We start from the raw sequence: 56,200 nt of genomic DNA, 5'->3' as shown, positions 1-56,200 counted from the left end.
GCCCTCGCGGGCTCGCGGGTTGAAACGCACCACGTCGCAGGCGAACGATCCGTCGCGTGAAGTCGAGCCCTCGCGGGCTCGCGGGTTGAAACCGCTGAACTGCGCCAGATCGAGCGTGCATTAAAGGTCGAGCCCTCGCGGGCTCGCGGGTTGAAACTACAACGTGACGGCGGAGCGCCCGAGCGACGAGAACGTCGAGCCCTCGCGGGCTCGCGGGTTGAAACGCTACGAAGCAGCAAGCGAGGGCCTTAAAGACCTGTCGAGCCCTCGCGGGCTCGCGGGTTGAAACAAGGATCGGCCCAGAAAATAGCGGAGTGCATCAGTCGAGCCCTCGCGGGCTCGCGGGTTGAAACCAGGGTGATGAGCTGCGTGACGCCCTGGTTCAGGCTCGTCGAGCCCTCGCGGGCTCGCGGGTTGAAACTGGAAACAATCTAATCAAGGTTGGGAGGAGAAAATGGTCGAGCCCTCGCGGGCTCGCGGGTTGAAACGTCGATTCGGACGGTGAGGCCGTTGAGGGCACCATGGTCGAGTCCTCAGGGCGCATGGATTGAAACGAGACATCTTATATTTGCGTGGAGCTGGACGAGAAGTCGCGCCCCTTATTGGCTCGCGCGTTAAAACGAGCACTCCCGCAGCGATTTCTTGCAGAGCTGGTTGATCATGGCGGGCTCCTAAGTGAAAACGGCGCCGCATGCGTCGATGGACTGGACGGGTTATTTCCCTCCTAAAACGATGCGGCTGTCGAGGCGCGCCCGCCCGACTCCGCGCACATGCTATGCCGCACCCCTCGACGGGCGGTAGCGGTGAGCGGCGAGCCGGCTGGTGCGGTCCCGGCTACCTGCAAGGAGGCTCGACGAAGGTTGGAGCTTGCGGCGATCTCCAAGCAGTTGGTCTATAATTCTCGTTCGTAGAAAAACGGGAGAAGGGGATCCATGGCGTCGGAGAAGCAGCAGGCAGGGCGCGCCTTAAGGCGGTTGGCGCGGAAGAACCCGCTTGCCGCCCTCGCCATTGCGGCCGTGCTCGTGATCGGTGCCGCGCTTGGATGGTTCGGCGCTGCGGGCGGCGGGGTCGCGGAGGATGCCGCGCCGGGCCGAGACGGCCAAGCAACTATCGCCCCCGTAGGGGACGGCCTCCAGCAAGCCCAGGTCGTGCGCGTGGTCGACGGCGACACGCTCAAGGTGAGCGTGCCTGGCGAAGCGGACGCCACGGTGCGTCTCATCGGGATGGATACCCCAGAGAGCGTGGCGGCCGACGAGGCGCGCAACTGCGAGGAGGGGCGCATCGCCTCGGACTACGCGAAGTCGCTCGTGGCGCCGGGGCAGACGGTGTGGCTCTCGCGCGACGTCTCGGACGCCGACCGCTACGGGCGCCTTCTGCGCTACGTGTGGATCGAGCGGCCGGATGACCCAGCGGACGAAGGTGAGATCGCAGGCAAGATGCTGAACGCCATCCTTGTGCGTGACGGATACGCGCAGGTCAAGCGCTACAAGCCCGATACCACGCTGCACGACCTCTTCCAGCGCTGGGGCGACGAGGCCGCCGCCGACGGCAGGGGCGTGACCTACAAGTGGGCGTAGAGGGTGGGTCGAGCCCCGAGCCGGACGCGGCGCCGCAGGAGCGGCCGGCCTTCTACGTGTACGTGCTGGCCTGCGCCGACGGCACGCTCTACACGGGCTACACGAACGACGTGGAGCAGCGCGCCCGCACGCACAACGCCGGCAAGGGGGCAAAGTACACGCGCAGCCGCACGCCCGTGGAAGTGGTGGCGCAGGCGCGCTTCGCCACGAAGCACGAGGCCATGAGCGCCGAGTTCCGCTTCAAGCACCTGTCGCGCCGCGCGAAGGACCGCCTGCTTGCCCGCGCCCGCACGGAGGGCTTCGCCGTCGTCCTCGCCGAGCTGCAGGAGGCTGCGAGCGCCGATGCGGGCGCTGCCGTCGATGACGGCGGGCACCCGGGCGGTAAAGCGTAGGGAGACGGCTGGCGCGTTCGGCGCCCGATGCTGCTAGAATGGCAGGCGAAACGCATCCAACATCTCCCCTGCAGCGCCGCACGCTGCAGGGGAGCCCGCCGTCGAAAGGACCTTCCCGTGCTCGTGACCCCGCTTCCCACTGCCGACAAGAACGACTACCTCTCCGCGCGCATGCGCGCCGCCTTCTCCTTCCTGCGCGAGGCCGATCTGGCGCACCTGCCGTTGGGGCGCGCGGACATCGACGGCGACGAGGTGTTCGCGAACGTGCAGGAGTACGACACGGTGCCCGCCGACCAGAAGCAGATGGAGGCCCACCGGCGCTACTACGACGTGCAGTACGTGGTGGAAGGCGAGGAGGTGCTGCAGTATGCGCCGCTCGCAGGCCTCGTGCCCAACGGGGAGTTCGACGAGGAGGCCGACTTCGGGCTGTTCGCCACGCCCGAGGCGCTGAGCTCCATCGTGCTGCGGGCGGGGGAGATGGCCGTGCTCGCGCCCGAGGACGCCCACAAGCCGGGATGCGCGGCCGACGAGCCGGGGCGCGTGCGCAAGATCGTGGTGAAGGTGCGGGCTTGACGGCCGGCGAGGACGCGCTCGTCGGGCAGCTCGCGCGCCTGCTGGAAGCGGAGCGCGACCGCTTGGGCACGCGCCGCATGCTGGAGCTGCTGTCGCTGCTGCTGGGGGAGCGCGCCCTGGTGGGCGACGCCTCGCGCTACGTCTACGAGTACGGCCGCCGCGCGGGCTACAGCCTGCCGGCGTACCCGCTGGACGGCAGCGGGGAGTTCCGTGAGTTCTTCGCCGAGGAGGGCGTGCGCAACGTGCCCGAGTGGTACGAGCGCAAGCTCGGCGTGCCCCCGCAGCTCTACGCCCAGCTGCCCGCGCGCACCGTCGTGGCGGTGCGCGATGCGGTGAACCGTCGTCGCGCGTTCGTGCTCGACGGCGTGCGGCACGCCCAGGACGCCGGGTTCGCGGGCCTGGCGGAGAGCGGCCTTTCGCGCACGCTGCCGCCGGAGGGGCTGGCCGAGCTGCTGGACGCCGTTATGGCGTTCCTGCTGGGAGACCCCGTGCGCGAGGGCGCCCGTCCGGGTGCCGTGCGGTTCGTGTCGCGGGTATTCTGAGCGATGCGGGCAGGCGCCCATCCGGGGCGCGGGCCGAGAGGGGTCGCGCGATGGGGCAGCGGAGGCCGAAGAAAGCCGTTTCGCCCTGCAGCCTTCCCGCGACCTTGAGCCTACGCCCGCGCGAGCGCCCGCGTGCGCGGCATTACCGTCGCCGGCGCGCGCAGCGCGTCCCGGCGCCCGGCACTGGGCGGCACGTCGTCCCCGGCGTCCTTTTCGGCGCATGCGGCCGCCAGCTGCTCCAGCAGCGCGCGCATCTCGCCCGTGTTCTTCAGCGCGTAGCGCGCCCGCGTGGGGCCGTCGCCTATCTTCACGGTCCAGGCGCTCTCGGGCGCGGCCTCGAACACGTCCTCGTCGGTGCGGTCGTCGCCGGCCGCCATCACGAAGCCGTAGGCGGGGTCGCGGAACCACCGGTGGGCCGCATGGCCCTTGTCCACGCCGCGCGGCTTCACCTCCACCACCTTGTTGCCGTCCATGAGCGCGATGCCGCGGTCGGCCAGCCCGTCGCCCAGGGCGTTCTTTATCTCGATGACGCGCCGCTCGGCCAGCTCCTGGCTGCACATGCGGTAATGCCAGACGAGCGAGAAGTCCTTCTCCTCCAGCATCGAGCCCGGCGTGCGGTCCACGAAGTCGGCCAGCACGGGGCGCACGGCGTCCTTCCAGTCGTCGCTCAACGGCTCCTCGAGCACCCACGTGCGCTCGTCGCGTCCGCGGAACCAGATGCCGTGCTCAGCCACCAGGTCCACCGGCAAATCTCCCAGCCACGATTCCAATGTGGCGCGGTCGCGGCCCGACACCACGGCCACGTCGGTGCGCGCGCCTGCGCCCAGCTGCTGCAGCAGCGCGCGCAGCCGCGCATCGGGGGCCACGCGGGCCGGGTCGTCGGAGAACGGCATGAGCGTGCCGTCGTAATCGAGCAGAAGCGCCCGCCGCCGCGCCCCGCGGAACGCCTCCAGCAGCCGACCTGCCGACGTGGGCCCCAGCAGATGCGCGCTCAGCCCCGCCTGGCGGCGCTTCACATCGGCCGCCGCGTCCAGGAACTCCCGCGCCCACTTCTCGGACGTGTAGCGGGCCAGGCGCTCCTGCATGGGGGCGTTGCGCCGCCGCTGCTCGGCCTCCGGCATCTCCAGCGCCCGCCGCATGGCGTCCACGACGCCCTCCTGGTCGAACGGGTTCACCGTCAGGGCCTCGTGCAGCTCATAAGATGCGCCGGCCATCTCGGAGAGCACGAGCGTCCCGCCGGCCCCGTCGTGGCAGGCAAGGTATTCCTTGCACACGAGGTTCATGCCGTCGCGCAAAGGCGTGACCAGCATGACGTCGCTCGCGGCGTACAGGCTGACCAGCCGCTCGAAGGGCAGCGAGCGGTAGTAGTAGTCCACGGGCGTCCAGTCCATGGTGGAGTGCTTGCCGTTGATGAGCCCCACCAGCTCGTCCACCTGCTTCTTCAGGGCGGCGTACGACGCCACGTTCTCGCGCGACGGCACCGTTACCAGCACCAGCACCACGCGGCCGCGCCACTCCGGGAAGCGGTCCAGGAATGCGTCGAAGGCCAGCAGGCGCTCGGGGATGCCCTTGGAATAGTCCAGCCGCTCCACCGACAGCATGAGCTTGCAGCCCTCGTGCCCCTTCTCCTCTCCCAGTTCCGTCACCAGGCGGCGCACCGCGGGGAGGCGCGCGGCGTCGCGGTAGCGACCGTAGTCGATGCCCAGCGGGAACGCGTCCACCTGTGCGAGACGGCCGTCGGCGAACAGCGTGCCGCTCTCGTTCTCCACGCCCACGATGCGCCGGCAGCTGGAAAGGAAGTGGCGCACGTAGTCGTAGGCGTGGAAGCCCACGAGGTCGGCGCCCAGCACGCCGCGCATGAGCTCGCGGCGCCACGGCAGCATGCGGAACGTCTCGTAGTCGGGGAAGGGGATGTGCAGGAAGAAGCCGATGGAGGCGTCCGGCAGCGCCTCGCGCAGAAGCGACGGCAGCAGCATGAGGTGGTAGTCGTGCACCCATACGGTGTCGCCAGGGCGCGCCAGCGCGAGCACCGCGTCGCGGAACCGCTCGTTCACGCGCACGTAGGCCTCCCATGCCTCCTCGTCGAAGCGGGTATGCTGGGGGAACCCGTGGAAGAGCGGCCATAGCGTGGAGTTCGAGAAGCCCTCGTAGTACAGCTCCGCGTCGCGCCCGTCCAGGCGCACCGGGGCGCAGGAGCGCTCGGCCAGCGCCCGCTCGAACCGCGCCCGCCCCGCATCGTCGAGCCCGGCGGGCTCGTCGGCCCAGCCCAGCCACACGTTGCCCGGCTGGGCGTGCAGCGGCTCCAGCCCGGCCACGAGGCCGCCCACGGTGCGCGTGAAGGCAAAGCCCTCGCGTTCGTCGGGCTCGATGCGATAGGGCAGGCGGTTCGATACGATGATGAGGCGGTTGTGCGGGTTGTCCATGCGGTTCACCTTACCTGTTGCCGGTTTCCGTTCCATTGTACGGGTGAGCCCTGCGGCCCCGCGAAGCGGTTGCGGGGCCGTTGCGGGGCCGTGGTTCTCTTGTGACCGCCGCCGCGCAGCCCCTTGCGCTGTCGGACGGCAGGCCATTCGGCGGCGCGTCGTGGTATCATCTTCGCTGCCGTTTGGAAAACCGCTCGACCGTGAAGGAAGGACATGCAGACCTATATCGCCCACTACCGCTCGCCCGCCGCCTCCGATGCGCGTGCCACGGGGCTCTTCGAGTTCCAAAGCGACGCCCGCGCCGGCACCAAGGCGAACTCCCGCGATGCGCGCCTGCGCATGCTGGAGCTGTATGGGAAGGCCGCCGTGTCGTGGACCATCGACCGCGTCGAGCGCAAGAAGGCTTCCGAGGCCAGCCAGGACGGCCAGCTGGAGCTGGACTTCCGCCCGCCGAAGAAGCAGCGCGTGCGCGCGAAGAAGAAGGAGTACTGGTAGGCTCCCGCCGTGCCCCGCCCGGGCGCATTCGTGATGGGCTGGTGACGGCCTTGCGTCATCGTGCGAAAGACGCCCGCGCCTCGTGCGCGAGGCGCTATAATGAGGCCCGACATCAGTGGAAGCGCGCCGCATCGGCGCAGGCGGCAGGCTCACGGCTTGCTGCGCTGCCGGCCCGGCGCGCGCGAACCAGCAGGGAGCGCCATGAAGAAGAAACAGGTGAGGTTCCTCAAGGAACTGCTCGAGACGCCTTCCGCCACCGGCACGGAGATCGCCGTCGCACGCCTCGTGCGCGAGCGCCTGGCCGACACGGCCGACGAGGTAAGGACCGACGTCATGGGGTCGGTGCACGCCACGCTCAAGGGCGCCGGCGCGGGCCCGTCCCTCATGCTGTCCGCCCACATGGACGAGATCGGCCTCATGGTCACGTACATCTCCGACGAGGGCTACCTGTCGGTGGCCTCGGTGGGCGGCGTGGACGCGGCCGTGCTGCCAGGCATGCGCGTGGACGTGCACGCCTCGGAGTCGGCGGAGCCGCTGCGCGGCGTGGTGGGCCGCAAGCCCATCCACCTCATTGAGCCCGACGAGCGCAAGAAGGTCACGCCGCTGGACAAGCTGGTCATCGACTTGGGGCTTCCGGGGAAGAAGGTGCGCAAGCTCGTGCGCGTGGGCGACGTCATCACGTTCGGCGTGGGCTTCGAGCGCTTCGGCGCGGGCATGGCCGTGTCGCGCGCGTTCGACGACAAGGCGGGCGTCTGGGTGGGCGTGCGCGTGCTGGAGCAGCTGGCGCGCGCCGGCCGTGCGCCCGGCGACTTCACGTTCGCCGCCACCGTGCAGGAGGAGATCGGCACGCGCGGCGCCGAGACGAGCGCGTACTCCGTGCGCCCCGACGTGGGGCTCGCCTTCGACGTGACGCACGCCACCGACTATCCGGGCATCGACCCGACGAAGCACGGCAAGATCGTCTGCGGCCAGGGCCCCGTCATCGCGCGCGGCCCCAACATCAACCCCGAGGTGTTCGAGCGCCTGGTGGCCGCCGCCGAGGCCGAGGGCCTGCCGTACCAGCTGGAGGCCGAGCCGGGCGTGACGGGCACCGACGCGCGCGCCATCCAGATGGCTCGCGGCGGCATCCCCACGGGCCTCGTGTCGGTGCCGCTGCGCTACATGCACACGCCCACCGAGGTGGTGTGCCTGGCCGACCTGGACGCCACGGTTAAGCTGGTCGTGAGGTTCGCGCTCGACCTGGGCGAGGACGCGTGCTTCGTGCCCGGCATGGCCGGCGCGAGCCCGCTTGCGCGCGAGGAGGCCGCTGACGACGCCGAGCTCGCGGCCCAGGCTGTCGCCGGCGCGCCTGCGCACGAGACGGCTGCGCAGCGGCAGTTCGACGAGACGGGCGTGGAGTAGCCGCCATGAAACGCGAAGCCTCCACCATCGCCAAGAACAAGAAGGCCTTCCACGAGTACGACATATTGGAGACCTACGAGGCCGGCATCGAGCTCACGGGCACCGAGGTGCGCTCGCTGCGCGAGAACCACTGCCAGCTCACGGACTGCTTCGCGCTCGTGCGCGACGGCGAGGTGTGGCTGCACAACGTGCACATCCCGCCGTATGCCAACGGCAACCTGGCCAACCCCGACCCCGACCGCAAGCGCAAGCTCCTGCTGCACAAGCGGCAGATCCGCCTTCTGCGCGAGCAGGTGAAGGAGAAGGGCATGGCCCTCGTGCCGCTGAAGATGTACTTCAAGGAGAACTCGCTCGTGAAGGTGGAGCTGGGCGTGGCGCGCGGCAAGAAGCTGCACGACAAGCGCGCGACCATGGCCGAGCGCGACTCCCGCCGCGAGATCGAGCGCGCGCTCAAGGAGCGCAGCCGCTAGGACGAAACCCGCGCCGCCCGAGCGACGGCGCCTTACGCGAAGGAGGCCTTCCATGGACTTGGACGATGAGCTTGAGAACATAGAAAACGGCGCCGAGACGGAGGCCGAGCAGATCGACGAGGAAACCGAGCTGGAAGACCTCGAGGAGTTCCAGGACGACGAGGAGTTCGACCCCAACGCCGGGGAGACCGACCTCGAGGAGGCCTACGAGGGCTTCTTCGCCGAGGAGGGCCCGGACGGCGAGGGCGAGACGTCGCCCTCCGGAGACGACGGCGGCTTGGCCGCGGTCGTCGAGCGCTCCACGGGCATCGACCTTTCCGAGGAGGGCTTCCACTTGGTGGACGGCGACGGGGAGGACCTCGAGGCGGAGCTGGGCGAGGAAGGCACCGTGGACGGCTACGACGGCGAGGAGCTGGCCGACGACACGGAGGACGTCACCGTGGTGGAGCCGGCCGACAACGAGGACGGCTACGAGCTGGTTGAGCTGGAGCTGGACGAGGACGACATCGTGCGCTACCTGGAGGACGAAGACGGCAACCGCATAGGCTTCGTGCTCATGGAGGACGGCGAGGAGTGCGAGTACCTCTACGTCGAGGACGACGAGGAGGATGCCGACGGTGCGGGGGAGGACGAGGACAACCCCTACGACCTGGGCATCACCAAGGAGGGCGTGGCCGAGGCAACCAACGACATGAACGCCATCTACAAGGACGGCATAGCCGTGGCGGCCGAGCTGAAGGACGCTTTCGACGACATCAAGAGCGCCTTCGACTTCTCGTTCCTGAAGCAGAAATAGGGCCGGCCGGGGCGTGCGGGGTGTGGCCGCCCTATCGAGGGTCGGCGAGCGTTCCGTGCGCAGCTCCCGGCGGCGTGGCCGCAACGCAAAGGAGCCCTGCCGGCATGCTGCCGGCAGGGCTCCTGCCTTTGGTTGGTGGAGGCGCGGAGAATCGAACTCCGGTCCATACTACCTCGTCCATGAGGCTCTACAAGCTTAGTCGGCGATCATCGTTCGGTTGCGCGCGGCCCGCCGACGGGCGTTGCGCTTCCTAGCCGGTTCAGTCTTTGCCCGAGCCATACCGGCTACGTGCCCGAGCGCATTCCCCTAAGTTGATGCCGGACCGAGGGGCGGGGAAGTCCCAAGGCCGACAGCCAGGCGCTATTAAGCAGCCATGGCGAGCGCCGGAGCGCTCTGAGTCTTAGCTTTGCCAATTAAATTGACGTTACCCCTGTTTAACGTGGCGAGGAGACCACGACCTGCTCCTCATTTCAGACGTACCATGTCGAAACCAGTCGCCCCCGGATGCTTGCCGCGATGCCCGTGCCGGGCCGGCGCAGCCGTCGGGAGGGGATGGCCCCACCTTTTCAAGGATCGCGCCCGATGCCGGGCGCCCGCCGCGCCGAGGCGCTGCGGAACGTTCATTCTATCCTGCCACGCGCGTTTGTCAAGCACGGCGGTACGGCCGTTCGCAACCTGCGACCTTCATCCGAGCGTTGACGCACCCGGGGAAATGAGACTTTTCCCGTGGCGAATTTGTGACGAGTGTAACCTTCGGGCAGCGTTAGTCGTTTTGTTTACGAGGGATCGACGCTTCTCTTGGTACAATGCAACGGATACCCGAGAAGCCTGTTTCAGACGAGACAACCGAGTGTATGAGAGTCGCACATGAACGATAACAAGAACAGCAAAGCCCGGCATGCGCGCCACGCCGCCCCGGCCCCGCAGCCGGACGGCGGCGATGCGCAGGGAGGCCCGATGCCTGCCGGTCAAGCCGTGCCGCCGAAGCCGGAGACTCCCGGCTCGGCGGCTCCCGACAAGGACCCGGGGAAGGCAACCTCGGGCGCGCCGGCTCCCGGCAAGCCTGCCCCGGACCAGACCGCCGTCATGCCCCAGCCCGTGCGCCCCGTCATGCCGAACGCCAAGGCGAAGCCCGGCGGCCAGCCGGGCCAGCCTGCATTCGCGGGCGGCCCCATGCTGCCGGTGGACGTGAGCGAGGCGGACGCCAAGGGCGGCCGCAAGCCGCTCAAGGTGCTCGGCATCGTCCTCGGCGTGATCGTTGCTCTCCTGGCCGTGGTGTATTTGGCCGGGGCGCTCGTGTTCATGGACCGCTTTCTGCCGCGCACGACCGTGGGCGACCTCGACGTGTCGCTCAAGTCGTCCGCGGAGGTTCAGGGCCTGCTTGCCGACGTTATCGACGATTACGTGCTGAAGGTGGAGGGCCAGGGCTTCTCGCTCAAGCTGTCCGCGGCGGAGGCCGGCATGAGGCTGGACGGTCGGGCCGCCACCGATGCCATGCACGCCTCCGCGAACGTGTGGGCGTGGCCCATAGAGATACTGAAGGCCCATGACGAGAGCGACAAGCTCGCAGCCACGTACAACGAGAGCGGCCTGGGCGACACGGTGCGCGCCGCGGTGGACGAGTTCAACAAGACCGCCACCCCGCCCACGGATGCCGTGATCGCGTATAGCGAGGCCAAGGGCGCATTCGTGGTGGAGCCGGAAGCTGCGGGCACGGCGCTTAGCTACGATACCGTCATCAAGGCCGTGGACGACGCCGTGCTGGCCCTGCAGCCCGCGGTGAAGCTGGGAGCGGATGCCCTGCAGCAGCCCAAGGTGCTCTCATCCGATCCGAAGCTCACGGCTGCGGCCGAGCAGGCGAACACCATGATCAAGGCCGACCTCGTGCTCACGATGGCCGGCGACACGGCCGGCGAGGTGAACGCCGACCTCATCTCGCAGTGGGTGCGCCTGGGCGACGACCTCTCGGCCACGCTCGACGAGGCCGCGCTCACGGCCTGGGTCGACGAGCTGGCGGCCGCCTGCAACACGGTGGGCACGCAGCGCACCTACACGCGCCCCGACGGCAAGGTGGTCACGGTGGCGGGAGGCGTCTACGGCTGGAGCGTCGACCGCGACGCGCTGCTCAACCTGGTGAAAGAGTCCGTGGCGGCCGGCACCGTGCAGACCGCGGAGGTTCCCTGCACCACGGTCGGCACAGGTTACAACGGCGCGGGCGCGCAGGACTGGGGCCTGCGGTACTGCGACATCGACCTGGCCGAGCAGTACGCACGGTTCTACGATGAGACGGGTGCGCTCGTGTGGGAGTCGCCCATCGTGTCGGGCACGCCGAACGGGTCGCACGACACGCCGACCGGCGTGTACTGGCTCAACCAGAAGGCCAGCCCTTCGAAGCTCAAAGGGACGAACCTCGACGGCAGCAAGTACGAGTCCACCGTGCAGTACTGGATGCCGTTCGTGGGCAACGTCATCGGCCTGCACGATGCCGATTGGCAGTCCTCTTTCGGCGGTTCCCGCTACCGCGACGGCGCCGGCAGCCACGGCTGCGTGAACCTGCCTCCGTACAAGGCTGCCGAGCTGTACGGCATCATCCAGGCGGGCGACGTCGTGGTGAGCCACTGGTAGGATGCCTCGCCTGCCGGCCTTTCGGTCGGCAGGGCCGCCCGCTGTCGGGATCCTTTCGCACGGGGACCGTGATCGGGGCGGCCCATGGCGCGCCCGCCCTCACGCCACCGTCAGGTCGGCGCGCACGAGCGGCACGACGCGCGCCAGGTCGTCGGGCGCCATCTCCACCTGGCAGCCCAGGCGCCCGCCCGAGAACGCGATGCGGTCGAAGAGGTCCGCCGTCTCGTCGATGACGGTGGGGAGGGGGCGCCTCATGCCGATGGGCGAGCAGCCGCCGTGCACGTAGCCGGTGAGCGGAAGCAGCTCGCGCGCAGGGAGCATGGCCACGGCCTTCTCGCCCACGGCCAGGGCGGCCTTCTTCAGGTCCAGCTCGCATGCCACGGGAATCATGAACACGTAGTGCCCGCCCGACTTGGCCTGCGTGACGAGCGTCTTGAACACGCGGTCGGCCTCGAGGCCCAGAAGGTTCGCCACCTCCATGCCCGAGAGCGCCTCGGGACAGGTGAAGAACCGCGCCTCGTACGGCACGCACGCCGCGTCCAGCTCGCGCAGCGCGTTCGTCTTGCGGTCGTGGTCCTTCGGCATGGGTCCTTCCTTTCCAATCGGGCTGCTCCGATCCGGGTGGCCGCCGCGGTTCTCTCTCCGACGGCATAGCATGGGATCGGCTGGCCTGGGGATGCCCGCGGATTAGCGCCTCGCCCCAGCGGAGCCGCGCGTTTCGCGCCGTTCTCCCGGCATCCTGTTACTCAATTGTTGTTTTTATACAACTATAGGTTATAATCGACATGCCGGGTGCGGAAAGCATCGCGGGCCTCTACTCGCGGGGATCGATGCGGGGGATGCCCTCGAAGAACTCCGACAAGGTCATGTCGAAGCCGTTGGCGATTTTGGCGAGGTTCTGCAGCGTGACGTTGCGCCCGCCGACTTCGATGGAGGCAAGATAGGTGCGGTCCATGCCGATCTTCAGGGCGAACCGCTCCTGGCTTAGCCCGGCGGCGGCGCGCAGGTCCTTGATCCGCAACCCGACTTTTGTTTGCAGTAAGTTTCGCATGAACGAAGACTACGGGCGTGTTGTATGTATAACAACGGACTATATACAACATTGCCCAATCGTTGACCATTCGAAGGGCGCGAGGCGCCTTTCTTTGGCTCCTCGTTGTTGTATAAAAGCAACATCGAGGCAACTTACATATCTTGAGATGGCGTAATCGTCGCTAAGCGCGTTCCGCCGATCGACAAGAGGATGAATAGGTGCAGGCGATCTCTCTCGCGGCCATGGGTCGGGAAAGCAGAAGCATGCAGCTGTTCATCCTCTTTTCTTTTGGCGGAGCATCGACGCGGCGGGAAAGGGGCTGGCGATGTGGTACGTGGCGCAGGTGCAGGCGGGACGCGAGTCCGCGACGCGCGACCTCTGCCTTCGCCTGGTGTCCCCGGACGTGCTCGAGGAGTGCTTCATGCCCGAGTACGAGACCATGTGGCGCGTCCGCGGCGAGTGGAAGCTAGTGAGGCGCCTGCTGTTCCCCGGCTACCTGTTCTTCGTCACAGGCGATGCCGAGGAGCTCAACAAGGAGCTTCTGCGCGTGCCCCTGCCCATCCGCCTGCTGGGCAACGAGGAGAACTCGTTCTTCCCGCTGACGAAGAAGGAGCAGGACTGGTTCCTGTCGTTCATGGACGGCGAGCACATCGTCCGCATGAGCGAGGGCTACATCACAGGCGACAAGGTCACGGTGACGCGCGGTCCCCTCATGGGCCTCGAGGGCGACATCCGCAAGATCGACCGCCACAAGCGCCGCGCCTACCTCGACGTCACCCTCTTCGGCCGCACCGTCCCGGCAAGCGTTGGCCTGGAAGTTGTGAGGAAGACCGCGTGAGGCACCTGGACCTTCCGACGGGGGGGGGGGTGCTGACCGCTACGGTCGCAGCTTCGTGCAAGAACCGAACCAGATAGGCGAGTTGGCTCTCGACGCAGACGCTCCGTTGTGCGAGACGGCGACCGGGGCGAAAGATGCTGAAGCACGTGTTGGGCATGTGTGCGACGATGCACGGCTCGCGTACCGCTTTGCGAAGAGGGCGTTCGACATAGTGCTCTCTCTCTGCGTGATAGCCGTGCTGCTGGCGCCCTCGCTCCTGCTGTGCCTGGCGATCCGCCTAGAGAGTCCGGGGTGTCCCATCTACTCCCAGAAGCGCGTGGGCCGCATCGGCAAAAGCGGCGAGGTGGAGACGTTCGACATGTACAAGTTCAGGAGCATGCACAAGGACGCCGACGAGCGCCTGGCCGACCTCAAGGACCTGAACGAGGCCGACGGCCCGCTCTTCAAGATCAAGGACGACCCCCGCGTGACCCGCATCGGCCGCTTCATCCGCAAGCACTCCATCGACGAGCTCCCCCAGTTCGTGAACTGCCTGCTGGGCCAGCTCTCCTGCGTAGGTCCGAGGCCGCCCTTGCCCTCCGAGGTCGCCCAGTACGACGAGCGCGCCATGCGCCGTCTCTCCGTGAAGCCCGGCCTCACCGGCTACTGGCAGGTGAGCGGCCGCAGCGACACGACCTTCGACGACATGGTGGACCTCGACCTCAAGTACATCGAGGAGCGCGGCGTGCTGACCGACTTCAAGGTGATCTTCAAGACGGTGGCCGTCGTGTTCACCGGCAAGGGAGCGTGCTAGGTGGCTGCCGAGCCCTGCGTCCAGGCCCCGCCGCGCGTGCCGGTCATCGGCGTGCCCATCACGGCGGTCGACCTCGAGGGGTGCGTTCGCTTCGTCGAGGAGAACCTCGACGCGATCCGGGGGAGCTACCTCTGCCTCTCCAACGCCCACACCACGGTCATGGCCCACGACGACCCGGCGTACTTCGAGGTGCAGGCGGGATCGCTGATGTCCCTGCCAGACGGCAAGCCCCTCTCCGTAATCGGGCGCAGGAGCGAGCCCTCGATGGGCCGCGTGACCGGCCCCGACTTGCTGCGGGCCCTGCTCGAGCGATCGCCGTCGCACGGTTGGTCCCATTACTTTTACGGTAGCACGCCGGAGAACCTCGGGCTCTTGGCGGCCGCCCTCGGGCGGGACTATCCGCGGGTTCGGGTCGTCGGCGCCGAGCCCTCGGTTTTCCGGGAGATCTCCGACGAGGAGGTGGGGGAGCTCGCGGAGCGCGTGGACGCCTCCGGCGCGGACTTCCTCTGGGTCGGCATCGGGGCCCCGCGCCAGGAGGCGCTCTGCGCGCGCCTCGAGGGCAGAACGCGCTGCCTCATGGCCGGCGTCGGCGGCGCGTTCAACATCCTGGCCGGGGTGGTGCCGGAGGCTCCAGGCTGGATGCAGCGGGCGGGGCTCGAGTGGCTCTACCGCCTTGTCCAGGAGCCCAGTCGGCTGTTCGAGCGCTACGCCGTCACCAACACGAAGTTCGTCTACTACGCGGCGACAGGGAAGAAAAGGATCTCTTAGATGCGGGCAATGGAAGGCAGGACCCTCATGATAACCGGCGGCACGGGCAGCTTCGGCTCCACCGTGCTCGACCACTTCGTCGGCTCGGACGTGGGCGAGGTGCGCGTGTTCAGCCGCGACGAGAAGAAGCAGGACGACATGCGCCACCGCCTGCAGGAGCGCGACCCCGGGCTCGCCGCGAAGGTGCGCTTCCTCATTGGAGACGTGCGCGACGAGCGCAGCGTCCGCGACGCGATGCGCGGGGTCGACTACGTGTTCCACGCCGCGGCGCTCAAGCAGGTGCCCTCCTGCGAGTTCTTCCCGATGGAGGCCGTGAAGACCAACGTGGTCGGCACCGACAACGTGCTCCACGCCGCCATCGACGAGGGCGTGCAGAAGGTCGTGTGCCTCTCCACCGACAAGGCCGCCTACCCCATCAACGCCATGGGCACCTCCAAGGCCATGATGGAGAAGATCATCTACGCCAACGCCCGCAACGGCGCGGGCCGGACCACCATCTGCTGCACCCGCTACGGCAACGTCATGTGCAGCCGCGGGTCGGTCATACCGCTGTTCATCGACCAGATCCGCGCCGGGCGGCCCGTCACGGTCACCGACCCGGCCATGACGCGGTTCCTCATGAACCTCGACGAGGCGGTCGACCTGGTGCTCTTCGCCTTCGGGCACGCCGAGCCGGGGGACCTCTTCATCCAGAAGGCGCCCGCCGCCACGGTGGGCGACCTCGCCGAGGCCGTGCAGGAGCTCTTCGGGCGCACGGGCACCAAGGTCATCGGCACCCGTCACGGCGAGAAGCTCTTCGAGACGCTCATGACGCGCGAGGAGCGCCTCCGGGCCGAGGACATGGGGGAGTACTTCCGCGTGAGGGCCGACACGCGCGACCTCAACTACGACAGGTTCACCGTGGGCAACGTGCGCACCCAGGCCGACGAGTCCTACACCTCCCACAACACCGAGCGGCTCGACGTGGCCGGTACCGTGGGGAAGATCGCGACCGCCTCCTACGTTCGCGAGGCGCTCGCCGGGCGGAAGGGGGACCTGCTGTGAGGGTGCTCGTGACCGGCGCCAAGGGCTTCGTGGGCCGCAACCTCTGCGAGAGCCTGAAGGCGATCCGCGACGGGAAGGACCGCCGGCTGCGCTACGCTCCGCTGCTGCCGCTGGAGGTCTGGGAGTGCGACCGCGACTCTTCCCCCGAGGACCTAGAAGCGTGGTGCACGGGGGCCGACTTCGTCTTCAACCTCGCCGGCGTGAACCGGCCCGAGGACCCCGCCGAGTTCATGGAGGGCAACCTCGGGTTCGCCTCCGAGCTCCTGGGCCTGCTGGAGCGCTGCGGCAACGCGTGCCCGGTCATGCTCGCCTCCTCCGCGCAGGCGTCGCTGGAGGGCCGCTACGCCGGAAGCGAGTACGGTAGGTCCAAGCTCGCGGGGGAGGAGCTGTTCCGCGACCACTCCGAGCGCACCGGCGCGAAGGTGCTCGTCTACCGCTTCCCGAACCTCTACGGCAAGTGGTGCCGCCCGAACTACAACTCCGCCGTGGCCACGTTCTGCCACAACGTCGCGCGCGGGCTTCCCGTGAGGGTCGACGACCCCTCGACGGAGCTGGAGCTCCTGCACGTCGACGACCTCGTCGCCGAGATGCTCGAGGCCCTGCTCGGGAACGAGTCCCGCGGCGACGACGGCCTCTGCCATGCCGGCCCGACCGACAGGGCCACCCTCGGGGAGATCGTGGCCCTGCTCGAGTCGTTCCGGGACTCGCGCGCCACCCTCGTCGTCCCCGACCAGTCGGAGGGCTCCTTCTCCAAGAAGCTCCACTCGACGTTCCTTTCGTACTACGAGCCCGAACGCCTCTCGTACCCCCTCGACCCCAAGTCCGACGAGCGCGGCTCCTTCTGCGAGGTCCTGCGCACCCTCGACTGCGGCCAGGTGTCCGTGAACGTCTCCAAGCCCGGCGTGACCAAGGGCAACCACTGGCACTGCATGAAGTGGGAGAAGTTCCTCGTCGTCTCCGGCGAGGCGTCGATCCGCCTGCGCCGCGTGGGCCTCGACGAGGAGGGGAGGCCTTTTCCGACCGTGGAGCACCGTGTTTCCGGCGAGCGCCCCGAGGTCGTGGAGATGGCGCCGGGCATGACCCACTGCATCGAGAACCTCTCGGCCGAGCGCGACCTCGTGACCCTCATGTGGGCCAACGAGCCCTTCGACCCCGAGGACCCCGACACGTTCTGCGAGGAGGTGGATCGATGAGGACGGACTTCTCCGACGTCTCCTTCAAGAACGACGGCCGCCTCAGGCTGCTCGTGATCGTGGGCACGCGCCCCGAGGTCATCCGCCTGTCCGAGGTCGTCAAGAAGTGCCGCGAGCACTTCGACTGCCTGCTCGCGCACACGGGGCAGAACTACGACTACTCGCTCAACGGCGTGTTCTTCCGCGACCTCGAGCTCGGAGACGCGGACGTCTACCTGGACGCGGCGGGGGAGGACCTCGGCGAGACGATCGGTGCCATAGTCGACGCGAGCTACAAGCTCATGGCCGCCGTCCGCCCCGACGCGCTCCTGGTCCTCGGCGACACGAACTCGTGCCTGTCGGTCATCCCCGCCAAGCGCCTGCACATCCCCATCTTCCACATGGAGGCGGGCAACCGCTGCAAGGACGAGAGGCTCCCAGAGGAGACGAACAGGCGCATCGTCGACATCATATCGGACGTCAACCTCGCCTACTCCGAGCACGCTAGACGGTACCTCGCCGAATGCGGATGCGCCCCCGAGCGCACCTTCGTGACCGGCAGCCCCATGGCCGAGGTCCTGCGCGCGAACCTCCCGAGGATCGACGCGAGCGGCATCCTGGGCGGGCTCGGCCTCGAGCCCAAGCGCTACATGCTCCTCTCCGCCCACCGCGAGGAGAACATCGACGACGCGGCGAGCCTGCGCTCGCTCTTCGGCGCCGTGAACGCGCTCGCGGAGCGCTACGGCATGCCGATCCTCTACTCCTGCCATCCGCGCAGCCGCAAGAGGCTCGCCGAGGCCGGCCTCGCGCTGCACCCCCTCGTGCGCATGCACGAGCCGCTGGGCTTCCACGACTACAACAAGCTGCAGTCGAGCGCGTACTGCGTCGTCTCCGACTCGGGGACGCTGCCCGAGGAGTCGTCCTTCTTCGCCTCGATCGGCAGGCCCTTCCCGGCGGTGTGCGTGCGCACCTCCACCGAGCGCCCCGAGGCCCTCGAGAAGGCCTGCTTCGTCCTGGCCGGCATCGACGAGCGGGGCCTCCTGCAGGCCGTGCGCACGGCCGTCGCCCTCGAGGAGGCCGGCGACGGCGGCATCCAGGTGCCCGACTACGCCGACGAGAACGTGTCGGCGAAGGTCGTGAGGATCGTCCAGTCCTACGCCGGCGTCGTCGACAAGACGGTGTGGCGGAAGGGCTGACGTGAGATACGTCCAGATCAACTCCTTCTACAACGGGTCGACCGGCACCATTATGCGCGGCCTGCACAAGGAGCTGCTCGAGCAGGGCCACGACTCGTACGTCTTCTGGGGGCGCCGCCACGAGACGGTGTCCGACCATGAGCGGCGCTGCGCCTCGAAAGCGGGGGTCTGCTTGCACGGGGCGCTGACGCGCCTGACCGGCCGCGCGGGCTTCTACTCGAGGCGCGACACGGCGAGGCTGCTCGCGGAGCTCGACCGGATCGACCCCGACGTGGTGCACCTGCACAACGTCCACGGCTACTACGTCAACGTCGAGATGCTCTTCGAGTGGCTGGCGGCGCACCGCTGCCAAGTCAAATGGACCCTCCACGACTGCTGGGCGTTCACGGGCCACTGCGCGCACTTCACATATGCGAAGTGCGCGCAGTGGAAGACCCGCTGCGCGTACGAAGAGCCCTGCTGCCAGCTGTCCACCTACCCTAAGACGATCTCCAAGCGCTCCTGCACGCGGAACTTCGACGACAAAAGGCGCGTCTTCAACCTCGTTCCCGCGGATCGCATGGAGCTGATAGCCCCCTCGAAATGGCTCGCCGACCTCGTGGGCGAGTCGTTCCTCTCCAAGTACCCCGTGACGGTGAAGCATAACGAGGTCGACCGCACTGTGTTCAAGCCCACAACCAGCGACTTCCGCGAGCGCTACGGCCTCGAGGGCAAGTTCGTGATCCTCGGCGTCGCGTCCCCCTGGACGGAGCGTAAGGGCCTGGACGACTTCTTGCGCCTGGCGAACGTGCTGGATGATAGGTACGCCATCGTGCTTGTCGGGTTGACCGGGCGTCAGATCAAGAAGATGCCCTCACGCATTTTGTCTCTCGAGAGGACGGAGGATCCGGAGGCTCTTGCCCGCGTGTACACGGCGGCCGACTTGTTCGTGCATCCCGGCGTGGAGGAGACGTTCGGCCTCACTGTCGCCGAAGCCCAGGCGTGCGGCACCCCTGTTCTGGTTCGTTCGGGGAGTGCTTGCGAGGAGGCTGCACAAGACGGCGAATGCCATACGGCCGGTCTCGGCTTCGATGCGCTGAAGTCAGCAGTAATAACGGGGGGGGGGTGCTTCGTGATTTGCCTTGAGAGAACGGAATCGAAGCGGCAGATGGCTGCGATATACAGCGCTGCGGACGTTTTCTTCAACCCGACGAGGGAGGACAATTTCCCAACCGTGAACCTGGAAGCGCAGGCCTGCGGTACTCCGGTGCTGACCTACGACATAGGCGGATGTGGAGAGACGATAAACCTTGAGCATTCGCAAGTAATAGGGAGCTGATAGGATCATGCCTTTGTTGTTGACATCGATGATCGGTGCCTCAATTTTTGGAAATGATTTTTTTAAGTTTTCAATAGGGTCGTTTAATGTGCTTGATTTTCTAATTGTGGCCACATGCATTTCGTATTTGGCAATTTTCTCGTTTGGCAGAGCGAGAAGAAATTTCAATTCGGGTCTATTATGCGACAGGTGGCTCTGGGCCTTTTTAGCGTATGGGCTGATCTCGGTCATATTCTCGTATATGGGTTTTTATTCATCCCTTGGGCTGTCTTCGGACGTTTTGTTCAATGCTTCCTTCATACCACGGCAAGCGTACTATCTCTTCTTTATTCCGCTCATCATCGCATCGACGCGCCATCCATCTTCTGGTAGTTGCAGGAAATTCCTTTGCGGAAAATACAGGCTGCTTTTCTTGTGCATTTACATAGCACACGTTTTATGGACGGGCGGATTTGCCCTTGATGTGTCGAGTTGTTTTTGCCTGAGTTTGCTTCTTCTGTTGAAAAAAAGGAAGCAAGAGGTCATTGACCTTCTCTTCCTAGGTGTTGTTCTGTTCAGCCCAATGGCTGTGGGGGGCGAGATGACGCAGGCTGCGATTCGCCTCGTATGCCTAGTGTTCTATTTTGCGAAAAGCAAGGAAAACGTTTTCCACTACGGGATGTTTGCAGTCCTGGCCATTGTGATCGCGTGCTTCATTGTTCCGTTTGCACCGTTCGGGGATTTGGGCCTGGATGCGAATACCAGTTGGAGGATTTCGTACTGGAGAGATGAGCTCGACCAACTTCTGGCTACATACGGCATGGGCGTAGGATATGGAACTTCGTATGCATCGTATGGCTTTATAGGCTCGGCCACATCCGGGCCATTTGCGGCCACTGCGCAGTATTCCACTTTGGAGAAAATGTACGTTGTGGGTTGCCACAACTCGTTTATTTCGATGGCTTTCAGGTTAGGTGTTGCTGGCGTTTCTTTGTTGCTGACCTATATTTTAAGTCTTGCAAGCCGGAAGCGTTCACATCGAGAGGACTTTGCCTCTTCGGCTTGCTTCGCGGTAATTTCTTCTCTGATAATAATCTGTTTCAACGTCGGGTTCGAGAGCCCCGCCTACTTTTTCTTGTTCGCTTTCTCCGTAAGCTATCTGAATTCGACTGCGACTTTGCGTGAGGCAGCTATCTGCTCCGTGGAAGCAGATAGAGGGCGCCGTTCGGATGCAACTAATTCTGCTGGTTTGGGTGGCGCAGAAGCTTTGTCGCGTCACGGTGTGATTCCGAAAGCCGCTGAAAGGGTGCGTACCCGGTTCAGATGCCATCTCGCAGCGAAGGTCATGTAAAATGCAGAGCCCTTTACTATCGATTGTTATTCCGGCTTATAACGCTCAGAATTATTTGGACGACTGCCTCAACTCCATTCTCATGCAGGATTTTGAGGATTATCAGGTAGTGATTATCGATGACGGATCCATCGATAACACACAAAAAATATGCAGGGCGTTTGAGTCTTCGCATTCTGGGAAAATAATTTATTATCGGCAAGAAAACAAAGGTCCCCTCTTGGCTAGACTTCGTGGGCTAGACGAGGCATCGGGTCGTTATGTCGCTTTTGTTGACAGTGATGATATGCTGCATCACTTATCGTTGTTGCAAGTTGCGGATGCGATTGCCCGACTGATGCCCGATATGCTTATGTTTGATATGAGCCAGCATGAGTCTTTTGGTAAGAGCGGTCCGCGATTATTCGACACTGATTGCGATCTATCCGTTATCGCGAAAGAGCAAGTTGTTACAAAGCTTTATTCAACTCATCTACTCAATTCGCCTTGGTGCAAGGTTTTTAAAAAGAGCATTGTTGACGATGCCGCTTCTTCGTTGGGTAAATTCGCTTATTACTCTAGTTCCGAAGATTATCTAATGATGATGGTTTTCATCGATGTTTGTACGACGTTCGCGTATTTGAGAAGTCCTCTTTATTACTACAGAAATACACCCGGCAGTCTTAGTCATTCGTTTTCGCTTGAGAAGGCAGAGCAATCTCTTGTTGTAAGGAATATTGCCCTGAATAACGCTTCGAAATGGGCTGCAAAGTTTGGATCGAAGGATATTTATCGCGGGGCGTGCGTAGGTGCGTACGCTACCTTCTCGGGGATTATCGAGAGTGCTGCTTTGAACTGCGAAGACGCCTCCGAAGTGTTCAATTTGGTAAGAAAGAGCGATTGCTTTAATAGGTCTGTGATCGAAGGGCCTCGCGATATCGCTGTTCGCGTTGATCGGCTTGTTGAATGCAAGCTGCTTAAGCAGAACCGCTTCCTGTTGCTCAAAATGCTAAGCATAGTATTTTTTGTTGCGAAGCAGGTCAAAAAGAACTTATTTAGCGCATGACGGCTCGTCGCAGCAGTCGAGGAATTATCGAAAGACTGACGACTCCGACTGAGAGTTCGTCAGTGATGACGAACCTCTCGCTCGCTTTCTTTGCTCAAGGATCTACTTTGGTTGTAAGCATTGCCATGTCTCTTGTCGTGCCGAAGCTTTTAGGGTTGGAGTCTTACTCGTATTGGCAAACATTTTTGCTTTATGCCGGGTTCGTGGGACTTACTCTTTTCGGTGTAAACGATGGCTTATATTTAAGACTAGGTGGATCAGTCTATGGCTCTATTGACCGAAAGTTGCTCAAAGGGGAGTACGGATTGATTTTCGCCGCACAGTTCTTTATTGCCGGCATTTTTATCGTATTCATACTTACTCAAGATATTAGAGGCGATTTACTCATAATTGGGATAGGCGTTTGTTTTTACTGCTTGAGCGCCAATTCGTTCTCCTTGTTCGGATACACCTTGCAAGCTGTCAATCTCACCCATTTATATTCCATCGCTAGTCTAATCAACAAGATCGTGTTTGTTGCGGCTCTGGTTGTTTTGTTTGGAACCGGATATGAAAGCTATGCAGTCTTAATCACTGTGTATGTGTTAAGTCAGGTCGTAGCAAGCTTGTACATGCTCTATTGCTTGAGGGATTTGTTCAAGGTTGGTGCGTGCGATTTAAGATCATCCGTATCTCTTGTAATAAAAGATATTGAATCCGGCATCAAGGTCATGGTGGCCTTTTATGCTAGCTCTCTCATAGTTGGTTTTGCGCGGATTATGGTTGAACTAAATTGGAGCATAGAGGAGTTCGGCCTTCTCTCTTTCGCTTTGTCAACGGTGTCTTTCGTATTAGCTTTTATAGGTCAAATATCAATGGTCATGTTTCCTGTCTTGAGAAGAATGGGGGGCGATGAGCAAAAGCAGCGTTTCTTCCAGATAAGAAATGCGTTGGTCGTAATCCTGCCTCTCGTTTATGTGGTTTATCCCCTTGGTGCGTTCTTTTTGACGTGGTGGTTGCCTGATTTTTCAGATGCGCTGCTTTATCTGGGCATTGCAATGCCTATCTGCGTGTTTGACGGAAAGTTCAACTTGCTGTGCAGTACTTATCTTAAGGTGCTTCGCGATGAGAGATATCTTCTTTTGCTGAATGTTGCGGCAATGGTCGTAGGTATCGCCCTTAGCTTGATTGCCGTCCATGTGTTCAAAAGCATCATTTTCGTAGCCATGGGAGTGGTTGCATCGATTGTCTTCAGGAGTGTTTCGGCGGAGTTGTTTTTAGCTCGAAGGAGACTCGGCCTGCGGGTGGGACGGTATCTTGCAAGCGAAGTGTGTTTGGCGATTGTGTTTATCACCATCCAGCTATTGAACATTGAAGCTATGGGCTTGCCACTGGTTTGGTGCGCTTATCTACTCTACTTGTTTTTCAACAGAGGTTGTTTGCGAGATGTTTTTCGCTTGATGGGCAGGAAAACTCAGAAGTAAAAAGCTTTTTGCGAGGAAGTGTACCGATGCAGGAAATGACATTAGGGGAAATCCAGAAAACTTGCCTAGGGCTTCTCAAAGAGTTGGGTGCCTTTTGCAATGCGCATGGGCTTCAGTATTTCCTCATCGGCGGCTCCGCTTTGGGGGCGGTGCGCCATGGTGGGTTTATCCCGTGGGATGACGACGTCGATGTGGGGATGCCCAGGGAGGATTACGAGTCGTTCTGCCAGTCCTACGCAGACGGCGACACGTTCAAACTGTCGCTTTTGGGCAAAACGGAAGGCTACTTCAACCCCTTCGCCAAGTTGTGTGACGCCCGCACGAAATACGAGGAGCCGACTTCGAAAAGCATCAGCCAAGGCGTCTTCATAGACGTATTCCCGATCGATTACGTATGCGAATCCCAGGCGGCCATCAAAAGGGCGATGGTCAGGAAGCGCCTGTACAACTACGCGTTCACGACTCGGCTCGACGCCCAGAAATACAGGAACGAGGCGATTCCGAAGCGGATCTTGAGGAGGGCGATGAGCAAGGCGTACGCGATGCGCGACCCCGTCGCCGCTTCGGAGGCCGTCGCTTCGAGCATTGCCAGCGCGGAGCCCACTTCGCGGGCGATGAATATCTGGGGGGCATGGAACGAGCGTGAAGTCATGGATGCGGAGTGGTTTGGCGAGGGGGCGACGTTCCGGTTCGAGGACATGGATTGCCCGATCCCCTCCGAATGGGACAGATACCTCTCCAGGCTGTACGGGGACTACATGTCCCCTCCCAAAAGCCCGCCGCACAGCCACGGACTCGCTTTTCGGATCGAAGACTAGATCGCAAAAACGGATGAAAGGACGGACATGAAGGACAAGATCGGCCTCATATTGCTCGCGGGAGGAGTGGGCAGGAGAACGCAGCGCAAGGTGCCGAAGCAGCTGCTGCTCGTCGGCGGAAAGCCCATGCTGGTCCACTCGCTTGAGAAGATCGAGGACATCCCCCAGATCGCGAGCGTTGTCATCCCCTGTGCTGACGAGGCGATCGAGAAGACCAGGTACGTGCTCGACGCATGGGGCTACGATGGGGCGAAGTACCGCATCGTCGAGGGCGGGGCGACCCGGCACGAGTCCGTGTCGGGGGGCCTGTCCAGCCTTTCGGGCTGCGACTACGTGATCATCCACGAGGCGGCGCGCCCGTTTGCGGCCAAGGCCGACTTCCTGCGGCTTGTGGAGATCGAGGACCGCAATGCGACCCTGGGCGTGCCGATCCCCTTCACCGTGGCGGAGGTCGACAAGACCGGCAATCTGAGCGGGGCCCTCGACCGCTCCGCCTTGGTCAACGTCCAGCTTCCCCAGATATTCGAGTACGCGACGCTGGCCGCCGCGCATGAGAAGGCGGCGCAGGCGGGAAGGCAGTACACCGAGGACGCGAGTCTTTTGCACGACCAGCTCGGAGTTGCCGTTCGCATAGTGGAGGGCAGCGCAACCAATATAAAAATCACCTACCCGTCCGATTTGGTGATCGCGGAGTCCATCTATAGGAGCTTTGTGATAGGAGGGGCCGATGACTAGCAAAGGGGCCTGCATCGTCACTGGGGCGAGCCAGGGGATAGGCCGGGCAACCGCGATAGCTCTGGCGGCCAAGCGGGAATACTCGTCGGTCATTCTGGTATCGAGAAACCTAGAGAAGCTGGAGGAGACCAGAGCCCTGGCGGGCAACCCCGACAATATGTTCGCGGTTCCGTTTGATCTGGAGGAGTTGGAGGGAATTCCTGCGATGGTCTCCTCCGTCGTGGAGGATCATGGGGACGTTGACCTTCTGGTGAACGTCTCGGGCTATGCGGATCCGAAGCCCCTTTTCGAGACGGATGCCCGCTCGCTGGAGAAAACCTTCCGAGTGAACGTCTTCGCCCTTACCCTGATGTGCCGGGAGGTCGCCAAGAACATGCGCGGCCATCGACATGGCAAGATCGTAAACATCGCATCTACCGCAGGCAGCACTCCGCGTCCGGGGTGGATTTCCTACTCGTCGTCGAAAGCGGCGGTCATCTCCGTCTCCCAAACCCTGACTGCCGAGCTTGCAGAATACGGAATTAAGGTGTACTGCGTGTCTCCGGGACGATGTGCGACGGATCTGCGCAGGAAGCTTGCGCCGGAAGAGGATCCTGCAACCATTATGCAACCCGAGCATGTCGCGGAGATAATCGCTAATCTGAGCGGAGATTCAGGGAATGCATTGGATGGGCAGGATATTGTCGTTCGCTATCAGCCAAGGGCCTGACAGGTTGGTTCTGCCGAGCAATGCGCTGCGCTCAGCATTAAATGTTGATCAGTGATCTTGAACGATTCTGAACGGCAATATGGGTAGAAAACCACGATAATCAACTCGCCATAAGGCAAATCATTGTAGAGTGCCCACTTCTTTGACAACCAAATCCCCTGGTCAAGCCCGAATCTTGCCACAACTTTCAACGCCCTGGACGGATCGGTTTTTCACAGGTTCGATTGTCGGCGCCCCTTGGGCGCATCTAGGCATGTCCACCAGTTTCTCCCGGCTCAGCAGCACAGCTTTACTCAAGAGCCTCGCACTTCTCTCGTGCGCTCCCGACGCCTGGAGCCTTTGACCCTCGAACTTCGCGTCACGCACCGACAACTCCCATTGTGGGGCAGCGGTGGGAGGGCGCACCATCTCGCTATAGCGCGAGGCGCATCGCCCGACATTGTTTAGAGGCGGGGGGATTTCCAGAACTCGAAAGAAAGGTGGAGGAGGCAGTGTAAATGGCTGAAATCGAAACAATCACCCAAGTTATTGAAAGAGACGAACCGAGCCGGTAGCAGGCGTTCTCTTGCCTGCGCGTCTCGCACCGCTGCTCGCGAATTCGGATCAGAACACAGCATGACACCGAAGAAGAACAGCTGATCGCACGCTTGTCCCTCGGGTTGCTTCATGCTTGGATTGTTGCACTTATTATGCTACAATCCAAGCATGAAAACCATGGAAGCAATAAAGAAGCTCAACGGCATCTCGGCTTACCAGAAGGGCTTGTTCACCTCCCGACAGGCGAAAAGGCTGGGCGTGGAGCGCTACGTCCTCTCGCGCCTCGAGAAGGGCGGCTCCGTCGAGCGGGTGGCCAGGGGCGTGTACCGCATGGGCGGCGCGCCGAGCCTGCGCGAGGAAGAGGTCCTCGCCGCCTGGCTCTCGCTCGATCCCGGGCGCGAGCCGGGGGCTCCGACGGACTCAGCCCGCGTTCCCATCGCAATGGGCGCGACCGCGGCGTGGCTGCAGCAGCTCGGGGAGGTCGGCCCCGAGCCGCTTGAGTTCTGCACGGCCGAGAGGAAGCAGACGCAGCGCGACGGCCTCACGGTGCGGAAAAGGGCCATCGACGACGAAGACGTGGTCTACGCGAGCGGCGTCCCGGCCACGTCGCCTGCACGTACCGTGCTCGACCTGATCGATTGCGGCGAGGACCTGAGCCTCGTGGCGAGCGTGCTGCGAGACGCCCTCGGAAAGGGCCTCGTCGCCGATGTGCGAAGGCTCGCAGACGAGGTCGACTTGCGAGGCAAGAAGGCTGGGATCCCCAAAGGCGAGAGTCTTTACAAGCTGATGGCGGAAGGCGGGTAGCGAATGGCTTTCGAAAGTGCGGAGCAGTTCGACCGGGCCGCGAAGAAATCCGTCAAGGAGTCGGGGCGCGACCCCGGGACGGCGTATCGGGAGATGCTGAGGGATCGTTTCCTCTGCCGCGTGTTCGGTGGCGCCGACGGCAAGTTTGTTCTGAAGGGTGGAAGCGGCCTGCTCGCGCGCATCCCCGACGCCCGGGCGACGAAGGACATCGACTTCGCGACGAGCTCGCGGGAGAGCGCCGAGACAGCCCTTCAGGCGCTGAACGCCCTCGCCGCAAGGGATTTGGGCGACTTCTGCTCCTTCAGGCTCACGGACAGCGAAGAGTCCCTCGACGAGAACGGCTATTCGCGCCTGCTCAAGCTGCGGTACGCAAGCTTCATCGGCGACGAGGAGAAAGACCCCATCCTCATCGACCTCTCGCTCGACTGCTCGACCACCTTGCCGCCGGAGCTCGTCTCCCCGGCCAATCGCGTGAGGATCGAAGGCGTCGAGACGTGCGACTATCTCGCCTATCCTTTGCCCGACCAGCTCGCCGACAAGCTGTGCGCCATCATGGAGCTGCAGCCTGGAGGCTGGCCGTCGTCGAGGATGAAAGACCTCGTCGACGTGGTGACCTACGCGACCCATGAGGGCTTCTCCCTACGTCAGCTTGCAACCGCCATCGAGAGCGAATGCGGGAAGAGGGGCATGGCGGTTCCCAAACGCTTCGAGGCTCCTTCGATCTGGCGGCCGCGCTTCGCTGATTTCGCGAAACGAAACGGCGTTTCTCGGGATTTCGCGACGTTCGACGCGGCGGTGAAGCTGGCGGCTGGGTTCTTCGATCCCGCTCTCTCCGAGAGCGCTGCAGGAGATGCCGAATGGAGCTGCACCGATCTTGGGTGGAGGCGGACATCGTAGAGTGACCACTTCTTTGACAACCAAAATCCCTGATCAGGACCGAGCCGAAGAGCTGCTCATTGAAGAAAACCCGATGCTCTCATCTCGTTCTTCTCGCGATTGATTGCATTGGGCCAGGTAAAGCGCATCGAAAAGGAACCCTTCGTCACCCTTTGGTATCGCAGCCAAACCTGTTGACGGACTTCGAAAAGGAACTTGCATGCTTGCTCGATGCCGAGGAGGCATCAATCGATTGCATTGCAATTTTGCAGGTATCGATCAGGGGCCATGATACCGATCACACATGCTATTCGTGGCTGATCGCCAGCTCGTTATCGATAATCTGACGACTGGCCTCGACGGTAAGCGAGCAGTACTCGAGCAGGCAGGAGATGAGCGCGACGGCTTCCGTATCGGCCATTCCGCTTTTGGAGAGCGCCATTGCGAGCGCCGAGGTCCCATCGAGTGTCATCTGCACGTTGCGCAGCTCGTCGAGGGCCTCTAGCTGCGTTGTTATAACGGGCTTTTGCCGATACATCCATTCTCCTTTGAATGCCTGAACGAGCAGAGAATACCACTTATAACGGGGTATTTCAATCGAAGCATTTGTGAGTGAGCGTCTCGACAACCATTGCCCGGCTCTCAAAAGGCGTACCGGGAACCATGGACACCATCTTGCGCATCTGCGAGCGATTCGACGTGCAGCCGGGGGACCCCGGGCTGATGCGGGCAGTGAGCCTTTTCCGGACGGAAGCCTCGCGAGCCTCACGAGATTGCGGTTGCAGCCAGAGTCTCCCCCAACGTTGACGTTACGCCCTATGCTGATAAGCTAGAGGCCGCAATTATGGCCCGAGAGGAGACGGCAATGACGGTTTGCGTTCCCATAAAGGGATTTGAAGAATACGGCGACGTTTTCCAAGCTTGTCGAGAGTTCGCCGGATCCGGTTATCGTTACGAGGAACGGTCGGGAGTCTTTTGCCGTCATGACGGTAGAGGAGTTGGATGCGCTTCGCCTGGAAGCTGCTCGCGCTCAGTTGTATCGGGACGTGGACGAAGCCGAGGATGATTTCGCCCACGGCCGGATGACGGAGGCGAGCGAGTCACAAAGAAGGGCGCGCGAGCGTTATGGCCTATGACGTAGTTTGGTCGCTCTCGGCTGAACAGGGCAGAGATAGGATAGTAGAGTATCTGCTCTATGATCTGACCTCACTCCAAGCTTCAAGTCTTGTGCTCTATGAGCTTGATAAAATGACCGATCTACTTAGTGATAAGCCGGAGTTCTTCGCCCTATCGGCCGAACCTCGGCTTGCACGCATGGGATATCGCAAATACCTGTTCATGAGGTATATGGCGCTTCACCGTGTGGAGGATCACACGGTGAAGGTTGGCCGCATTTTCTATACAGCGCAGAATCACGCCCGGCTCGTGTAGGCCGGGCGTTTCGCTCTTTACCTGATGAAGTTCGTCATTACCTTGGGCTCCACTTCGGGGGCCGGCACCTGGGCTGTGGCCTTCAGCAGCCAGGCCATGTTCCTGCCCAAAACGCGCATGATCTGCAGGCCCTCGGCGTCCTGCGCCACGTCGTCGGCGGTCTTGCCGTGGACCATGGGCCAGTAGTTCGACGAGACCACCGGCATACAGCTGATCTGGAAGTACTTGTTCACCTGGTCGATGGCGGGCGTCGTGCCGGCGCGGCGGGCGGAGGCGACGGCGGCCGCGGGCTTGAAGCGCAACCGCGCGCTCGCGGCGTAGAACATGCGGTCGAGGATGGCCAGCAGGGCGCCGTTCGCGCCGGCGTAGTAGACGGGCGTGCCCACCACCAGGCCGTCGGCGGCCTCGGCCTTCGCTATGAGTCCGTTCACCACATCGTCGTCGAAGATGCAGCGGGCGTCGCCGCGCTTGGCGCAGCCGCCGCAGCCGAGGCACCCGCGCACGGGCTCGCGGCCGATCCAGGCGATCTCGGTTTCCACGCCCTCGGCCTCGAGCGCGCCGGCTACCTCGGCCAGTGCGGTGTGCGTGCAGCGTTCCTCGTTCGGACTTCCGTTGATCAGCAGGACTTTCATGGGGGTGCCTTCCTCTCGCGTGGTCGTTCCTGTTTTGCTCATGTTCCAGATTAGCAGAAACTATGGCAGCCCGGTACCGATGGCGAACAATGGCTGGGGCCTTACGTTATACTGGCCGCATGGACGACATGCAGACAACCTTCCCGGTATCCGGCGCAACCGCGGTGCCATCCTCGGCCCCGGAACCCACGGCGCCCGCGCCCACCTTCGACGACGCGCCCATCGGCGTGTTCGACTCCGGGTTCGGCGGCCTCACCGTGGCGCGCGAGCTGGCGAAGGCGCTTCCGCGGGAATCCATCGTGTACCTGGGCGATTCTGCGCGGTGCCCCTACGGGCCGCGCACGCTGCAGGAGGTAGACGGCTTCGTGCAGCAGATCGGCGGCTGGCTGGTGGACCGCGGTGTGAAGATGGTGGTCATCGCCTGCAATACGGCCACGGCGGCCGGGTTGGCGCACGCGCAGAGGACGTTCCCCGTGCCGGTCATCGGCGTGGTGGAGCCGGGCGCGCGGGCGGCGGCGCACGCCACGAGGAACAACCGCGTGGGCGTTGTGGCCACGAAGGCCACGGTGGAGTCGAACGCGTACACGTTGGCCATCCGGCACCTGGACGCCGGCATCACCGTGTTCTCCACGGCCACGCCGCGCTTCGTTGAGATTGCCGAGCAGGGCATCCGCATGGCGGAAGGGCCGCTGGAGAACTATACGTCGCTCGCGTCGAAGGTGTACATCCGCCCGGCGTTCGAGGAGATCGCGCGCGAGTACCTGGAGCCGCTGCGGCGCGCGGGCGTGGACACGCTCGTGCTGGGCTGCACGCATTTCCCGCTGCTCAAGGCGCTGATCGGCGGGGTTATGGGGCGCGAGGTCACGCTCATCTCGTCGTCGACGGAGGCAGCGCGCGACGTGGCCGAGATCCTGGCCCGCCGCGGCGCCTATGCGCGCGTCGACCACGAGGCGCGCTACGAGTTCTACACGACGGGCGACGACCTGGAGGAGTTCCGCGGCTTCGGAAGCCGCGTGTTCCGCGAGCCTATCGACACGGTGGCGCACGTCGACCTGGCTTGACGGTGCCGCAGCGAGGAACGCGCGGAGTCCAGGCGGGCAGTAAAAACGACGACGCACCGTGGCTTGCCATGGTGCGCGGCAGGGAAGGGGAACCGATATGAAGACGGTGGTGCTGGCCACGAACAACGCCCACAAGGTGGCGGAGATCGCCACGGCGCTGGACTTCCCGGGTTGGGAGTTCCGCACGCTGCGCGAGCTGGGCATCGAGTCCGACCCGGCGGAGGACGCCGACACGTTCGAGGGCAACGCGCGCATCAAGGCCCGCGCGGCGCACGAGGCCTCCGGCGGGCTCGCGGCGCTGGCTGACGACTCCGGCCTGGTGGTGGACGCGCTCGACGGCGCACCCGGCGTGCACTCGGCCCGCTATGCCGGCGAGCCGTGCGACGACGCCGCGAACAACGCCAAGCTGCTCGCGGAGCTGTCCGACGTGCCGGACGCCGAGCGCACCGCCCGCTTCGCAAGCACGCTCGTGTTCGTGGACGAGGACGGCTCGGAGATCGTGGCGGAGGGTGCGGTCGAGGGCCGCATCGGGCACGAGGGACGGGGAAGCGAGGGCTTCGGCTACGACCCGCTGTTCCTGCCGGACGTGTTCGGCGGCGCCCGCACGCTCGCCGAGGTCGACCGCGACGAGAAGAACGCCGTGTCCCACCGCGGCAACGCCCTGCGCCAATTGCGAGCGAAGCTCGAGGAAGCCGGCGGCGCCAACGCCTAGGGCGAGGCTAGGCTAGGCCATCCGGCAATGCCGGCGAGCGCTTCGGCGGGCGGGATGCCGTCGGCTCCGAGCCGCGCGACCCCTTTTCCGCCTTCTGAGCAGAGTGCGCTTGGGAGCGCGGAGAAGATGCGGAGACGCCGGAAACGTCGATGAAGCCGCTGTCGCCATGACGGCGGCTTCTGCTATAATGACCCCTGCTGTTCAGCGTCGGGGCGTGGCGCAGCTTGGTAGCGCGCCTGCTTTGGGAGCAGGATGTCGCAGGTTCAAATCCTGTCGCCCCGACCATTCCCTCTTTCAATCATCACCAATCTACTTCGACTTTCCTTGGCGTATGGGGCCTGGTTTTGCGGTCCGGCAACGTTTTGGGTTTGCGGCAGGGCGTCTCGTACCATGCAGGCCAACAGACAAACGCGGCGGTTGGAGTTGCCATGGAGCATAGGGATGGGCGAGGAGCGGAAGAGCGGGGCGGGATCATGCAGGTGTTGGAGAGCCGGTTCGCGCAGCATCCCGAGCGGCATCCAGGCGTCGACTGGGATAACGTGCGGGCTCGCCTGGAGGTGCAGCCAGGGAAGCTGCGCGTGTTGCAGGGTATGGAGAACACCGCCGGCGAACCCGATGTCGTCGATGTCGACGAGCGTACGGGAGGGCTCGTCTTCTTCGACTGCTCGCCCGAGAGCCCGATCGGTCGGCGCAACCTCTGCTTCGACGATGCGGCCCTTGCTGCGCGCAAGCGGAACAAGCCGCGCGGCAGTGCCATGGGCGAAGCCGAGCGGCTGGGCATCGAGCTTCTGACGGAGGGCCAGTACGCCCTGCTGCAGAGCCGCGGCGAGTTCGACCAGAAGACGTCAAGCTGGCTTGCCACGCCAAAGGACGTGCGACAGCGCGGCGGCGCCCTCTTCGGCGACCGGCGGTTCGGTCGCACGTTCGTCTACCACAACGGCGCCGAGTCGTACTACGCCGTCCGCGGCTTCCGTGGCCGCCTGTGCGTTTGAAACGCCCCCTGCGTCACCCCAGCCCCTGGTCCACGTCGAAGTAGCCCTTCCAGGGGTCGGGGGCGGCGGCGCGTGCGAGGGCGGCTTCCAGGTGGATGGCGTCGGGGGCTACCGTGTCCAGCTCGTCCCAGGCGAGGGGGGCCGACACGGGCGCACCCGACCTCGCGCGCAGGGAGTAGGGGGCCACGCTCGTGGCGCCGCGGCCGTTGCGCATCCAGTCGATGAATATCTTGCCGTTGCGCTTGGCCAGGCGCACGTTGCTGGTGTAGCGGTCGGGCCACTTCTCGGCCATCACCTGCGCCATGCGGCGCGCGAACTGGCGGAACGCGTCCCAGGACGAGGCGGGCTCGAACGGCACCACCACATGGTAGCCCTTGCCCCCGCTCGTCTTCAGGAACGACGTGAGCGACAATTCGTCCAGGAGGCCCTTAAGGTCGCGCACGCCGCGGCGCACCTGCTCGAGGTCGAGGCCCTTGTCGGGATCGAGGTCGAACACCATCGTGTCGGGGTGCTCGAGCTCGTCCACCCGGCTGCCCCACACGTGGAACTCCATGGTGTCCATCTGCGCCTCGGACACGAGCCCCGCGGCGCTCTCCAGGTAGAAGTACTCCTCCGTCCCGCCGTCGCTTGCAGGGACGTCGATGGTGACTATCCCGGAGCTGCCGGGACCCGGGTGCTTCTTGAAGAAGCAGGCCGAGCCCACGCCGCGCGGGCAGCGCACGATGCTCAGGACGCGGCCGCCCACGTAGGGCAGCATGCGCTCGGCAACCTGCGCGTAGTACCTGACCATCTGCTCCTTCGTGATGCCGCTCTCGCCGAACATCACCTTGTCGGGGTTCGTGACGGTCACGCCGTCGATGACGAGGCCGCTTTTCCTGCTCGCGGTAACCATGGGATGCTCCAATCGGTCGGGGGAGTGCGGATCGGACGACGGCCACGCGGAAGGGCTCGCCGCCGCTTGCGGGGATGCCGCCTGTTGGCGGGCGGCTGCCGGCTCCACGCCGTCCGCGGCCGCCGTGGCAGGGGAGGGCCTCGCGTCATCGTCGGCGGGCCCGTCCTCGTCCGGTTCCTCGCGCCGCACGGCGCGCGGATCCTTGTCGGCGCGCAGGCCCAGGTAGCTGGGGTGGCGCAAGAGCCCGTCCTGCGTCCATTCGGCGAATCTGACCTCGGCTACCAGCTTCGGCTCGAGCCAGGCCGCCTGCTCGTGCGGTCGCGGCTTCGGCGGGTTCTCGAACGGCGCGTCGGCGCGCTGCAACCCCTCGAAGGCCTCCTCCAGCTCGTGTGCCTCGGCTGCTCCCAGGCCCGATCCCACGCGGCCGACGTAGCAGAGCCCGCCGCCGTCGTAAGCGCCCAGCAGCAGCGAGCTTACGCCCGTGCGGTTCTTCTCGGAACGCGTGTAGCCGCCGACGACGAATTCCTGGCGATGGTCGCACTTCAGCTTGATCCAATCGCCGTTGCGCACGCCGCGGTAGGGCGCGTCGGCGCGCTTGCCCACCACGCCCTCGAGGCGCAGCTCGCAGGCGGCGCGCAGGCTGTCCTCGCCGTGCCCGCGCACGTGGCTGCTGTAGCGTACGTCGGCGGGCGCGCCTTCCAGCAGCTGCTCGAGCGCCTCCTTGCGCTCCAGCAGGGAGCGGTCCCGCAGGTCAGCACCGTCAAGCGCCAGCAGGTCGAACACGAGGTAGGCAGGCTGCGGGCCGTCGGGGTTGCGCAGGAAGTTCTGCAGGGCCTGGAAGTCGGTGCGACCGTTCGCGTCGATCATCGCCACCTCGCCGTCCAGCACGAACGCGCGGCCGGCGGACCAGTCGGCAAGCTCGTCGGCGATGGCGGGGAAATGCCCGGTGTAGTCCTTGCCGTTGCGGCTGACCAGACGCGCGCGGTTCTCCTCCACGAACGCGAGCATGCGGTAGCCGTCGTATTTCACCTCGTACAACCACCCGTCGCCCTTCGGCGCCGAGGCCACGAGCTTCGCCAGCTCCACGTCGGCCCGTTCGAAGGGGTTGCGCGCGAGCCGCCCGTCGCCGCCGGACGCTATCTCGTCCATGGTGCGGCCCGTGCGCACGCTCGTGTCATAGCCGGCGATGCCGGGTTCGGCCTGCACGTGCCCGTCCTTCTCCTTGATGAGGAGCCAGTTGTCTCCATGCTCCCCCGGCTTGGGCTTCAGCCGCACGAGCACCCAGGCGCCTTTGAGGCGCCGGCCGTCCAGCGCGAACTTCAACTCGCCGTCGCGCAGGCCCGCGTCGACGTCGCCGAGCGGCTCCCAGAACCCCTCGTCCCAGAGCATCACCGTGCCGCCGCCGTACTCGCCCTGCGGGATGGTTCCCTCGAAGTTGCGGTACTCCAGCGGATGGTCCTCCACGTGCACGGCAAGCCGCTTGTCGTGCGGGTTGTACGAGGGCCCCTTGGGCACCGCCCAGCTCAGCAGCACGCCGTCCCATTCCAGGCGCAGATCGTAATGGTCGCGGCGGGCCAGGTGGTGCTGCACGAGGAACCGCAGGCGCTCCGCGGGCTCGCCGGGCTCGCCTTCCGGCTCGGCGGTTCGGTTGAAATCGCGCTTCTCGTTGTAGGCGCTCAGCTTCGCGGGCACGGCGGATACCTCCGCATCTTCCGGGTTTTACTTGGATGCTCGATATTCTCGCTCGCAGGGGGCCATCTTGCGGTACAATAATCGCCGCGTTACGCGGGTGTGGTTCAATGGTAGAACCTGAGCCTTCCAAGCTCATGACGCGGGTTCGATTCCCGTCACCCGCTCCACGGAAACACGACGGCCCTACCAATTGGCGGGGCCGTTTTCGATTGCCGGGGTTGGGGGATTGGCGCAAGCTGGATTCGGTCTGGCTCGACGCAGGGCGCTTGGTAGCTTGGGTTTCGCGGTATGCCGCGCTCAGCCTGCTTTCCCGCGCAGGTAGGCGATGATGTCGTCGGACTCGTACATCGGCTTGCTGCCGATGACGAGGCAGGGAACCTGCTTCTTGCCGCCGATGTGGATGAGGTCGTTCTGGTTGCCGGGCTGGAGCGTGTCGCGCATATCCAGGTTGATCTTGTTGTCCTGCATGAAACGCAGCACTTTCTGGCAGTAAGGACACGATTTCTTGTAGTACAGGGTGTGGTCTTCCAGATAAGGCATAGACGTTCCTTTCCTCATCGCTCGAGCAAGCGGCCTCGACGATATATATGAACGGAAACTTTATCATAGGCGAGCAGTCCGATTTGTTTGCAGCCGAGGGCCAACTTGTTGCCGAGCGGTTTACTTTATTAAGATAAAGCAAAGGGGCGTCCGCCCCTTTGCGAGGGATGCGCACAGGACGGCATACGGCGGGGGGCCGGGGTGGAAGCCGAGGGCTGGGCGGCCTGGAAACCGGAGCTGGCAAGCTGCATGGCTGTCGCGTCGGTGCGGCGCGCGTCGGCGGGTGCGCCGCGAGAAGGGGTGCAAGGTTTCGGCAGGGCAGAGGATCGGAAACCAGATGGCAAAAAAATTCTCAAAAATACAAAACTTATGATATACTTTAAAATTTTTTCAAACAGGCATAAAAAAAGCCGCCTTCCGAGGGGGAGGCGGCTGGTGATTCCTGGTGCGCCCGGCAGGACTCGAACCTGCAACCGACGGATTAGAAGTCCGTTGCTCTATCCATTGAGCCACGAGCGCGTTTGCTTCGGCATCGGTATTATACCGTAAAACGCGCGCGTGCATCCTGCGGAGCCGAGAAAGGCCGACGAAGCCCCCTCTGTGGAGAAACCGCACGTGAAAACCTCGTTTCATGCGAGCTTCACCAAGTGGAAGAGCGGAAGCCCTCGCCGTGTCCGCCCAGCAGGCGGCCCATCGATGAGCCGTTTGCGCTAAGAATGCATCTTTGGCCTCGTTTATGCATTCCCATTTATCAGCGTGTCGCAGGGTGGGGGGACGGTCGCCCTGCAGTCGGGTCGAAAAAGCGCTGTTCCGTTCGATTTACCGCTCCGTCGCAGTAAAGTGTATGTGAAGAAAATGTGAATAAGAGGTCATCTAAAAGCAACCGTTCACCGAAAAAGCACCCGATATCAAACGGGGTCCGGTTTTGTTGCGAAATTGTGGTTGCAATTCGAATCGAACCGTGCGATTTTGGGGTCATCGAGCGGGCAGACGGTGCGCAACGGATGCCCTCGAGGCCGAAAATCTGGAAAATGCATAAAGAAAAGGAGGGTTGCAATGGCTGGTGTCAACGTTAAAAGCGAGATCAAGCCTTTAAAGCGAGTCCTGCTGCACCGCCCGGGCAAAGAGCTTCTGAACCTGACGCCGAACACGCTGGAAGAGCTGCTGTTCGACGACATCCCGTTCTTGAAGGTCGCCCAGGAGGAGCATGACGCGTTCGCCCAGGCTCTGCGCGACAACGGCGTGGAGGTCGTGTATCTCGAGGATCTCATGACCGAAGTGCTCGACCAGAACCCCGACGTGCGCGAGACTTTCCTGAAGCAGTTCATCGAGGAAGCCGGCATCCGCACCGACCGCTACCAGAAGATCATCTTCGACTACCTGAACGACAACTATCCCGAGAACAAGGACCTCGTGCTGAAGACGATGGAGGGCATCAACCTCACCGAGCTCCACACCGACAAGTCCAACTCGCTGGTGGATCTCGTGTCCGAGGCCTCCAAGATGGTCGTCGCCCCCATGCCGAACCTGTACTTCACGCGCGACAACTTCGCCATGATCGGCAACGGCGTGTCCATCAACCGCATGTACTCCGTCACGCGCAACCGCGAGACCATCTACGGCGAGTACATCTTCAAGTACCACCCGGACTTCAAGGACGTCCCCCAGTACTACAGCCGCTACAACACGTTCCACATCGAGGGCGGCGACATCCTCAACATCAACGACCACGTGCTCGCTGTGGGCATCTCGCAGCGCACCGAGCCCGACGCCATCGACGCGTTGGCGCATAACATCTTCAACGACGAGACCAGCCCCATCGACACCATCCTGGCGTTCAACATCCCGAACAACCGCGCCATGATGCACCTCGACACGGTGTTCACCCAGATCGACACGGACAAGTTCACCATCCATCCGGGCATCATGGGCCCGCTGACCGTGTTCGAGATCACCCCCGAGGGCGAGGGCATCAAGGTCAAGGAGATGACCGGCAAGCTCGAGGACATCCTCGAGAAGTACGTCGGCATGCCGGTGGAGCTCATCCCCTGCGGCGGCGGCGACCGCATCGCGGCCGAGCGCGAGCAGTGGAACGACGGCAGCAACACGCTGTGCATCGCCCCCGGCACGGTCTGCGTGTACGAGCGCAACGACGTGACGAACAAGGTGCTCGAGGAGAAGGGCATCAAGCTGATCGTGATCCCCTCCGCCGAGCTGTCCCGCGGCCGTGGCGGCCCACGCTGCATGAGCATGCCCATCTGGCGCGAGGACTAGCAGCGCCGGGGCCCGGGGCGCACCGGGCCGCAACCCTTTGTCTTTCCAGCGGAGAGGGGAGCCCCGAGGCGGGTTCCCCTCGAAGGCTGAAAAGAGGCGGGCGGTTTCAACTTGGCGACGCCCGCCTGCACGGTTCACACGGTAGGAAAACTTGGCAAAGAACGACGAAAGGAATGAATCATGCCCACGAGCCTGAGCGGACGCAACTTCCTGAAGCTGCTGGATTTCACGCCTGACGAGATCCGCTACCTCATCAAGCTGTCCAAAGAGTTCAAGAACCTGAAACTGACGGGTACCCCCCATCGCTACCTCGAAGGCAAGAACATCGTCCTGCTGTTCGAGAAGACCTCCACCCGTACGCGCTGCGCGTTCGAGGTGGGCGGCATGGACCTCGGCATGGGCGTCACCTACCTCGATCCCGGCAGCTCCCAGATGGGCAAGAAGGAGTCCATCGAGGACACCGCCCGCGTGCTCGGCCGCATGTACGACGGCATCGAGTACCGCGGCTTCTCCCAGGAGATCGTCGAGGACCTGGCCGCCAACGCCGGCGTGCCGGTGTGGAACGGCCTGACCAACGAGTTCCATCCCACGCAGATGATCGCCGACATGCTGACGGTCGAGGAGAACTTCCCGCAGGGCCTCAAGGGCCTGAAGTTCGTGTTCATGGGCGACGCCGAGAACAACGTGGCGAACTCGCTCATGGTCGTGTGCGCGAAGCTGGGCCTGCACTTCGTGGCCTGCGGTCCCGAGGCCCGTATGCCGAAGGCCGACCTCGTGGCCCAGTGCCGTGAGGTTGCCGCCGAGACCGGCGCCACCATCACGCTGACCGAGGACGTGAAGGAGGCCTGCACGGGCGCCAACGTCATCTACACCGACATCTGGGTGTCCATGGGCGAGCCGGCCGAGCTCTGGGCCGAGCGCATCAAGCTGCTGGAGCCCTACCGCGTGACGAAGGAAGTCATGGCCATGGCCTCTCCGGACGCCATTTTCATGCACTGCCTGCCGTCGTTCCACGACACCAAGACCACCATCGGCGCCGAGATCGCCGAGCAGTTCGGCGTGACCGAGATGGAGGTCGAGGACGCGGTGTTCGAGTCCACGCAGTCCAAGGTGTTCGACGAGGCCGAGAACCGCATGCACACCATCAAGGCCGTCATGTACGCCACGCTCTCCTAAGCACGAGCTGGAGAAAGGAGACGAACTATGGCATACCAGAAAGGCGAAGGCAAGTCCGTGGTCATCGCGCTCGGCGGCAACGCCCTGGGCAACACGCCCCAGGAGCAGCTGGAGCTGGTGAAGAACACGGCCGAGCACATCGTTGACATGGTGGCCGAGGGCATCAACGTCGTGGTCTCCCACGGCAACGGCCCGCAGGTCGGCATGATCAACAACGCGTTCGACTACGCCTCCACGCATGACGGCAAGACGCCGGCCATGCCGTTCCCCGAGTGCGGCGCCATGAGCCAGGGCTACATCGGCTACCAGCTGTCGCAGGCCATCCTGAACGATATGAAGCGCCGCGGCATCATGCGCTCCACGGCCTGCATCGTGACGCAGACGGTCGTCTACCCGGAGGACCCGGCGTTCCAGAACCCGACGAAGCCCGTGGGCGCCTTCCTCACCGAGGAAGAGGCCATGAAGCGCGCCGAGGAGACCGGCTACACCTACAAGGAAGACGCCGGCCGCGGCTGGCGCCAGGTAGTGGCCTCCCCGAAGCCGCAGCGCATCGTTGAGTTCGACGCCATCAAGGACCTCATGGACGACGGCTACATCGTCATCTCCACGGGCGGCGGCGGCGTTCCGGTCATCGAGAAGGACGACAGCTACCATGGCGTGCCGGCCGTCATCGACAAGGACCGCTCCAGCGCCAAGCTGGCCGCCGATTTCAAGGCCGACATGCTGGTCATCCTCACGGCCGTGGAGAAGGTGTGCATCAACTTCAACACGCCCGAGCAGCAGGAGCTCAACTCCATGACGGTTGCCGAGGCCCAGAAGTACATCGAGGAGGGCCAGTTCGCGCCCGGCTCGATGCTGCCGAAGGTCGAGGCCTGCATCGAGTTCGTGCAGCAGCATCCCGAGGGCAAGGCGCTCATCACCTCGCTCGAGTGCGCTGCCGACGGCCTGAAGGGCAAGACGGGCACGGTTATCACGGCCTAGTGTTTTACCTGCGGCGGCGGACGCGCAAGCGTCTCGCCGCCGCAGGAGGGGTATCCGCGTGCCGGGCGGTTATGCTTCCGGCCGGTACGTTCAAGAGGTTTCTCGTTCGCCAAACGTATTCACCTCGATCCTCTTCAAAGGAGGGGTTCTCATGACCGAGAAAGCGAAGGAAAAAAGCAAGAAGAAGCGATCTATATCATCGTTCACCATTTTGCTCATCATGCTCGTTGCACTTGCTCTGATCACGGTGGCCATGTCTTTAGCCGGTGTTGAGGGAGTCGAGGGCGCAACCATCGCCAACGTGGCGACGGCGCCCGTCAAGGGCTTCACCGATGCGCTTCCCGTGTGCCTGTTCGTGCTGATCCTGGGTGGTTTCCTGGGGATCGTGACCGAGACGGGCGCGCTGGATGCCGGCATCGCCGCACTGGTGAAGAAGCTCAAGGGCAACGAACTCGTGCTCATACCGATCCTGATGTTCATCTTCTCCATCGGCGGTACGACGTACGGCATGTGCGAGGAAACGGTTCCGTTCTACCTGCTGCTGGCGGCCACTATGGTGGCGGCCGGCTTCGACAGCGTCGTCGGCGCGGCGGTCGTCCTTCTGGGCGCCGGCTGCGGCGTGCTCGGCTCGACGGTCAACCCGTTCGCGGTCGGCGCGGCGGTCGACTCGCTGTCCGGCAGCGGCATCGCCATCAACCAGGGCACCATCATCCTGCTGGGCATCGTGCTCTGGCTCGTGACGCTGGTAATCTCCATCATCTTCGTCATGCGCTACGCGAAGAAGGTCAAGGCCAACAAGGGCTCCACCATCCTGTCGCTGCAGGAGCAGGAGACCATGAAGGCCGAGTTCGGCGAGGCGCAGCAGGAGGCGGTCGACGCCGAGGCAAACCCGAACCAGAAGCTCATGACGGGCCGCCAGAAGTGGGCGCTCATCGTGTTCGCGCTCACGTTCGTGGTCATGATCATCGGCTTCATCCCCTGGGGCGACTTCGGTGTGGAGATCTTCGACGCCGGCGCTGCAACCGAGGAGGTAACGACCCAGGTCAGCGGCGACGATATCTCTGCGACGTGGGCCGATGCCGCAGATGCGGGCGCGGCTGAGGGCGAGCTCACGTTCAACGGCAACGTGACCGGCACGGTCACCGCCGAGGAGCAGGTCTCCGAGGGCTGGTCCGCGTTCCTCACGGGCCTGCCGCTGGGGCAGTGGTACTTCGACGAGGCTTCCACCTGGTTCCTCATCATGGCGCTGATCATCGGCGTGGTGGGCGGCGTGTCCGAGAGCCGCTTCGTCAAGGCCTTCATCAACGGCGCGGCCGACATGATGAGCGTCGTGCTGATCATCGCGCTCGCCCGCTCCATCACGGTGCTCATGGGCGAGACCGGCCTGGACATGTGGATCCTCAACAATGCGGCCAACGCGCTGAACGGCCTGTCGGCGATCATATTCGCCCCCATGTCGTTCCTGCTCTACGTGGTGCTGTCGTTCCTCATCCCGTCGTCGTCCGGCATGGCCACGGTTTCCATGCCCATCATGGGCCCGCTGGCGAACTCGCTCGGCTTCTCGCCCGACGTGATGATCATGATCTTCAGCGCCGGCAACGGCCTGGTGAACCTGTTCACCCCCACGTCCGGCGCCATCATGGGCGGCCTGGCGCTTGCTAAGGTGGAGTACTCCACGTGGCTTAAGTTCGGCGGCAAGCTGTTCATCGTGCTGGGCGTTGCCTGCATCATCATCCTCACCGCGGCGATGATGCTCATACCAGGCGCCGCGTAACGTCGGCTGCACTGGGCTGACGCATCGCGCGCTCGCGACGCGCTTCGGGAATCCCCCGCCTCGGCGGGGGATTCCTTTATAGGTGCACGCATGCGTTTCGCGCAGACCGCCCGCCCTGCGCGGATTCCGCCCTACAGCGCCTTCCGCATCCAGACGTGCTCCACGTGCTCGTCCAGCTCAACGGGGCCGTACTGCTCGTAGCCGCGGCGCTCGTAGAACGGGGTCACGCGGCACTGGGCATGCAGGTGCATCTCCGTGGCCCCGGATTCGCGTGCGAGGCGCTCGGACTCGGCCAGCAGCGCCGCGCCGAGGCCGTCGCCGCGCGCCTCGGGCAGCACGGCCAGGCGGCCGAACACCCAGCGGCCGGGCTCGTCGGGGTGCTCGGGGTCGGGGAACGTGCGCGCGCAGCCCGCGAGCGCGCCCTCGGCGTCGTAGAGGGTCACGTGGAGGGTGGCCGGGTGCGCATCGAGGCTGTCGAACTCGTTCGCGAAGCCCTGCTCCTCCATGAACACGCGCGTGCGCACGATGCGCGCGTCCGCGAAGTTTCCCTGCTCGAACCGGTATTCCATGGCTTTTCCTTTCCGTAAGGTGCAGGCGTCTACGATACCACAGGGCGCACGACGGGCGGGGCGCGCTTAACCGAACCTGCTTTTTGCGAGGTCATGTGTGCTTTTTCTGCATAAGCAGCCACGCCTTGTCCGGGAGGCGCCGCGCGGGTCCTCCGTGCGGGCAAAAGGTGGTAGAATCGACCGATATGCAACCGTTTGGATATCGGACAGGAAAGATGCGCACCATGCAAATTCGCGAACAACTTGAACAGCTGATCGACGCGGCCGTCGCGGCTGCGTGCAAGGACGGATCGCTCGAGCTCGAGCAGGCTCCCGAGGCGGCGCTTGAGCGTCCGCGCGACGAGGCCAACGGCGACTGGGCGTCCACCGTGGCCATGCGCTCGGCCAAGCTCGCCAAGAAGAACCCGCGCGAGATCGCCCAGATCATCGTCGACCACCTGCCGGAGAACGACCTCGTGCAGAGCGTGGAAATCGCCGGCCCCGGCTTCATCAACATCCGCCTGGCCCCGTCGGCCCTGCAGGGCGTGGCCGCCCAGGCGCGCGCCGAGAAGGGCGACTTCGGCCGCGGCACCATCCCGGAGGGCGAGCGCAAGATCAACCTCGAGTACATCTCGGCGAACCCGACCGGCCCCCTGCACGTGGGCCACGGCCGTTGGGCCGCGCTCGGCGACGCCACGGCGCGCGTCATGCGCCACGCGGGCTACGACGTGTTCGAGGAGTTCTACATCAACGACGCCGGCACGCAGATGGACAACTTCGGCGAGTCGGTGGCCGTGCGCTACCAGCAGCTGCTCGGCCGCGACGTCGAGATGCCCGAGGCGTGCTACGCCGGCTCCTACGTGAAGGACATCGCGCAGACCATCATCGACGAGGACGGTGACGTGTGGCTCGACGCCGACCCGAAGGAGCGCATGGAGAACTTCCGCGAGCGCGCCTACGCCTACGAGCTGGCCGAGCAGCACCGCGTGACCGAGCGCTTCGGCACGACGTTCGAGTGCTGGTTCAGCGAGCGCAGCCTGTACGTGCCCGACGAGACCGGCAAGAGCGCGGTGGACCGAAGCCTCGAGGCCATGGACGAGAAGGGCTACATCTACGTAAAGGACGGCGCCACCTGGTTCAAGTCGAGCGCGTTCGATGACGAGAAGGACCGCGTGCTCATCAAGGCCAACGGCGAGATGACCTACTTCATGAGCGACGTGGCGTACCACTACAACAAGATGGAGCGCGGCTTCGACCACCTCATCAACATCTGGGGCGCCGACCACCACGGCTACATCGCCCGCTGCGAGGCCATGCTGGCCGCGTGGGGCTGGCCGGGCGCGCTCGAGATCATGCTCGGCCAGCTGGTGAACCTGTTCCGCGACGGCGAGGCCGTGCGCATGTCCAAGCGCACCGGCGAGATGATCACGTTCGAAGAGCTCATCGACGAGGTGGGCGTGGACGCGACCCGCTACCTCATGCTGGCAAAGTCCTCCGACCAGCCCATCGACTTCGACATCGAGGTGGCGAAGAAGAAGGATGCGTCGAACCCGGTGTACTACGTGCAGTACGCGCATGCCCGCATCTGCTCCATCCTGCGCAAGGCGGCCGACCCGGCCGACGCCGAGGCCGCGGAGGCCGGCGAGATGAGCATGGACGAGCTGGCTGCGAAGGTGATTCCCGCCGACGTGGACCTCTCGCCGCTCACGCACGAGTCCGAGCTCGCGCTCATGCGCAAGATGGACGACTTCGGGCCGCTCGTGGCCCAGGCCGCCCGCGACCGCGCCGCGTTCCGCCTGACGCACTACGCGCAGGACCTCGCATCGCTCTTCCACTCGTTCTACACGAACTGCCACGTCATCGGCGAGGAGGAGGCTGTTACGAACGCGCGACTCGCGCTCGTCGACGCCACCCGCATCGTGCTGGCGAAGTCGCTCGACCTCCTGGGCGTTACCGCTCCGGCGAAGATGTAAGCACGACGCACCGGCGATTCGAAGGGCCGCCCGCGGGCGGCCCTTTTGCGTGTGGGTGGTCGGGGCGAGACAAGGGGACGGGGATAATGTCTCATTCCGGAACGCCTTCGAAGCTCGTTAGGCGCAGGGGAATGAGACATTATCCCCGTCCCTTGTCTCGCCCCATCACACGTTGTCCTCCAAATCCACCTGCATCAGGTACACGTTCTCGCGCAGGCGCTTCGCGGAGGCGCGGCAGAGGTCGCCCTCCTCGTAGCGGGTCTGGATCTGCTCCAGCTCCAAGCGCAGCCCCAAGCGCTCCACGTCCGTCGCCAAGGCGCCGGTGCGGGTGAGCGCGGTGATGGAGGGGTTCGCGTTGCGCAGCATCGAGATGGTGCGCTGGTACTCCATGACCAGCGCGCTCACGTCTTCGGCCGGCTCGTTGCACTCCGGCGAGGTCAGCATGGCCTGCAGCTTCGCGATCACGTGCTCGGAGCCCTTGATCTGCAGCTCGCGGATGGCCTGCGTGCGCTCGGTGGGGCTCACGCCGGGCAGGCCGCTGAGCAGGCGGTGCCATCCGGTGCGGGCCAGCGCGCGCATCCGCAGGTAGGCGTTCTGCAGCGACCAGCGGCCCGCATGGTGCTTCAGCAGGTTCTCTATGTGCGCGAGGCGGCTTAGGTACTGGTAGCCCACGATGGGGTAGACCTCCTCGGCCTCGATGAGCTTCAGCACGTAGTCTTGCTCCCAATCGAGCGCGCGCAGCCGCAGGGCGGTGTTCGGCTCGTCCAGGATGTCGTTGCTGTTCTTGATGCGCGCGATGCGCTGGTTGTACGAGTGGATGACCGTCTGCGTGGCCGTGCGGTTCTCGGGTGTCTGGCGCGCGGCCAACTCCTCTATCACGGAGCGCAGTATCTCCAGGCTCACCTGCGTCTCGTCGCAGCGCAGATCCTCGTCGGTCGGGGGCTTCTTCGGCGCCAGCAGCGGCACCACGAACGTGGCCAAGAGCAGCGTGACCACGATGACGCCGCAGGCCAAGAATATGATGAGTTCCCGCTGGGGGAAGGCCACCACGCCGCGCAGCGGGTCGAGGTACGTCACCGGTATGGTGAGCACCACGGCCAGCGTGATGGTGCCCTTCGGCCCGCCCAGCGCCATGACCAGCGACGAGCGCACGTCGGCGCGCCATCCCGGCCGCTGGCCCTCCGGCGCGCGGTGCGAGTGGTAGCGCTCCATGGCGAGCAGCCACACGAAGCGCACCGCCACGTAGATGAGCGTGAGCAGCAGGATGTAGCCGATGAGCACGCCGTTGTCGATGCTCACGTCGTCCCAGGTTCCCTGCATGGCCTTCGGCAGCTGCGTGCCCAAGAACACGAACACGATGCCGTTCAGCGCGAACGACAGCACGCGCCACACGCTGGACGACACGATGTTCATGCGCGAGATAGAGGGCCCGATGGTGCGCGGCGATATGACGTTCACCAGGCCCGCCGCCACCACGGCGATGATGCCGCTCGTGCCCAGCTGGTTGGCCACGAGGTACACGATGAACGGCGTGAACACCTCGAACAGCACGTGGAACGTCGTGTTCTCGAGGCCCCACGAGCGCACGCGCCGCACGAGGAAGTTGCCCAAATACCCCAGCGCCAAGCCGATGGCGATGCCGCCGAAGAAGCTCACGACGAAGTCGAGCGAGGCGTTCAGCAGCGAGAACGTGCCCGTGGTGGCCGCCGCAAGGGCGAACTGGAACGCCACGATGCCCGAGGCGTCGTTGATGAGCGACTCGCCCTCCAAAATGCTCTTGTCGCGCGGTGCGATGTCCGTCTCCTTCGAGAGCGACGCCACGGCAACGGCATCGGTGGGGCCGAGCGCAGCTCCCAGCGCGAAGGCGGCGAACAGGCCGATGGAGGGCTCGAGCCATTCGACGGCGAACCCGATGATAAGGGCGGTGACCACCACCAGGCCGATGGCCAGCGACAGCACGGGCCGGCGGTTCTTCCACAGCGCGCCCTTGTCCACGTTCTTGGCCTCGTCGAACAGGAGCGGCGCGATGAACAGCACGAGGAACAGGTCGGGGTCGAGCGTGATGTTGATCTGCGAGGGGGCGAACAGGGCGATGAGCAGGCCCAGTCCGATCTGGATGAGCGGGGAGGACACTTTGGGGACAAGCTGGTCGATCACCGAGGAGAGCAGGACGGCCGCGAGCATGAGCAGTGCGAGCACGAGTGCCTCCACCGATCGCCCTCCTTACGTTGCGTTGCTTTCCGGGATGCCGGACCGAAAGGCCGGCCCCTTTATTGTAACCGACCGTCGAGCGGGGGCGCCCTTCAAAGGCGAGGGTTTTTCATGTGGTTACGCAGGCCCTGCAACGCCTTGCGAGTCATTTCCCCCAGCGGGCTCCTCCCGTATGAGAGCGACGCTGGCCTTGATGTGCAGCGTGTAGGCCACGGCTGCCGTGGACGCCAGCACCAGGTCGCGCTCGAAGTCGCCAGGCGCATCGCCGCTGGCAAGGCCCTGGGGGCTGGCGGGGCGGGTTCCGAACAGTGCGCGGACGGCCGCCTCGAACGCATCGCAGTAGTAGTCGTAGGCCACGCCTGTGTCGAACGTTGCTATCTGGCGGCGAATGAGGAGGTCGATTTCCGAGAGCGAGAATGTCTGCTTCAGCGTGCAGATGACCACGAGGTAGGCCACGTGGTCACGCGAGTACTTCTTGCCGGCCGCCGCCGCCAGCACGCCCTGCTTCACGTAGTTGTTCACCATCGAGCGCGTGATGATCTTCTCGTCGGGCTGGTAAAGGGGTGCGAGCGTTTCCTCGAGGAAGCCCACGAGCTGGTCCATGTACAGGTCGATGCGAGGTATCTCCCCGTAGCGGGGCAAGTGCAGCTCGAGAAGCCGCTGGGCGTAGGGCGTTGCGCTGACGTCTTTCATGGGCCGTGCCTTCCGGTTCGAGCGCTTTTTGCGGGTCGTATCGGGGGAGCATAGCAAGAAAGGGTTTCTGCGTCAATTACTACAACTTGTTGACATGGTGATAAAAAGCACGTAATCTAGTTTTTAATACAAGATAGAGAAGCACCCGATCGAAAGCAGGCCCCATGGACTCTTCCCGCATCGCGCTCGTCGTTGACTCGTGCACGGACGTTCCCCCGGAGGACATCGAGCGCTTCGGCATGTACGTGGTGCCGCTGCAGGTGAACTACCGGGACGAGACGTTCCTGGACAAGGTCACCATCACGCCGCAGCAGGTATACGACCGCTTTGCCGAGGAGGTGCCCACCACGTCCACGCCCACGCCGGCCGTGGCGCGCGAGGTGCTGGAGCGCGTGGTGGCCGACGGTTACAGCCAGGCCGTCGTCGTCACCATATCGAGCGGGCTCTCGGCAACCTACGACCTCATGCGCTCGGTAGCGTCGGGCGTAGCGGGGCTCGAGTGCGCCATCGTGGACACGCGCAACATCGGCATGGGCGCCGGGCTCGTGGCGCTGGCCGTGGCGCGCATGCTGGCGGACGGGGCATCGCTCGACGATGTGCGGCGCGAGAGCGAGCGCATCGTGCGCGACACGAAGGTGTTCTTCTGCGTCGATACGTTGGAGTACCTGCATAAGGGCGGGCGCATCGGCAACGTGACGTACGCCGTGGGCAGCATGCTGGACATGCGGCCGGTCATCACCTGCAACGAACAGGGCGTGTACGTGACGGTGTCGAAGGCGAAAGGCCGTCGCCAGTCGCTCAAGAAGGCCATGGCGTGCGCCGAGAAGTTCGCGTCGCGGTTCCCGCGCTGCACGATGGCCGTGGTGAACGGCGACGCCGCCGAGGAGGCTGCTGCCGTGCGCTCCGAGCTGGGGGAGCGGGTCGGACATGCGGACGCCTGGTACGAGGGCCAGATCAGCCCGGTGCTCGTGGTGCACACCGGCCCCGGCCTCATCGGCATCGGCGTCTGCGGGGCGTAGACCTCCCGGCGCCCGTCACGCCAACGGCAGCAGGACCTCCACGACGAAGCCGCGTCCCGGCTCGCTCTCCAGCGCGATCGAGCCGCCGTGGGCGCGGGCGATGCGGTCCACCAGCACGAGGCCCAGGCCGTGCTCCTCGCCGTAGGAGCCGGCGGCGCTGCGGGCAGTGCGAGCGCGCGCCAGGCGCGCCTCGAGCGCGGCAAGCTCCTCGGGTGCGGCCCCCGCGCCGTCGTCGGCCACGCGGATCGCGGCGAGCCCCTCGCGCGCCGAAAGCGTCACCGCCACGTTGCAGCCGCCCTCGTTGTGCAGGCGCGCGTTGGCGATGGCGTTCTCCACGGCGCGCGTGATCAGGCGCTCGTCGCCCAGCACCACGGCCTCAGCAGCGCCCTCGGCCACCTCGAGGTCGAGGGGATGCAGCTCGTCGAGGCCCGCGTTCATGTGCCCCGCCACCACCGAGCGCAGAAGGCGCGGCAGGGGCACGCGCTCCAGCTTGAGCGGCTGCATGTCGTAGTCAAGCTGGGAGGCGGTGTTGAGGTCGGTGACGAGGTCCTTGATCTTGAGCCCCTGAGTGCGGATGAGGGCCGCCTGGGCGCGCGCGTCCTCCGGCACCCGCCCGTCGGCCGCCAGCGCGTCCGCGTACCCCAGGATCATCGACAGCGGCGTGCGGATGTCGTGCGACACGCCCCGTATCCAGTTCGCGCGCGCGGCGTCCTTCTGCTCGATGATGCCCGATGCCTCGGTGATCTGGTCGCCGATCTCGCGCAGGTCGCCCTTCAGGCGGAGCTCGGCGGCGCGGCCCTCGGACAGCGCGTCGAGTGCGTCGGCGATGGGGCCGACCGCCCTCTGCGTGCGCCGCCGCGACACCGCGTACACCGTGAAGAGTATTCCCAGGTCCACGGCGAACACGAGCAGCAGGTAGAACGGAACCATGCGTACGGTGGATGCGGGGAACGTGAGGCCCATGTGCCAGTACGTGCCCTTCGGGAAGCCCACCGCGAGCAATCCGTCGTCGCGGTTCCAGAAGAACGCCGGGTAGTCGGCGATGTTGGCGTAGTGCGCAGCCATGGCCAGCTCGTTGGGCGTGAACGACGTCGGCACGTCGTCGGGCGCGCCGTGCGACCAGGCCACCGCCCCCTCGCCGTCCACGAGGACGGCCCAGGCGCCGTGAGCGTCGAGCTCCGCGGCCCCCGCCCCGCCGAGCGTCCAGCCCTCCTCGCCGAGCGCGAGCGCGCCGTCCACGGCGCGTATCACCAGGGCGGGCGTGCCGTCGTCGAAGTTCTCGTTGGACTCGTGGAAGGCGATGACCGTGTACAGGAAGAAGTCCACCACCACGATGAGGAAGGCGAGCGCGGCGAACAGCAGCAGCTGCTTCGTGAAGAACCGCGCGAGGCTGGGGGCCCGCTTCCCGCGCCGTCCGCGCGTCCCGCCCGCCATGCTCATCCTCGCCTCACGAGCTTGTAGCCGAGCCCCCGCGCCGTGACGAGCGAGGCGGGCTTCGACGGGTTGGCCTCGATCTTCTCGCGCAGGCGGCGGATGTGCGCCATGAGCGAGTTCTCGTAGCCGAACGACGTGCCCCAGCACGCCTCGCACAAGGCGTCGATGGTGACGATGCGCCCGGCGTTGCGCGCGAGCACGCTCAGTATCTCATGCTCCTTGGCGGTGAGCAGCACCGTGCTCCCGTCCGCGCGCTCCACCTCGGCCGTGGCGAAATTCACGCGGCAGGCGTCGAGCTCGAGCGACGGGCTCTCCTCGGCGTAGCAGCGCCGGAGCACCGCGGCGATGCGCAGCACGAGCTCCTGGGGAAGGAACGGCTTGGCGATGTAGTCGTCGGCGCCCAGGGAGAGGCCGCTCACGCGGTGATAGGGCTCGTCCTTCGCCGTGAGGAACACCGCGGGCACGCGTGCGCAGGCGGGCCGCTCGCGCACGCGTGCGAGCAGGTCGAAGCCGTCCATGCCGGGCATCATCACGTCCAGCACGAGCAGCTGGTAGGCGCGCTCGGGCGAGCTTGCGCGCGCGTCGACGGCTGCGAGCGCCTCGGCCCCTGCGTGCGCGACGTCCACGCAGGCGAACCCCGCGCCATGCAGGATGGCCGCCACCATGTCGGCCAGCTCGCGCTCGTCGTCCACCACCAGGATGCGCTTGCCGCGCAAATGCTCGTCCACCATGCCGAATCCGCCCGATGCCATCTTCGCTCCCTTCTCTCACGTTCGCATTATGGCACAACCGCCCCGTGCACGGGCGGCCGCGCGCGGGGCGTAAGGCAGCCGCAAGGCAGCGTAAGGAAAGCGCAAGGAAGGGGAAGGGAGGGCGTAAGGCCGCCCGCGTAAGCTTGTCTGCGGAGCCGATCGAGAGAAGGAGACGAACATGGCGGCACAACATGCAGGGCAGGCGATGCAGACGGTGGTGGAGGTGCGCAACGTGGGCAAGCGCTACGGCGGCGGCGGGCGCAAGCGTTCCGAGGCGAGCGTGACGCAGGCGCTCGACCACGTGAGCTTCGCGGTGGCGGCAGGCGAGTTCACCGGCATCATGGGGCCCAGCGGGTCGGGCAAGTCCACGCTGCTCAACTGCCTGGCCACCATCGATGCGCCCACCAGCGGCAGCATCCATATCGGCGGGCGCGACGTGGGGTCGCTCGCCGGCAAGGAGCTGGCGCGGTTCAGGCGCGAGGAGCTGGGTTTCATCTTCCAGGATTCGAACCTGCTCGACACGCTCACGGCGTACGAGAACATCGCGCTCGCGCTGACCATCCAGAAGATCCCGGCGCGCGAGATCGACGCGCGCGTGCAGGAGGCGGCGCGCACGCTCGGCATAGCGGACGTGCTGCAGAAGCACCCCTACCAGCTGTCCGGCGGCCAGAAGCAGCGCGTGGCCGCGGCACGCGCCACGGTGGGCCGCCCGCGCCTCGTGCTGGCCGACGAGCCTACCGGCGCCCTCGACTCGAAGTCGGCCAGGCAGCTGCTCGAGTCGCTCGCGTACCTGAACAGCCGCGGGTCCACCATCCTCATGGTCACGCACGACTCGTTCTCGGCCAGCTACTGCAACCGCATCATCTTCATCAAGGACGGCGGCCTGTTCGGCGAGCTGCGCCGATCGGGCGCCGACCGCGGGGCGTTCTACCGCAAGATCGTGGAGATGGTGTCGACCATGGGCGGCGCGGGCGATGACGAGCCTGCCGAAGGCGAGGTGGCGCGCCATGCTTGCTAGGCTCGCGCTCGGCAACGTGCGCAAGTCCCTCGCGGACTTCGGCGTCTACTTCCTCACGGTCATGCTGGGCGTGGCCGTGTTCTACGCATTCAATTCCATGACGGCCCAGCAGGGCGTGCTCGCGTTCTCCGAGACGCAGGACAAGATGTTCGATCTTCTGGGCATGGTGATCGGCGGCGTGTCGGTGTTCATCGCGTTCGTGCTCGTGCTCTTGGTGGTGTACGCGAACGGATTCCTCATCAAGCGGCGCAAGCGCGAGTTCGGGGTGTACCTGACACTGGGTATGAGCACAGGCGACGTGGTGAGGATCGTGGCGCTTGAATCGCTCATCGTGGGCGCGGCGTCGCTCGCGGTGGGCCTTGCGGTGGGCGTGGGGCTCTCGCAGCTTCTGCTGCAGCTCACAAGCGCGTTGTTCAAGGCCGACGTGGCGGCTGCCGGCGGGTTCGCGTTCGTGTTCTCGGCCGACGCGCTGGCGAAGACCGCCGTCGTGTTCGCGGCCATCTTCCTGGTTGCCGCTTTGCTGAACGCGCGCACGGTGGCACGGGCGAAGCTCATCGACCTGCTCCACGCAAGCAGCAGGAACGAGGAGATGAAGCTCAAGAGCCTGCCGCTGTCGCTCGTGCTGTTCGCGGTGTCGATCGTGCTGATCGGCGTATCGTACAAGCTGCTCATCGACAACGGGCTCATGGAGCCTTCGCCGGAATTCGCCGCGGCCACGGTGCTCGTGTGCGTGGGCACGGTGCTGTTCTTCTATGCGCTGTCGGGCTTTTTGCTGAAGTTCGTGCAGCTTGCACGCCCGCTGTACCTGCGCGGGCTCAACATGTTCACGCTGCGGCAGCTGAACGCTAAGGTGAACACCACGTTCGCGTCGCTGTCGGTGGTGTGCATCGTGCTGTTCCTGGCCATCACCAGCGTGTGCGGCGGCATCGGCATCCGCAACGCCATCGACGGCTCGCTGGACAGGAGCACCGACTACAGCGCCAGCGTGTCCACCTCCTTCGGCTCCTACAACGCCGAGGCGGGCTTCCAGGCAGCGGACCTGGGGGCATTCGGCGAGTTCGCCGAGCAGCAGGGCTACGATATGGTTGCCGGGCTGCGCTCGAGCGTGGCTGCAGTGGGGGCAGGCGACTATGACGCGGTCGTGTCCGGTGCGGCTCAGGTCGATCTGTTGGTTGACCCGTCCGACGGCCTGGTGATGGACGACGTGGAGCGCGCGAGCGGCCTGGTGCTGGCTGATTACGCGGGCGCGTCCATCAACAGCGGCTACGGCGTGTACCCTGTGTACGTGGCGGCGTTGTCGCAGGTCAACGATGCGCTTGCGCTGGCGGGCAAGCCCGCGCTCGAACTGGGAGCGGGGGAGTGCGCGGTCTATAGCGACTCCGACATCACGAGCGGGTTCTACCGCGATGTGGTGGAACGCGGCACCGAGCTGTCCGTGGGCGGACGCGCTATGCGCGTGGTCGAGTTCCGCGATGATTGCCTGCAGACCACGCCGTTCCCCATGAACACCGGCACGCTCGTGGTGCCCGACGAGGCGGTGCCGGAGGGTGCGCGCATCCTGCAGTCCATCCTCGACGTGCAGTGTGCAAGCGATGCGGACGAGGCGGCGTTCGGCGAGATGATGGACGCCGTGTCGGAGACCGACAATCCCGACACCTGGCCCATCACGCTGTCCATGACGCGTGCCGATGTCTTCGACCAGAGCATCAGCCTTTCCACCATCGTGGCGTACCTGGCCATCTACCTCGGTTTCGTGCTGGTCATCGCCTGCGCGGCCATCCTGGCCATCCAGCAGCTCTCCGACGCGTCCGACAACGCACAGCGCTACGGCCTGTTGCGCAAGCTGGGCGCCCCCGAGCGCATGATCGACGGCGCGCTGTTCGTGCAGGTGCTCGTGTACTTCCTGTTCCCGCTGCTGTTGGCCGTGGCGCACTCCGCGTGCGCGCTCGTGGTGGTCACCGACGTCGTGGCCGTGTTCGGGCACCTCGACATCACCTCGATGGCGCTCGCCTGCGCCGGAGCGTTCCTCGCGGTGTACGGCGTGTACTTCGCCGTGACGTACCTCGGCGCCCGCAAGCTTGCCCGCGAGTAAGGACGACAACGCCCCCGCAGGTTCGACCTGCGGGGGCGTTGCATGGAGGGACCGGGCGGCTAGAGCTACTCTCCAACGGAGAACGCCACCAGCGCGCCGCTCTGCTCGAATCCTGTCAGGAAGAAGAGGCCCTCGTCGTCGGCGAGTCGATTCGGCAGCACGTGGAGGACGGACACACGCGCGGTGCCTCCCGGGGCGATGGTGAAGCAACGCGGATCATCGAGGTCGGTTTCCGCATCTCCGCTCACGGCCATGTCAAGCGTGAAGTAGCTCGTGTCAATGGCGAGCAGCCGACCTTCTTCGTTCGCAAGGCCGAACGAGCCCATATCGCGCGAGTTCAGCTCGATGCTCTCCTCATTCGGATTCGTCACGGTGAAGGTGGCTTCAAGGTAGCAGAACCCCTGATCGGTAAGAGTGCCGTCATCGTTGAACGCGTACCCGTAGCGCTCTTGCGTACACTTGCTGAAATATGCCAGGTTGCCCAGCCACCCGTTGGCGACTTCGACGAATTCGTCGGGCGTCTTGCCGCTCGGCGGCGTGGCTGCGCGTGTAATGGAGACCGGTCCTACGGCAAGCTGCCGTTCGTCGTCGCCCTGCTCGTAAGGTGGGCGAAGCTGGATGGCCGCGATCTCGCCCGCGTCGTACATAACCGTGTTGGCGAGCGTCGCAGCGTGCGGCTCGCCGTTCGAGAACATCGACACAGGGCGCGTCTCCTCGGCGCGTTCGAGCGTGTCGGCGGGCAGCACCTCGTCGGCGCGGTTGTTCGCGTCGTCCAGCGGGAAGGGGAACGGACCGTTTCCGGCTTCCACTACGGTGCCGTAGAGCGATTTCGCCGATGTGCCCGCCTCGGCATCGTCCGCAGCGAGGCGAGGGGTCAGGCGGGGGGTGCCGTCTACCATCTCGGTCTCGAAGTTGGCGACGTGCAGCTCGATGGCCTGCGTGGATATGCTGCCGTCCTCGAACGTCACGGTGACGGTGAGCGTCTGCCCGTCGAACAGGTCGATGACGGGGGATTCGGGATTGTTCGCGGCGTTTTCGGGAACCTCGCCCTCGTTCGTCCAGAGGCCGAAGCTCGTCGTGCCGTCGGCGATGCCGGGGTCGTCGTCCGCGGAGACGTCGATGGTGGCGCCCATGAGCTTCGCGAGGCTCAGCTTGCTCTCGCCGTCGCGCATGGCGCTGCCCACGAAGTCGTAGCCGCCGTAGTGCTCGCCGGTGCCGCGCGCGGTGGGCTTCCAGCTCGCCAGCTCGCCCATGCGCGGGTCGTCGGGGTCGGTCGGCCCGTCTTCGAACGTCACGCGGTACAGCGCCCCGCCCGTGAGATGCGCCTGCACGCGGACGATGCCCTCTCCTTCCACGTGGAAGAGGCAGCCCGAGAAGAAGCCGCTCACCTTGTAGTCGTCGCCCCCTCGGAACCGGTAGCCCAGGTCGCGGTCGAATGCCACGGTGCCGCCCTCGCCCGGTGCAAGGGGCGCGCTGCCGTCGCTCGCGTAGGCGCGCACCGAGAATCCGCAGCGTGCTGCGGCCTCGTCGAGCGTGATGGTGGGGGAGCCCGAGAGCGACGAGGTGAAGGCGGGGATGCCGGCCACCGCGAGCGCGCCGGCCACGAGGCAGGCGGCCGCGGCTGGCGCCCAGCGGCGGGCGAGGGATGCGGCGCCGACGGAATGGCCGGCGGTGCGCGAGACGGGCCGGGGACGGCGCCGGGTCGGGCGCTTGGCGGACACGGCTCCCTTCGCGGGCGCCTGGCTCCCGGCGTACTGTGCCGCGCCCTCCTGCAGGGCGTTGCAGACGGCGCGCTGCTTGAGCTCGGGGGAGGCTTCGACGTGGGATTGCGACGCGGCGTAGCGCGTGCGGAACTCGTTCTCGTTCATGGGCGTGCTCCTAGGTCGATCTTGAGTGCCTTGCGTGCGCGGTGGAGGTGGGAGCGGACGGTGGCGGGGCGCTCGCCGGTGATACGGGCGATCTCTTCGGTCGCGTACCCCTCGTAGTAGTGCAGGTGCACGGCGGTGCGCTGGCGGTCGGTCAGGCGGGCGAGGGCGGCCTCCAGCTCGTCGTCCCGGTCTGCGGCGCCCTCCGGGGCGTTCGGGTCGGGACGGTCGGCGAGGCGCGCCACGTCCTCGTCGCCGAGTGTGGCGCGCTTCCGGTGCCAGGGGCTGCGGTGCAGGTCGTTGCAGCAGTTGACGGTCACGTGCAGAAGCCAGGCCTTCAAATGCTCGTCGTCGCGGAAACGCTTGCCGCCTTGATGCAGGCGCAGGAACACGGTCTGGAACACGTCCTCGGCATCGGCGCGGTTGCCCGTGCGGTTCGCCGCCAGGCGCAGGACCGTGTCGCCCCAGCGCCCGACCGCGTCCTCGAGGAACGCCGTCGCCTCGCGCGCCTGCGCGCCGTCTGCCTCGGCGACTGCGTCGGGGGCGTCGCCGCGGAAGGCGTTGCCCGCATCGCTGCCGCCTGCTGCCCGGGACGTGCCGGTGCTGGAAGCGCCGTCGAGCGGGGGACGTGCCGCGTCCGGCCGCCTCCGCCCTGCGGCGCCGAA

General features: G+C 64.9%; 51 protein-coding genes, 3 tRNA genes, 1 other RNA gene and 1 CRISPR repeat array (2 of these 56 only partly in view). Of the genes, 39 read left to right on the top strand and 16 right to left on the bottom strand.

The window, feature by feature from the left end:
* Positions 1–488: direct repeats of the CRISPR family, unit length 31 nt; unit sequence GTCGAGCCCTCGCGGGCTCGCGGGTTGAAAC (it extends 5 nt beyond the left edge of the window).
* 444 nt (positions 489–932) lie between these two features.
* The 4 genes from BN3560_RS01800 to BN3560_RS01785 all read left to right on the top strand — a co-directional run bounded on the left by BN3560_RS01800 (position 933) and on the right by BN3560_RS01785 (position 3,084).
* A complete protein-coding gene (locus tag BN3560_RS01800; RefSeq protein ID WP_096226808.1) occupies positions 933–1,577 on the top strand; it encodes a thermonuclease family protein in 645 nt (214 codons plus the stop codon).
* Positions 1,568–1,969, top strand: a complete 402-nt coding sequence (locus tag BN3560_RS01795; protein WP_096226807.1) for a GIY-YIG nuclease family protein — start codon at positions 1,568–1,570, stop codon at positions 1,967–1,969. The genes BN3560_RS01800 and BN3560_RS01795 overlap by 10 nt, the downstream gene beginning before the upstream one ends.
* Positions 1,970–2,086: 117 nt before the next feature.
* Positions 2,087–2,542 carry a NanQ anomerase/TabA/YiaL family protein gene (locus tag BN3560_RS01790; protein WP_096226806.1) on the top strand — a complete coding sequence of 152 codons (456 nt, stop codon included), beginning with the start codon at positions 2,087–2,089 and terminating at the stop codon, positions 2,540–2,542.
* Complete coding sequence (locus tag BN3560_RS01785) at positions 2,539–3,084, top strand: hypothetical protein (RefSeq protein ID WP_096226805.1); 546 nt, start codon at positions 2,539–2,541, stop codon at positions 3,082–3,084. Before BN3560_RS01790 ends, BN3560_RS01785 begins: the two co-directional genes overlap by 4 nt.
* A gap of 110 nt (positions 3,085–3,194) precedes the next feature.
* Here the strand turns inward: BN3560_RS01785 and BN3560_RS01780 are convergent, their stop codons facing one another.
* Positions 3,195–5,507: a bifunctional alpha,alpha-trehalose-phosphate synthase (UDP-forming)/trehalose-phosphatase gene (locus tag BN3560_RS01780; protein ID WP_227115298.1), complete on the bottom strand. Its 2,313-nt coding sequence runs from the start codon at positions 5,505–5,507 to the stop codon at positions 3,195–3,197.
* A 213-nt stretch (positions 5,508–5,720) separates the two neighbouring features.
* On the opposite strand from BN3560_RS01780, the gene BN3560_RS01775 reads away from it, so the two are divergent.
* The 4 genes from BN3560_RS01775 to BN3560_RS01760 all read left to right on the top strand — a co-directional run bounded on the left by BN3560_RS01775 (position 5,721) and on the right by BN3560_RS01760 (position 8,669).
* On the top strand, positions 5,721–6,002 hold the full coding sequence (locus BN3560_RS01775; RefSeq protein WP_087190846.1) for a hypothetical protein: 282 nt from the start codon (positions 5,721–5,723) through the stop codon (positions 6,000–6,002).
* Positions 6,003–6,203: 201 nt separating this feature from the next.
* Complete coding sequence (locus BN3560_RS01770) at positions 6,204–7,403, top strand: M42 family metallopeptidase (RefSeq protein ID WP_096226803.1); 1,200 nt, start codon at positions 6,204–6,206, stop codon at positions 7,401–7,403.
* Between the two features lie 5 nt (positions 7,404–7,408).
* Positions 7,409–7,873, top strand: a complete 465-nt coding sequence (gene smpB, locus BN3560_RS01765) for an SsrA-binding protein SmpB (protein ID WP_096226801.1) — start codon at positions 7,409–7,411, stop codon at positions 7,871–7,873.
* 52 nt (positions 7,874–7,925) lie between these two features.
* Entirely contained in the window at positions 7,926–8,669 is a 744-nt protein-coding gene (locus BN3560_RS01760) for a hypothetical protein (protein WP_096226799.1), read from the top strand.
* A 133-nt stretch (positions 8,670–8,802) separates the two neighbouring features.
* Here BN3560_RS01760 and ssrA read toward each other — a convergent pair.
* Positions 8,803–9,171, bottom strand: a transfer-messenger RNA (tmRNA) gene (gene ssrA, locus BN3560_RS01755).
* Positions 9,172–9,536: 365 nt separating this feature from the next.
* Here ssrA and BN3560_RS01750 point away from each other — a divergent pair.
* Positions 9,537–11,294 carry a L,D-transpeptidase family protein gene (locus BN3560_RS01750; protein ID WP_227115299.1) on the top strand — a complete coding sequence of 586 codons (1,758 nt, stop codon included), beginning with the start codon at positions 9,537–9,539 and terminating at the stop codon, positions 11,292–11,294.
* Positions 11,295–11,393: 99 nt separating this feature from the next.
* On the opposite strand, the gene BN3560_RS01745 is transcribed toward BN3560_RS01750, so the two are convergent.
* The gene (locus BN3560_RS01745) at positions 11,394–11,879 is read right to left on the bottom strand and encodes an aminoacyl-tRNA deacylase (protein WP_096226798.1); all 486 of its coding nucleotides are present in this window, start codon (positions 11,877–11,879) and stop codon (positions 11,394–11,396) included.
* A 229-nt stretch (positions 11,880–12,108) separates the two neighbouring features.
* The gene (locus tag BN3560_RS01740) at positions 12,109–12,315 is read right to left on the bottom strand and encodes a helix-turn-helix domain-containing protein (RefSeq protein ID WP_231897325.1); all 207 of its coding nucleotides are present in this window, start codon (positions 12,313–12,315) and stop codon (positions 12,109–12,111) included.
* Positions 12,316–12,652: 337 nt separating this feature from the next.
* Between BN3560_RS01740 and loaP the strand changes: the two genes are divergently transcribed.
* The 15 genes from loaP to BN3560_RS01665 all read left to right on the top strand — a co-directional run bounded on the left by loaP (position 12,653) and on the right by BN3560_RS01665 (position 27,794).
* Positions 12,653–13,165 carry an antiterminator LoaP gene (loaP, locus tag BN3560_RS01735; protein WP_087190861.1) on the top strand — a complete coding sequence of 171 codons (513 nt, stop codon included), beginning with the start codon at positions 12,653–12,655 and terminating at the stop codon, positions 13,163–13,165.
* A gap of 157 nt (positions 13,166–13,322) precedes the next feature.
* Positions 13,323–13,958: a sugar transferase gene (locus tag BN3560_RS01730; protein WP_231897324.1), complete on the top strand. Its 636-nt coding sequence runs from the start codon at positions 13,323–13,325 to the stop codon at positions 13,956–13,958.
* Complete coding sequence (locus BN3560_RS01725; protein WP_096226794.1) at positions 13,959–14,726, top strand: WecB/TagA/CpsF family glycosyltransferase; 768 nt, start codon at positions 13,959–13,961, stop codon at positions 14,724–14,726.
* Complete coding sequence (locus BN3560_RS01720; protein ID WP_087190863.1) at positions 14,727–15,770, top strand: polysaccharide biosynthesis protein; 1,044 nt, start codon at positions 14,727–14,729, stop codon at positions 15,768–15,770.
* Positions 15,767–16,963, top strand: coding sequence for a polysaccharide biosynthesis C-terminal domain-containing protein (locus tag BN3560_RS01715; protein ID WP_096226792.1), 1,197 nt, complete (start codon positions 15,767–15,769; stop codon positions 16,961–16,963). Before BN3560_RS01720 ends, BN3560_RS01715 begins: the two co-directional genes overlap by 4 nt.
* A complete protein-coding gene (locus BN3560_RS01710) occupies positions 16,960–18,138 on the top strand; it encodes a UDP-N-acetyl glucosamine 2-epimerase (RefSeq protein WP_096226790.1) in 1,179 nt (392 codons plus the stop codon). Before BN3560_RS01715 ends, BN3560_RS01710 begins: the two co-directional genes overlap by 4 nt.
* 1 nt (position 18,139) lies before the next feature.
* Entirely contained in the window at positions 18,140–19,456 is a 1,317-nt protein-coding gene (locus BN3560_RS01705; protein ID WP_096226789.1) for a glycosyltransferase, read from the top strand.
* A 7-nt stretch (positions 19,457–19,463) separates the two neighbouring features.
* Positions 19,464–20,786, top strand: coding sequence for a hypothetical protein (locus tag BN3560_RS01700; protein ID WP_123649860.1), 1,323 nt, complete (start codon positions 19,464–19,466; stop codon positions 20,784–20,786).
* Position 20,787: 1 nt separating this feature from the next.
* Positions 20,788–21,831: a glycosyltransferase family 2 protein gene (locus BN3560_RS01695; RefSeq protein ID WP_096226785.1), complete on the top strand. Its 1,044-nt coding sequence runs from the start codon at positions 20,788–20,790 to the stop codon at positions 21,829–21,831.
* The gene (locus BN3560_RS01690) at positions 21,828–23,294 is read left to right on the top strand and encodes a lipopolysaccharide biosynthesis protein (protein WP_123649859.1); all 1,467 of its coding nucleotides are present in this window, start codon (positions 21,828–21,830) and stop codon (positions 23,292–23,294) included. Before BN3560_RS01695 ends, BN3560_RS01690 begins: the two co-directional genes overlap by 4 nt.
* Positions 23,295–23,320: 26 nt before the next feature.
* Positions 23,321–24,112, top strand: coding sequence for a LicD family protein (locus BN3560_RS01685; RefSeq protein WP_096226782.1), 792 nt, complete (start codon positions 23,321–23,323; stop codon positions 24,110–24,112).
* A gap of 27 nt (positions 24,113–24,139) precedes the next feature.
* Positions 24,140–24,847 (top strand): 2-C-methyl-D-erythritol 4-phosphate cytidylyltransferase, encoded by a 708-nt coding sequence (ispD, locus tag BN3560_RS01680; RefSeq protein WP_096226781.1) that lies wholly within the window; start codon positions 24,140–24,142, stop codon positions 24,845–24,847.
* Entirely contained in the window at positions 24,840–25,556 is a 717-nt protein-coding gene (locus BN3560_RS01675; RefSeq protein ID WP_096226779.1) for an SDR family oxidoreductase, read from the top strand. Before ispD ends, BN3560_RS01675 begins: the two co-directional genes overlap by 8 nt.
* A 714-nt stretch (positions 25,557–26,270) precedes the next feature.
* A complete protein-coding gene (locus BN3560_RS01670) occupies positions 26,271–26,897 on the top strand; it encodes a type IV toxin-antitoxin system AbiEi family antitoxin domain-containing protein (RefSeq protein WP_157780529.1) in 627 nt (208 codons plus the stop codon).
* A gap of 3 nt (positions 26,898–26,900) precedes the next feature.
* Positions 26,901–27,794 (top strand): nucleotidyl transferase AbiEii/AbiGii toxin family protein, encoded by an 894-nt coding sequence (locus BN3560_RS01665; protein ID WP_096226776.1) that lies wholly within the window; start codon positions 26,901–26,903, stop codon positions 27,792–27,794.
* Positions 27,795–28,080: 286 nt separating this feature from the next.
* On the opposite strand, the gene BN3560_RS01660 is transcribed toward BN3560_RS01665, so the two are convergent.
* Positions 28,081–28,311, bottom strand: coding sequence for a hypothetical protein (locus BN3560_RS01660; protein WP_096226775.1), 231 nt, complete (start codon positions 28,309–28,311; stop codon positions 28,081–28,083).
* A gap of 355 nt (positions 28,312–28,666) precedes the next feature.
* Between BN3560_RS01660 and BN3560_RS14955 the strand changes: the two genes are divergently transcribed.
* Both BN3560_RS14955 and BN3560_RS01645 read left to right on the top strand, forming a co-directional pair.
* On the top strand, positions 28,667–28,909 hold the full coding sequence (locus BN3560_RS14955; RefSeq protein ID WP_096226773.1) for a type II toxin-antitoxin system prevent-host-death family antitoxin: 243 nt from the start codon (positions 28,667–28,669) through the stop codon (positions 28,907–28,909).
* The gene (locus BN3560_RS01645; protein ID WP_096226772.1) at positions 28,899–29,204 is read left to right on the top strand and encodes a type II toxin-antitoxin system RelE/ParE family toxin; all 306 of its coding nucleotides are present in this window, start codon (positions 28,899–28,901) and stop codon (positions 29,202–29,204) included. Before BN3560_RS14955 ends, BN3560_RS01645 begins: the two co-directional genes overlap by 11 nt.
* A gap of 17 nt (positions 29,205–29,221) precedes the next feature.
* On the opposite strand, the gene BN3560_RS01640 is transcribed toward BN3560_RS01645, so the two are convergent.
* Positions 29,222–29,836 (bottom strand): flavodoxin family protein, encoded by a 615-nt coding sequence (locus BN3560_RS01640; protein ID WP_096226771.1) that lies wholly within the window; start codon positions 29,834–29,836, stop codon positions 29,222–29,224.
* Positions 29,837–29,955: 119 nt separating this feature from the next.
* On the opposite strand from BN3560_RS01640, the gene murI reads away from it, so the two are divergent.
* The 4 genes from murI (at position 29,956) to BN3560_RS01620 (ending at position 32,601) form a co-directional block, all read left to right on the top strand.
* A complete protein-coding gene (gene murI, locus BN3560_RS01635; protein WP_096226769.1) occupies positions 29,956–30,897 on the top strand; it encodes a glutamate racemase in 942 nt (313 codons plus the stop codon).
* Positions 30,898–30,994: 97 nt separating this feature from the next.
* Positions 30,995–31,609 (top strand): RdgB/HAM1 family non-canonical purine NTP pyrophosphatase, encoded by a 615-nt coding sequence (rdgB, locus tag BN3560_RS01630; protein WP_096226767.1) that lies wholly within the window; start codon positions 30,995–30,997, stop codon positions 31,607–31,609.
* A gap of 208 nt (positions 31,610–31,817) precedes the next feature.
* Positions 31,818–31,894: transfer RNA gene (locus BN3560_RS01625), tRNA-Pro, on the top strand.
* A gap of 188 nt (positions 31,895–32,082) precedes the next feature.
* Positions 32,083–32,601 (top strand): DUF4256 domain-containing protein, encoded by a 519-nt coding sequence (locus tag BN3560_RS01620; protein WP_161959446.1) that lies wholly within the window; start codon positions 32,083–32,085, stop codon positions 32,599–32,601.
* A gap of 13 nt (positions 32,602–32,614) precedes the next feature.
* On the opposite strand, the gene ligD is transcribed toward BN3560_RS01620, so the two are convergent.
* Positions 32,615–35,185, bottom strand: coding sequence for a DNA ligase D (gene ligD / locus BN3560_RS01615; protein WP_096226764.1), 2,571 nt, complete (start codon positions 35,183–35,185; stop codon positions 32,615–32,617).
* A 93-nt stretch (positions 35,186–35,278) separates the two neighbouring features.
* Here ligD and BN3560_RS01610 point away from each other — a divergent pair.
* Positions 35,279–35,352, top strand: a tRNA-Gly gene (locus BN3560_RS01610).
* Positions 35,353–35,482: 130 nt separating this feature from the next.
* Here BN3560_RS01610 and BN3560_RS01605 read toward each other — a convergent pair.
* Together BN3560_RS01605 and BN3560_RS01600 are read right to left on the bottom strand one after the other, a co-directional pair.
* Complete coding sequence (locus tag BN3560_RS01605) at positions 35,483–35,725, bottom strand: glutaredoxin family protein (protein ID WP_087192277.1); 243 nt, start codon at positions 35,723–35,725, stop codon at positions 35,483–35,485.
* 443 nt (positions 35,726–36,168) lie between these two features.
* Positions 36,169–36,244: transfer RNA gene (locus BN3560_RS01600), tRNA-Arg, on the bottom strand.
* A 537-nt stretch (positions 36,245–36,781) separates the two neighbouring features.
* Between BN3560_RS01600 and arcA the strand changes: the two genes are divergently transcribed.
* The 4 genes from arcA (at position 36,782) to BN3560_RS01580 (ending at position 41,930) form a co-directional block, all read left to right on the top strand.
* Entirely contained in the window at positions 36,782–37,999 is a 1,218-nt protein-coding gene (gene arcA / locus BN3560_RS01595) for an arginine deiminase (RefSeq protein ID WP_096226762.1), read from the top strand.
* A 180-nt stretch (positions 38,000–38,179) separates the two neighbouring features.
* Positions 38,180–39,175 (top strand): ornithine carbamoyltransferase, encoded by a 996-nt coding sequence (argF, locus tag BN3560_RS01590; RefSeq protein ID WP_087190961.1) that lies wholly within the window; start codon positions 38,180–38,182, stop codon positions 39,173–39,175.
* 27 nt (positions 39,176–39,202) lie between these two features.
* On the top strand, positions 39,203–40,156 hold the full coding sequence (arcC, locus tag BN3560_RS01585; protein ID WP_087190960.1) for a carbamate kinase: 954 nt from the start codon (positions 39,203–39,205) through the stop codon (positions 40,154–40,156).
* Between the two features lie 151 nt (positions 40,157–40,307).
* Positions 40,308–41,930, top strand: coding sequence for a YfcC family protein (locus tag BN3560_RS01580; protein ID WP_096226761.1), 1,623 nt, complete (start codon positions 40,308–40,310; stop codon positions 41,928–41,930).
* 131 nt (positions 41,931–42,061) lie between these two features.
* On the opposite strand, the gene BN3560_RS01575 is transcribed toward BN3560_RS01580, so the two are convergent.
* On the bottom strand, positions 42,062–42,499 hold the full coding sequence (locus BN3560_RS01575) for a GNAT family N-acetyltransferase (RefSeq protein ID WP_087190958.1): 438 nt from the start codon (positions 42,497–42,499) through the stop codon (positions 42,062–42,064).
* A gap of 224 nt (positions 42,500–42,723) precedes the next feature.
* On the opposite strand from BN3560_RS01575, the gene argS reads away from it, so the two are divergent.
* Positions 42,724–44,451 carry an arginine--tRNA ligase gene (gene argS, locus BN3560_RS01570; RefSeq protein ID WP_096226760.1) on the top strand — a complete coding sequence of 576 codons (1,728 nt, stop codon included), beginning with the start codon at positions 42,724–42,726 and terminating at the stop codon, positions 44,449–44,451.
* Positions 44,452–44,616: 165 nt separating this feature from the next.
* Here argS and BN3560_RS01565 read toward each other — a convergent pair whose 3' ends face one another.
* Together BN3560_RS01565 and BN3560_RS01560 are read right to left on the bottom strand one after the other, a co-directional pair.
* The gene (locus BN3560_RS01565) at positions 44,617–46,662 is read right to left on the bottom strand and encodes a Na+/H+ antiporter (RefSeq protein WP_096226759.1); all 2,046 of its coding nucleotides are present in this window, start codon (positions 46,660–46,662) and stop codon (positions 44,617–44,619) included.
* 117 nt (positions 46,663–46,779) lie between these two features.
* Entirely contained in the window at positions 46,780–47,355 is a 576-nt protein-coding gene (locus tag BN3560_RS01560) for a DUF1836 domain-containing protein (protein WP_087190950.1), read from the bottom strand.
* Positions 47,356–47,519: 164 nt separating this feature from the next.
* Here BN3560_RS01560 and BN3560_RS01555 point away from each other — a divergent pair, with 164 nt between their 5' ends.
* Positions 47,520–48,374 (top strand): DegV family protein, encoded by an 855-nt coding sequence (locus tag BN3560_RS01555; protein ID WP_096226757.1) that lies wholly within the window; start codon positions 47,520–47,522, stop codon positions 48,372–48,374.
* Between the two features lie 15 nt (positions 48,375–48,389).
* Here the strand turns inward: BN3560_RS01555 and BN3560_RS01550 are convergent, their stop codons facing one another.
* On the bottom strand, positions 48,390–49,808 hold the full coding sequence (locus BN3560_RS01550; RefSeq protein ID WP_172623273.1) for a sensor histidine kinase: 1,419 nt from the start codon (positions 49,806–49,808) through the stop codon (positions 48,390–48,392).
* Positions 49,809–49,810: 2 nt separating this feature from the next.
* Complete coding sequence (locus BN3560_RS01545) at positions 49,811–50,560, bottom strand: response regulator transcription factor (RefSeq protein ID WP_197702162.1); 750 nt, start codon at positions 50,558–50,560, stop codon at positions 49,811–49,813.
* Positions 50,561–50,738: 178 nt separating this feature from the next.
* Here BN3560_RS01545 and BN3560_RS01540 point away from each other — a divergent pair, with 178 nt between their 5' ends.
* Together BN3560_RS01540 and BN3560_RS01535 are read left to right on the top strand one after the other, a co-directional pair.
* The gene (locus tag BN3560_RS01540) at positions 50,739–51,578 is read left to right on the top strand and encodes an ABC transporter ATP-binding protein (RefSeq protein WP_087190947.1); all 840 of its coding nucleotides are present in this window, start codon (positions 50,739–50,741) and stop codon (positions 51,576–51,578) included.
* Complete coding sequence (locus tag BN3560_RS01535; protein WP_096226754.1) at positions 51,568–53,670, top strand: ABC transporter permease; 2,103 nt, start codon at positions 51,568–51,570, stop codon at positions 53,668–53,670. Before BN3560_RS01540 ends, BN3560_RS01535 begins: the two co-directional genes overlap by 11 nt.
* 65 nt (positions 53,671–53,735) lie before the next feature.
* Here the strand turns inward: BN3560_RS01535 and BN3560_RS01530 are convergent, their stop codons facing one another.
* Both BN3560_RS01530 and BN3560_RS01525 read right to left on the bottom strand, forming a co-directional pair.
* A complete protein-coding gene (locus tag BN3560_RS01530) occupies positions 53,736–55,538 on the bottom strand; it encodes a hypothetical protein (RefSeq protein WP_096226752.1) in 1,803 nt (600 codons plus the stop codon).
* Positions 55,535–56,200 carry the 3' portion of an RNA polymerase sigma factor gene (locus tag BN3560_RS01525; RefSeq protein ID WP_096226750.1) on the bottom strand. 36 nt of this gene lie beyond the right edge of the window, so only the last 666 of its 702 coding nucleotides appear in the window; its start codon lies off the right edge, out of view; it ends in the stop codon at positions 55,535–55,537. Before BN3560_RS01525 ends, BN3560_RS01530 begins: the two co-directional genes overlap by 4 nt.

The organism is Gordonibacter urolithinfaciens (assembly GCF_900199375.1).
GTDB classification, from domain to species: domain Bacteria; phylum Actinomycetota; class Coriobacteriia; order Coriobacteriales; family Eggerthellaceae; genus Gordonibacter; species Gordonibacter urolithinfaciens.
This window is presented reverse-complemented; position numbering and strand designations above follow the sequence as displayed.

What these genes read in the sequence shown, in the direction of transcription:
- BN3560_RS01800 (WP_096226808.1), top strand. Translation starts at nt 933, where the DNA reads ATGGCGTCGGAGAAGCAGCAGGCAGGGCGCGCCTTAAGGCGGTTGGCG.
- BN3560_RS01780 (WP_227115298.1), bottom strand. Translation starts at nt 5,507, where the DNA reads ATGGACAACCCGCACAACCGCCTCATCATCGTATCGAACCGCCTGCCC.
- BN3560_RS01775 (WP_087190846.1), top strand. Translation starts at nt 5,721, where the DNA reads ATGCAGACCTATATCGCCCACTACCGCTCGCCCGCCGCCTCCGATGCG.
- BN3560_RS01770 (WP_096226803.1), top strand. Translation starts at nt 6,204, where the DNA reads ATGAAGAAGAAACAGGTGAGGTTCCTCAAGGAACTGCTCGAGACGCCT.
- smpB (WP_096226801.1), top strand. Translation starts at nt 7,409, where the DNA reads ATGAAACGCGAAGCCTCCACCATCGCCAAGAACAAGAAGGCCTTCCAC.
- BN3560_RS01760 (WP_096226799.1), top strand. Translation starts at nt 7,926, where the DNA reads ATGGACTTGGACGATGAGCTTGAGAACATAGAAAACGGCGCCGAGACG.
- BN3560_RS01750 (WP_227115299.1), top strand. Translation starts at nt 9,537, where the DNA reads ATGAACGATAACAAGAACAGCAAAGCCCGGCATGCGCGCCACGCCGCC.
- BN3560_RS01745 (WP_096226798.1), bottom strand. Translation starts at nt 11,879, where the DNA reads ATGCCGAAGGACCACGACCGCAAGACGAACGCGCTGCGCGAGCTGGAC.
- loaP (WP_087190861.1), top strand. Translation starts at nt 12,653, where the DNA reads ATGTGGTACGTGGCGCAGGTGCAGGCGGGACGCGAGTCCGCGACGCGC.
- BN3560_RS01720 (WP_087190863.1), top strand. Translation starts at nt 14,727, where the DNA reads ATGCGGGCAATGGAAGGCAGGACCCTCATGATAACCGGCGGCACGGGC.
- BN3560_RS01710 (WP_096226790.1), top strand. Translation starts at nt 16,960, where the DNA reads ATGAGGACGGACTTCTCCGACGTCTCCTTCAAGAACGACGGCCGCCTC.
- BN3560_RS01700 (WP_123649860.1), top strand. Translation starts at nt 19,464, where the DNA reads ATGCCTTTGTTGTTGACATCGATGATCGGTGCCTCAATTTTTGGAAAT.
- BN3560_RS01695 (WP_096226785.1), top strand. Translation starts at nt 20,788, where the DNA reads ATGCAGAGCCCTTTACTATCGATTGTTATTCCGGCTTATAACGCTCAG.
- BN3560_RS01690 (WP_123649859.1), top strand. Translation starts at nt 21,828, where the DNA reads ATGACGGCTCGTCGCAGCAGTCGAGGAATTATCGAAAGACTGACGACT.
- BN3560_RS01685 (WP_096226782.1), top strand. Translation starts at nt 23,321, where the DNA reads ATGCAGGAAATGACATTAGGGGAAATCCAGAAAACTTGCCTAGGGCTT.
- ispD (WP_096226781.1), top strand. Translation starts at nt 24,140, where the DNA reads ATGAAGGACAAGATCGGCCTCATATTGCTCGCGGGAGGAGTGGGCAGG.
- BN3560_RS01675 (WP_096226779.1), top strand. Translation starts at nt 24,840, where the DNA reads ATGACTAGCAAAGGGGCCTGCATCGTCACTGGGGCGAGCCAGGGGATA.
- BN3560_RS01670 (WP_157780529.1), top strand. Translation starts at nt 26,271, where the DNA reads ATGGAAGCAATAAAGAAGCTCAACGGCATCTCGGCTTACCAGAAGGGC.
- BN3560_RS01665 (WP_096226776.1), top strand. Translation starts at nt 26,901, where the DNA reads ATGGCTTTCGAAAGTGCGGAGCAGTTCGACCGGGCCGCGAAGAAATCC.
- BN3560_RS01660 (WP_096226775.1), bottom strand. Translation starts at nt 28,311, where the DNA reads ATGTATCGGCAAAAGCCCGTTATAACAACGCAGCTAGAGGCCCTCGAC.
- BN3560_RS01645 (WP_096226772.1), top strand. Translation starts at nt 28,899, where the DNA reads ATGGCCTATGACGTAGTTTGGTCGCTCTCGGCTGAACAGGGCAGAGAT.
- BN3560_RS01640 (WP_096226771.1), bottom strand. Translation starts at nt 29,836, where the DNA reads ATGAAAGTCCTGCTGATCAACGGAAGTCCGAACGAGGAACGCTGCACG.
- murI (WP_096226769.1), top strand. Translation starts at nt 29,956, where the DNA reads ATGGACGACATGCAGACAACCTTCCCGGTATCCGGCGCAACCGCGGTG.
- rdgB (WP_096226767.1), top strand. Translation starts at nt 30,995, where the DNA reads ATGAAGACGGTGGTGCTGGCCACGAACAACGCCCACAAGGTGGCGGAG.
- BN3560_RS01620 (WP_161959446.1), top strand. Translation starts at nt 32,083, where the DNA reads ATGCAGGTGTTGGAGAGCCGGTTCGCGCAGCATCCCGAGCGGCATCCA.
- BN3560_RS01605 (WP_087192277.1), bottom strand. Translation starts at nt 35,725, where the DNA reads ATGCCTTATCTGGAAGACCACACCCTGTACTACAAGAAATCGTGTCCT.
- arcA (WP_096226762.1), top strand. Translation starts at nt 36,782, where the DNA reads ATGGCTGGTGTCAACGTTAAAAGCGAGATCAAGCCTTTAAAGCGAGTC.
- argF (WP_087190961.1), top strand. Translation starts at nt 38,180, where the DNA reads ATGCCCACGAGCCTGAGCGGACGCAACTTCCTGAAGCTGCTGGATTTC.
- arcC (WP_087190960.1), top strand. Translation starts at nt 39,203, where the DNA reads ATGGCATACCAGAAAGGCGAAGGCAAGTCCGTGGTCATCGCGCTCGGC.
- BN3560_RS01580 (WP_096226761.1), top strand. Translation starts at nt 40,308, where the DNA reads ATGACCGAGAAAGCGAAGGAAAAAAGCAAGAAGAAGCGATCTATATCA.
- BN3560_RS01575 (WP_087190958.1), bottom strand. Translation starts at nt 42,499, where the DNA reads ATGGAATACCGGTTCGAGCAGGGAAACTTCGCGGACGCGCGCATCGTG.
- argS (WP_096226760.1), top strand. Translation starts at nt 42,724, where the DNA reads ATGCAAATTCGCGAACAACTTGAACAGCTGATCGACGCGGCCGTCGCG.
- BN3560_RS01560 (WP_087190950.1), bottom strand. Translation starts at nt 47,355, where the DNA reads ATGAAAGACGTCAGCGCAACGCCCTACGCCCAGCGGCTTCTCGAGCTG.
- BN3560_RS01555 (WP_096226757.1), top strand. Translation starts at nt 47,520, where the DNA reads ATGGACTCTTCCCGCATCGCGCTCGTCGTTGACTCGTGCACGGACGTT.
- BN3560_RS01550 (WP_172623273.1), bottom strand. Translation starts at nt 49,808, where the DNA reads ATGGCGGGCGGGACGCGCGGACGGCGCGGGAAGCGGGCCCCCAGCCTC.
- BN3560_RS01545 (WP_197702162.1), bottom strand. Translation starts at nt 50,560, where the DNA reads ATGGCATCGGGCGGATTCGGCATGGTGGACGAGCATTTGCGCGGCAAG.
- BN3560_RS01540 (WP_087190947.1), top strand. Translation starts at nt 50,739, where the DNA reads ATGGCGGCACAACATGCAGGGCAGGCGATGCAGACGGTGGTGGAGGTG.
- BN3560_RS01535 (WP_096226754.1), top strand. Translation starts at nt 51,568, where the DNA reads ATGCTTGCTAGGCTCGCGCTCGGCAACGTGCGCAAGTCCCTCGCGGAC.
- BN3560_RS01530 (WP_096226752.1), bottom strand. Translation starts at nt 55,538, where the DNA reads ATGAACGAGAACGAGTTCCGCACGCGCTACGCCGCGTCGCAATCCCAC.